Origin of the sequence: Pseudoalteromonas sp. Ld19, assembly GCF_045064135.1 — a bacterium.
GTDB classification, from domain to species: Bacteria; Pseudomonadota; Gammaproteobacteria; order Enterobacterales; family Alteromonadaceae; genus Pseudoalteromonas; species Pseudoalteromonas aliena.
This window is the reverse complement of record NZ_JBISHA010000018.1, coordinates 173,015-230,685: the sequence shown is the minus strand read 5'-3', so window position 1 is coordinate 230,685 and position 57,671 is coordinate 173,015. Positions and strand designations below refer to the sequence as shown.

The following is a 57,671-nucleotide window of genomic DNA, read 5'->3' as shown; positions in this document are numbered from 1 at the left end:
AACACCGGTGAATTTGTTTTCATTACTTTAAAGATACTTTTATCGCTTTGGACATCGCCAAGCACTTGTATATTCGTAATTGGATTAAATGCTTTACCTTCAATTGGTGTACGCGCTAAACGGTTAAAATGCTCTATCCCTTCTAGCACTCGGCCGAACACCGTAATATTTTTATCAAGATAACGCGGCCCTTGCCCTATCGTTACAAAAAACTCCGTGCTCGCACTATTTATATCGTTATCGCGCGCCATTGCAAACACACCACTGCAGTGTACTTGCCATGTTTGCGTATGTGCTGAATTTTGAGCTACTGCAAAGCCGTTTAAAAAACCGGTAACTGGCGCATATCCGTCGCCATTTAGCTCAGTAATTAAAAGTGGTTTATTTGTTGTTAAATAAAACTCAGCAGGAACTGTTTTATCTGCCGTTTTAATTAACTTTTTACTCGAGCTGTCGCCACCTTGTGCGACAAAACCTTCAACAAACCGATAAATGCTAGTATTTTTATAGAACCCTTCTCGCGCTAACTTTTTAATATTTTGAGTGTGCTTTGGGGCAAGCTGTTCATTAAGCTCAATATACGCATCGCCCGTTGGCAGCGTTATCTTTAAAATATTTTGACCGTCAACTACTCGCCAGTCGTTATCTGTTGCACTGGCAACTACCTCACTCGCGCTCATTAAAGGTAACGATTGTTTAGTAACGTCCTTGTTACGTATTTGAGCGCAACCACTTAGTAAAGCGGCTAACAAAACCGACAATATCATTTTTTTCATCACTCACATCCTTAGAATTATTATTTTAGTTATTCCCAGTCAAATTTATATAGCACATCAACATTTTGATACAACCCACTGGTTATCTCTATATATAACTGTGAAAGTAATTGATAGCGCACAGCCACTTCACTCAATGAGTCAAAAATACCAACGCTGTATTTTACTTGCAAACTAGGTGCAACATAACCAGATATTTCTACTTTGGTGTTATCGCCAGTACCTTTAGAGCTTAAGCTCACATCCGACAAACCAAACGTCTCACCCACCTTAGAAACCACCCCCTCACTTCGGCTCACACCTTGAGAAAGTAGCAGTTGTGTGAGCATAGCGTCGCTTGAGCTGTCACCTTCTCCTAGTGGTTGCCCATTAAGTAAATACGCAAGTGCTTGAGCTTGATCCATTGCAGACTCAGAAAATATTTTAAGTGTTGGCTGCTTTATAGTACCTGTAAGGGTAACGCCTGCAATAACATCATTTGCAGTATTTTCTGGATTACGAATAGCTTTAATATTTAAGTATGGCTGCTCTATAGAGCCACTAAAGCCAATTTGACCTGTCCTTATTATTAAATCTTGTCCAAATGCTAAGTAAGTCCCTTCAATTAAATTTAGCTCACCAGTTGCAATAGTGGGCGCTCCTTGGCTCATTTTAATCGCTAAATCTCCAGCGACTCTTGATGCCAAACCAAAGGATTCTACTTTCACATCATTTTTTAAAATAAGTTTTAAGTCAACATCGTAATCAAAAGGCATCTTTTTAGTTGCTGCTGATTTTTGATCCACAATAATTTCATCATCACTCACTTGTACCGCCCCCTCTGGCAGCTCTTCAATCTCTATACGGCCATAGGGTACAATCACTTCACCAACAAGCTTTAATGCGTTATTGGCTAAGCCTATTTTTAAATTTGGTGATACTTTAAACACAACACCTTGCTGCGCACGTACAAAAAATTGCTCACCTAATACAGATACGTTAACGATAGGTTGTTCGCCTTGCCAATCAATATCACCACTTAACTTAATTTTGCCACCTTGAGGGTCGTTTAAATTGCCTTTAACTGTTGCTGTTGTTTTGTTAAATAAGATATTTACATTCGACTTTTCAAGAGCAATAGGCAGCTGTTCACCTGCTAAATTAATGTCTTCAATATTCAGTTCGCCATCTAAAAGAGGATCCTTTAACGTACCGGTTAAGGCCACTTGCCCGCTGATAGCGCCCTTTATCTGTTCAAGTGTTTCTAAGAAAGGTTGTATGTCTGATAATAAAACCTTATCTATATTCACATTCCCCTTTAGACTTTGTTTATTTTGTATATCATCGATATTTATTTGCGTGGTAATTTTACCCAGTACACTGGATTCTAAATTAGCCTCAAACTTGCCTATTTGCGAATCTGAAAACGCACTGATGTGTAATGTCTCTATTGGCAATTTAAAGCGGTCTTCTTCTGAGGTGAGAATTGCGGTTAATTCACTGGCGTTTAAGTTAGCGCGTAATGTTTTAAGCGTACCTGACTGCCAGTTTGCAGCAAAGTCACCCTTTACGTCGCCTTGTGTGCGAATATTATTGGGCAATAAGTGCTTGAGTTCTTCAAGTGATAAGTTACTTAGCTTTGCACTAAGCTGCCCAAGTGTATTCGTTTGCAATAAAGTATCTATGCACAATTTACTTTTCGCCGATTGCCAACAATGCGCACTTACATCAAAGTCATTATTTTGTGTGTTTACCATTAAGGCAATTTTTTTTGTGTTACTAAAACTTAATTTATTATCACTCAACGTTATATTGCTTATTTCACCATTCCATACGCTGCTATTCATTTTTCCGTTAACTTCAAACTCTACAGCGCCTTTTTCTGCATCTACTAATGTGGTAACTTGGTGATCTGTTTTGTCGCCACTAATATCAATTTTTACGCTGTTAATTTGCTGTTCGACCACAAGTGCCGAGCCAACACTTACCGCAACATCGGTTTGCCAATCGGCTGCGGTATCTAAATGCCCTTTTAGTGACAGTTTATTTATATTAATTTCATTAAAAATAAAGCTCTCTAGCATTAACGCCAAGTCAACGGATGGAGTAAGCCTATCCCCTCTCACTTTTAAATCAGCATTGCCATTAGCAATAAATGGCAAATTAGCCTCATCATCACTTTTTAGCATTACTTTGCCATCAACCTGCCAAGTGTCGTCAACGTGTCCGGTTAATGCTAACTCATTGATGCCGCTAGTTAAATAAAAGCTATCAATATTAGCTTTTAACGTATTGTCTAGCTTAAAGTTTGAAGCGAACTCTAACGGTACGTCGTTAAGTAATCCGCTTAACGTTGTATTATTCATTTGTAGCTGCCATTTATCGTCAGCGGCATTAAACGAGCCTTTAAACTGACCTGAAATATCACTGGTGATGGCATCAGTTAAGTACTGCGCTTTTAAGTTAGCAAGCGTGCCATTAAAGTTAGCCTGTATGCCTTTTTGCCAATCAATATTAGCGTTTATAGTGGCACTGCTTTCGTTCGCTTTAATACTTAGCGCTTGTAAGGCTGCTTTGCTGAGACTGCCTTTTAATTTGGTATTTAAGTCAACCGCTGGGTACGCACCTAGTTGGCTACTCGCCTGCAATGTAAGCTGATAGTCGTCGGCATTACCTTGTGCATTAAGACTAACATTTTGCACTTTAAGCTCATTACTTTGTGCATCAATAAGCCACTGTTTAATTTTGCCATTTAACTCAAACGGATAGTTTTTTTGCTTTAAATTTGCTGTTGCCGTTACATTGAGCGGGTATTGTCCCTGCGTTTCTAAATTTAGGTTTAAGTTTGATAAATCACCACTCAACTGCAAGTTGGCTTGGTGCTCTTCACTTTGTAAAACAACATTCCCTTTTACGGGCAAGTTCCCTGCAAGCTCTGCGTTAAGATGCGTATTAAGCTGCCACTGTTCATACTTTGCTGATAATGACTCTAAATTAACAATTGCATCTTCCACACTTAATTGCAGCGCTATGCTCTCAATCACATACTGAATTTCGTCTTGCTCAATCGTGACTTTAGCAATTTCAAACTCTTCAATGACTAAGTCAAGTGGTGACGTAAATTCTATATTAGGCAATGCTGGTAGCTGCGTTAGGGGCGCTTGAGTATTTTGCGCAGTTTGTGCTTTAGGGTCTTGCTCTTTTAATGCAACCAATATACTGGGGATATTCAGACTTTTAACCGTTAGCTTTGAATCGTCTGCTCTTGCTGAAAGTTTAAAGTTATTAACACTTACTTTTGCACTTGGGTGCTCTAGAGTAAATTTATTTATCGTAATGTTTTTTACAGCGATATTAAAAGGTAAACTGATTTTTTCAAGTGTCTGTGCAGGGATTTGCTCTTGTGACTCTGTGGTGTTTAGTAACGTTAAATCTATAGATTTAGCGCTGAAGTTATCTATACAAATACCATCGCACTGCCACCAAAATAAATTGAGCTTTAATTGCTGAGCGTTAAAATCAAGTCCATCGTTCTTAAATTGTACGTTAAACGTATCGTTATATAAAAAACGCCCATTTTTTATATCTATGTTCAAACCATCCACTGCTTTATTAGCACTGTAAGCTATAAACTGATTACCCGGCGCGGTAAATAATAAACAAAATAATATAACCAAAAGGCTCACTAATATGGCACTGACGACTGCGGTTACTTTTTTAAATACTGACATTAAATTTCAGGCCCTATAGTAATACTCAAACGCGTACTTTTACTGTCTTTAGTTACGCCCCATGCATGGTCGATTCTGACAGGGCCCACAGGTGTTAAATAGCGAAAGCCAAACCCAGCACCCACTTCAAATTGGTCTGAAAAATCATTTGTTGCCGTACCACCATCTACAAACAAAGCAGCTCGCCAATTTTGAGCAAACTGGTAATTATATTCAACAGTGGCTGATAGTAAATACTTACCCCCAATCAATTCTCCTTCGTCGTTTTCTGGTGAAATAGACTGGTACGCAAAGCCTCGAACACTTTGATCACCACCGGCGTAAAAGCGCAGTGAAAATGGTACGTTGCTTATATCATCAACAAGCATGGCTCCCACATTGGCTTTTAAAAAAACTAAGTGGCGATCTAAATACGTCCTCAACCAAGCATGCTGCAATTGCACTCTTATTAAATTAGTACTCGAGAGCATGTCATCTAGAGCGAATTCAGCAGATACCAACCACTGCTCTCCCCAATAAGGCGTAGTTCCCCCTTTCGATTTTTTACGTGCATAACTAATGCCCGGCATTAGCATTTCAGTGGTTTTTTCTACTTCATCGCCTATTCGATAGGTTTCTTGGTCGCGGCGTAAAAATGCGGTTCTTACCCACTTGTTTTCAGTCAACCATTGGCGCTGGACTTGCCCTGTTAATATTTTGCTATAGGTATCGTTTGTCAGTTCATCTTCTAATTTGTAACCGACCGAGAAGCGCCATAAGTCATCATTAGGATCATCAATAGGTACCGTGTAGGCCATTGAAATGTCTTGCTGCTTTTGTGACACATTTAGATTGCTTTCGAGGTAATGCCCATCTTCTGTTATCCATGGTTTAGACCATTTAAAACGTACTTTGGGGCCTAAATCGGTGCTATACCCACCACCAATTTCATAACTATTTGCTGGTTTGTGTAAAACATCGACCTTAATTGGCACTTGGCTATTTTTACGTGCTGCAATATCAGCGTATACACGCACACTTGCAAAGTAAGGGGTACTTGATAAATCAAGATTGTAATCGGCAATAAGCGTTGATTTATAGGGCTGGCCCACAGAGAAAGGCGCTAAAGATCGAATATATTTTGCAGCCGGTGTTTTATTCGCTATATCAACATTACCAAACTGATAGCGCACACCGGTATCAATTAAAAACGTAATAGCTGCGCTATTTTTTTTAAGCGACACTTCTAGTTTTCTTGCTGGCCATTTTGCATCAAAATAACCTAATTCTAATAACATCGACTCTATTTTTTTATGGGCTGAATCGTAAATACCATGATTTAAAACATCACCTTGTTTAATATTGATGTTTTTTACTAATGCTTGAAGAGCTTCATCATTTTTACCATCCCCGTTTAAAGCAACGTTAATTGACTCAATTCGGGTTGCAGGGCCTCGTTCAACTTTAACAATCAAGTCGCTGTCGTTTTTGTCAAAATCAACCTCAACAACAGGGCTGTAATAACCTAGCGCTTTTATACTGTTTTCAACTTGTTTTTTAGCATAGCGGCGCAGTGTGCGTGTTGGTTTTTCACCAATGAGTTGTTTTAAATACAGAGCAACGTTATTTTCTAGCTCGCCACCAAGCCCTTTTATTTCATAATCTTCAATCACTTTCTCAGAAGAAAAAGCCTGCGTATTAAAAAAAATGAAGAAGACACACATACAACGTAAAAACTGATTGAACAAGTAAATATCCTTTGCTTTATATTTTTAAAATGTCGTTGATTTCAGCTCGCATATTATCATAGTAATAATGAGCCCAGCATTAATTCAAATATTAAAATTAGTACGCCTTATGCGTTTATTTTGGTTACAATAGCGATAACAAGCACAAAATAATTTAATGAGTTTTTTAATGCAATTTCCTGATGATGATAACGGCCAACTTTTAGCCGAAATAGCCGCTGAAGGCATCGATTTAAATAAAATGCACCAAGTTGATTTTTATATTTTATTTGAACAACAAGCTGATGCAGAAAAGTTTGCAAAGGAAATCGTCACTGATGCCTTAGTACAAAATGCTAAAATTGAAAAATGCACCGAAACGGGTGTTTGGGAAGTGATTGCTCAAGTTCAAATGGTGCCTGAGCACACATTACTTGGTCAAGCTGAGCAATACATTGAAAGCATTGCCAATAGCTCTAACGGCTATGGCGATGGCTGGGGATTAATGGACAGTGAAGAGGCTTAAACGCTGTTAGTCTAAAATATTCATCAGTTAAGCTTAACGGCTTAACTGATTCGCTTTCCTAAAACTCCCTTTATAGTCAAATAACTTATCTGCTACTTTCCAACCATATTTTTTACTTTTACGAGCAATAACAAAATCAGGTGACACTAAATCAAATTGTGCATCAAAAACCTGCTGCGCCGATTTAAAATCTATTGGCATTTGCCCATGCCCTACCCGCTTACCAAACTGTTTATTAAAAATATATTGCGCACCTTTATTACCCATATTATAAATCTCGTCGCAACTTGTACCATCTTCATCAAAATACGTAACTTTAATCATTTCATCTTTTAGCAAGGAAATGCTAAGCCCGCTGCACCTTAATACCAATGCATCTTTTAAATTAAGCGCATTTCTTAGTTTGTCATCAGGATCAGCCATTACTGCACCGCAATCGTGGCACTTTCGTGCTGCAATGTCATTTTCAGCGCCGCACTGCTCGCACTCTTTAAATCTAAAGCGATAATCACACTGTTCTTTGTGCCCCGCATCGTCTTCTAATAAACCTTTACAGCGCCTACCAAAGTGTTCGATTACTTTTCCTGCTGAATCAGTTTTACCCCAAAATATATTCGCAAAACCACATCCAGGGCAAACTACCTGAACGGGATCATTATCGCTATCACCTTTTTTATCACCTACTTCAGGATAAAATAAATCAAAACCGTTACCAGCGTAGTCAATAACTAAACAATCTTTCTTTGAATCCGACAATCTTAACCCTCGTCCGACTATTTGCTGATATAAACTTACAGATTCCGTTGGTCTTAAAATAGCAATAAAATCGACGTGAGGCGCATCAAAGCCGGTTGTTAGTACCGATATATTAACTAAATACTTTAATTGCTTAGCTTTAAATTGCTTAATGATTTTATCGCGCTCAGTGTTTGGCGTATCACCTGTTATAAGTGCACTTTGATAAGCTGGTAGGTAGCTTAATATTTCCTGAGCATGTATTACCGTGGCGGCAAAAACCATAACACCTTCACGCTCTTCACTGTATTGAATTACTTGCTGTAAAATAGTTTTCGTTGCACGGGTACTCTTTTTTAAAAGCGCATTCATGTCATCGGTCGTATATTGCCCAGATGCATTTGCATTCAAAGCAGAAAAATCATAATGGCTAATAGCAGCATCCACTTCATTCGGAGGGGTAAGGTAATTATTTTTGATCATGTACCTTAAAGGCAATTCAAAAATACAGTTTTTAAAAGGACTCTCGCTATTGCCACGCACAAAGCCATGATAATGATGATGGTAAATCCAGCCCATACCTAATCGAAAAGGCGTTGCGGTTAAACCCAGTACTTTCAGTTCAGGGTTATGTATTTTTAACGCATTAATCACTTTACCGTATTGGCTTTTTTTATCGCCGTTTACTCTGTGGCACTCATCAATAATAAGTAAAGAATAATGCTCATTCAATTTATCTAAATTGCGAGATAACGATTGCACACTAGCAAAGGTAACTTGATGAGTAAGCGATTTTTCTTTCAAACCTGCTGAAAATATACTCGCCTCTAAATTAAAGCTTTTGTACTTTTGTGCGTTTTGCTCAACTAATTCTTTTACGTGAGCGAGTACTAATATTTTTTGTTTAGCAATGCGGGCAAGTTCAGCAATAACTAAACTCTTACCGGCACCAGTAGGCAATACAATAACAGCAGGCTCATTGGTTTTTCTAAAATGCAAAACGGTTCGCTCTACCGCTTCTTGCTGGTAAGGTCTTAGTTTATAGCTCATGGGAAGACAATTAGGTTTGAGTGAGGAGATTTTAGCAAAGAATGGTCAGAACGTTTAAGCTTTAATTTTACTAATTAGGGTAAACAATTAAATTACAGGAATTCAATGAAAAGTAGAAAAAGTTTATCTGCATATTATAGATATAATGCAATCATGAGCCGGTGCAACCTTGATAGATTACCTTTCTTATTTACTAGTAGCCATGTTAAGTAATGAAATTAACCTACTATAAAAAAGAGACTAAAAAATATAATTTCTTAGCCTCTTTTAATATTAGTTTATTTCTAAATTATCTATTTAAAATTAAAATCTTAAATCAAATTGAGCGTAAACTGAACGTCCATTAGCATTATACAAACTTCTTGGGTAATGCGGCCATGAAGCATCTGATGGGTCCAAATTAGGACCTTTGTTGAATATGTTTGACGAACCAACTAAAATATCAAAGTTCTCATTATAGTTATACTTAACTGATGCATTCCATACAATATGAGATGCAACAGTAATGTCCCCACCATTTACTGTATTACTCGTTGAATCTTTTAAGCTATTATAATCATCACCACCAACACCGTCGGTATAACGACCAAATATACTTACTTTCACGTCTTCCATATTCCATACAATAGAAGTATTTAATTTCAGCTCAGGTAATAGTCCGAAATCATTTAATTCATCTCTTACAGGCGAAGTCGCATCAAGTTTTGATTCAGATTTAAGTAAATAAGTACCACGTAAACCTACGCGTATCATACCTAAATCATTCATATCAAAACGATAACCTGTATCAAAATCGACTCCAGATACTGTTGAGAATGAAAGATTTTGAGCCGTAGCATTTATCAATGTGATAGAACCATTTGCATCACGGGTAATGTTATCACCATAAGTTTGGTACTCTTTAGCAATACGAGTAGAGCTAACAGAATCAACCATGTCGTCTAGTTCCCATTTCCATACATCAACAGTTGCATCGAAAGCTTCTGTACCGTAAACAATACCTAAGTTAACACTGTAACCTGTTTCAGCTTTAAGGTCCTTATTACCACCAGTAACAGAATCTATGTGGTGTTCATGACATTCTGTAAATCCAGCAAGCTCAGTACCAGGTACTCCACCTAACTCTTGACAACGTTTAAAGTCAATAACTGTAGCAAAACCGTTAGATGGGTCACCGTAAACTCGTTGCATATCTGGTGCACGGAATACATCTGCATATGTAGCACGAACTAATAGCTCATCATTAGGTCTATATTCAAGGCTAACTTGAGGTGTAAGGTTGCTTCCAAAATCACTATAATCATCAAAACGCAAAGCTGCATTAAGAACTAATGTTTCTGTAACATCAGCACGCATCTCAGTATATAAAGAAGTGAAATCACGCGCACCTGCGCCAGAAGAACCACCGGTTGTCAAAATCGCACCCTTTTTACTTTCTGTATCAGAATTAGTAGCGAAGGTTTGTTTCGTGTATTCAATACCTGCAGAGTAGTCTAATGTACCTGCTGGAAGATCCATTGCTGAACCTGATAGATTAAATGAAAAGTTATTTTGAGACGATTTGTTCTTTTCAAACGGAACATAAGCAACAGACTCTACGTCTGCATCAGAAAATGGTTTTAATAAGTTAAAGCCATTAGCACCCGCAGATAAAAATTCAAACATTCCTTTTCTAGTTGCATAAGTTTCAGATAATACATCAACCGTGGCATTATTGAATGCCCATTCAAGTTGGTAAGAAATATCGCCAGTTAATTCACCTTGTAAACCAAGATTAAAGCCATGCTCTATTGATGTTGTTTCGTTTCCACGAGGACCGAATTCATGCAATCTACGTATAACTGTGTAATCACCATCTACAAAATCAGAAGACGCAAACTGGCCGCCCCAAAAGGTTGATTTGTTAAATGTTTTTTCATCTGAATCAAGTTTCAGAGTTGCTTTATCGCCGGCAACCGTTACTTTTACATCATTGATTCCCATCGCTTCAATACTACGTTCTGAAGTACCACGGCTATACTGAACACGACCATATAACTCATGTTCGTCGCTTAATTGGTAGTTAAATGTAGTAAGAGCTATAGCTTTCGTCGTTTCTGGTTTGATATCACGCATTGATGAACGATCAAAACCACAGCGTGCATTTGCATCATCAAAGAAGAATCCATTCGTATTACATTCATCTTTTGGTAAAGTGTAATTGAAAGGACCAGCGATTCTTGCACCGTAAGAGCTATAATTTGAACGCTCTGTTGATGCAACCTTATCTGTGTGAACACCAAACTCCTCACGATCGGTTGCTTTTATAACTTTGCTATCTTCGTATTCTAAAAATAACGATACATTCATTTTATCAGAGCTGGCGCCTGCAGAAAAAGAAAATTGATTAGTTGAACCACCGCCCTCGGTATAACCAGTTGATTTAACTTTAGCTGCAACACCTTCGAAGTTATTTTTTAGTATGATGTTAATTACACCACCAACCGCGTCTGCACCGTAGATAGCAGAAGCACCCGCAGTTAGAATATCAATGCGTGCAATTGCTTCAGTTGGTAAATTACCAGTATTTTGGAAAGTAGAAGTACCGCCCGATGCTTTTGGGTATTGTACTAAACGTTTACCATTAACAAGGGTTAAAGTTCTATTTGAACCGGCATTACGTAAACTTACAGAAGAAGCCGCAGGAGTAAAACCATGTATGCTTTGTGTAGTAAGCGCGCCTGTAACTGATGTAATATTTTCAAGAACATCCTGTACGTTATGAAAGCCTAAATTTGTCATCTGCTCGTTTGTAATTGTTATTACAGGCGAAGCTCCTTCAAGGTCTGTTCGAGTGATTCGTGAACCAGTAACCTGAATGCGTTCTACTTTTTTTGCGCCTTCATCTGCAGCCATTGAGTTTGCAGAAAAAACAGCTGTTGACGCTGTACCAAAAGCAATCGCTAAGCGAACTGCCTTTGAAATTTTATTGTTTAACATTAGATTCTCCCTAGAATACTTATTTATTATATATGCTTAATTTTTAATATTAATGCGCAACAAAACCCAGTTTAATAATACTAAGAAAGCCTTTGTAAAGTTATAATAGGACTTTGTTGAGTGACGAATGATAGTACTAGTGAAACAATGAGGTCAACACATTATTAACTTTCATACAGTAAAAATAACAAAAGACTTTTTTATTGCCTGTTCATATTAATTTATAAGTAATTGATTTAATATAAAAACCACAATCATCAATTTAATAACTGCAATCATCAAAAAAATAAAAACCATTTAAAAACAAAGGTTTGTTTTTTTTGTGAAAGTTTGTAATAAAAGTTCAATTTAAAATATAAGAACATGGGTATTTAGATAGGCTTAAAAAGGCATCTTTAAAGTAATTAAATTAAACAGTTATTATTTCTATCTATATTAAAGTACAAAAATTAGCTTTACTATCAATCGAATAATGTTTTTTGCACATGTGAATCATCAATTGAACTCGTGATCATTTCTGCAATTGGCTCTAGTTGTTTGCGAACATAGATCTCATAGTTGAACTTGTTAAATGTATTATAGATTTCTGCACCTGTTAGTGTGTAAACGTATTCAATTATTTGCCCTCGTCTTACTTCGAAATCAGGGTTGTTAACTTTATGTTTTTTTATTGCTTGAACATGTGGAGGAATATTTTTGATGTAATCACTTAAGTTTTGTCCTAAGCGTTTTCGGTATATCAATTTATTATCAAACGCCCCTGTATGTAGTTTTTTTGTATAACTATCTATAATTACATGCAGTTGCTCTATGTTAAAGCTGTCGCTAAAAAGAGTTTTAAATAGCTCGGTTTGAAACTCTTGAGCAAGTTCGGTCCAATCACTGCGTACCGTTTCCATACCTTTGAAGATAAGTTCAGGCATACTGTTTTTAATGATTTGGCCTACATAGCGTTTTTTTGAACCTGTTTTTTTACCTCTAATTGTGGGCATAAAAAATGGGCTGTAATGGGTTTCAAACTCAATTTCCAAATAGCTAGTAAGCCCAAAACGTTCTTTAATATCATGACTCCACGTATTATTAATGTAGAGTGTTAAATCTTTACCTATTTGATTGCAACTCAAAGCCGTTAGCTGATCATCAACCTTTACAAAAATAGAATCGGTATCGCCATAAATCACTTCATAACCTAACTTTTCTATCCACTTACGGGTTGTTTGCATAATTTCATGCCCGCGTAATGTTATCGAACTTGAAAGTCGGGGATCGTAAAATCGGCAGCCTTTAGAGCCAAGTACGCCATATAAGCTGTTCATTATAATTTTTATCGCTTGTGAAAGCATTGGCTGTTCAGTGTCTTTTGCCCTCTGGCGGGTATGTGTTAAGTGCTTAATTAACTTTGGCAAGTGGTGTTCATTTCGTGAGAAAACGGCTTCATTAAACCCTTCAATTGCATTTTCAGGTGAATCTAATCCTTTAATGAGCCCAAGAGGGTCAATACAAAAAGTTCGCATGATTGAGGGATATAGGCTTTTAAAATCTAAAACAAGTATATTTTTATAAAGCCCAGGCACTGACTCCATTACATACCCACCGGGGCTTTCAAACGACAAACCGTGATCGCCTAAATTTGGCGCAACATACCCGCTGCGATGTAGTAATGGCAAATATAAGTTAGTAAATGCTGCAACAGAGCCCCCCATTCGTTCAAGCTCAAGCCCTGTTAGTTGAGTCCTCACTATTGCAAATTCAAAAAGTTGTAACTGAGTAAAAATCCTATTAACGAGAATGCAGTCTTGTCGGTTATAGGCGGCTAAACTCAATTTATCTTCGTTAAATTGGCGAATAATTTCGCTTAAACGATTATTCGCCTGAATTAACTTAGACTCGCCAAGTACCTTGTGAGAAATGTTCGCAAGTGAGTAATTGTCAAAGTGATAAGTGGCATTTTTTAAGGTATCAATGCCATCTATAACACTTCGCCCCGGTAACGACAGACGCGTATAGTGCCCTGTTGTTATATTTAAAGATTGCTGCTCTCTGCCAAAATTAAGCGTTATTCCCAGCGCCTCCGCTCTCGTGTTAAGAACGCTAAAATCAAATTCAATGACATTCCAACCAACAATAATGTCAGGATCATTATTATTGATATACTGCTGTAGCTTTTGTAGTAGATTAATCTCGTCAAAGCACCAATCTATATTAAATGGCTGATTATGCTGTTGAGACTCACCAATCATTAAAACGGTATCAAGGCCATTTCCTACTAGTCCAACTGAAAACAGTACGCCTTCACCATTGCACTCAATATCTAATGAGAGCGATGTCAGCGTGGGTGTATATTCAGGGCTCGCCTTTAATTTGGCATTATTAATTAAAATAAAACCATCTTTTTGAGACACATCCCCTGTAACCCATACTCCACCTTTAATAAAACGCTCCATTAAAAAACGATCGCTGTGACGTATATCGGCTTCGTATATACTTAAGTGCGGCTCAAGGAGTGTACGTGCTTTATAAAGGGTACTTACATCATTAAAATAACATCCTATACATGCAGCTCCACTAAAATGTTGCATGTCTACTACTTTAAAATTGGCGCTTAGGTTTGCCTTATTTAATGCAGCTTTGGCAAAGTCATGTTTTTCTTGAGGGATAAAAAACACAGCTTGTTGATCCTCAACGAGCACTTTAATAGGACCTTGCTCTGATACGAGCCAATAACACAAGGTGATCCCTCGTCTACTTTTTGACGAGTATTGTTGCCTTGATAAAATAAAGCCCTGATAGATTGCTTGTGTCAATGTACGATCCCACTTAATATATACACTGTAATTATATACATACTTTAGGTAAATCATCCCATGCTTTCTGACTCACTAAAAAAAACAATTAGGCAAGTACACCAGCATGTGGCTAATAACCTAACTGATTACCGCCCGCGAAGTAGCCAAAACTACCTTGTTGCCGAAATAGCAAAAACCCTTGCAGGCGACTATCACAAAAAACAACGTATATGTGTTATTGAAGCAGGCACCGGTACAGGTAAGTCTCTTGCCTACTGTTTAGGGGCATTGCCACTGGCCTTGGCACAAAAAAAGAAACTGGTTATTTCGACTGCAACCGTTGCACTTCAAGAGCAATTAATAGCAAAAGAGCTCCCGTTCTTTAAAAAGCATTCAGGGCTCGACTTCAAATTTGATTTAGTAAAAGGTCGTCATCGTTATATTTGCGCCCACAAACTACACAATGCTGTAAATGGTGATAGCCAAACACAGATGGACTTTATGCCAACGCTTACTTCACCCTTAAGCGCAATGGAAACCAAATGCTTAAATGAGCTATACAACGCGTATGTAAATAAAAAATGGCAAGGCGATAGAGACAGCTGGGCTGATACAGTTCCCGACAGAGTGTGGAATTTAATAGCCTGCGATAAACATTCGTGCCAGCGTCAAATGAAGGCCCATCAAACATGTCCGTTTCAGCTTGCTCGTAATCAATTGATGCAAATGGACGTACTGGTAATTAATCACTCATTACTACTTGCTGATTTAGATTTGGGTGGCGGTAAAATTTTACCAGAGCCCGACAACACCATTTACGTTATTGATGAAGCGCACCATTTAGCACATATAACTCGCGATTTTTCATCTGCTGCTGCCACAATAAAAGGCACCATAGAGTGGCTTGATAAGCTCACTAAGTTTAGTGGAAAAATGGCTAAAATTTTAGTAGGCCAAAAAGCAATAGGGCAAAATTTTAAACTTTGCGACAGTATTAATGACGCTAATAAAGATTTAAAAGTAGTGCGTGATATTCTTGATAATGCCGACTTTGAATACTCAAAAGATGATACTTATCGCTTTGAGCACGGTGAAATTCCAGAGTCGCTGCATAGTAAAGCGAAAGACATAAGTGAAGCCACACAAGATGCCCTGCGCTACTTGAACAAAATGCACGACACCCTTACGCAAGATGTAAGCGACGGCGATATAAAACCGTACGTTGCCGATCCAATATTAGGTGAAAGCGGGCAATATATTAACCGGTTAGAGCAACTAAACAAACTTTGGTTTAGTTACGCTAAAAAAGGTGAAGGTACGCCTCATGCGAGGTGGATAAAACGCCTTGAATACAAAAATCACCACGACCATCTATTAAGCGACTGCCCTATTGAAGTCGGTTATTATTTAAAAGATAAGTTATGGCGAGAATGCGCGGGCGCTGTTTTGTGCTCTGCTACATTAAGTGCACTCGGCTCGTTCGATCACTTTGCTTACGAAACCGGACTTGCTAAGGAAGAAGGCGTTAAATTTATTAAAGCACCTTCTCCTTTTGATTACCCAAAACAAGCCACTTTACGTATCCCAGTATCGAAAGTAGAACCAACTGATAAAGACTTTAGCGACCATTTAGCTCAAACATTACCAGAATATCTAAACGATAAAAAAGCAAACCTCGTATTGTTTGCTTCCTACTGGCAAATGGACCACGTAACAAAGTTTCTTAGAACAAAAGGTTTTAACTTATTAGTTCAAGGTGAGATGTCGCGAGAAGCTTTACTAAAAGCACACACTAAAAATATAGACGAAGGCAAAGGCAGTATTTTATTCGGGACACAGAGCCTTTCAGAAGGGCTTGATTTACCTGGGAAATATTTAGAGAACCTAATAATTACCAAAATACCGTTTGCAGTACCGACTTCTCCAATAGAAGAAGCACAAGCAGAATTTGTACAAAGTAAAGGCGGAAATCCATTTTTAACGATTACCGTGCCCGACGCCGCAAAGAAATTGGTACAAAGCTGTGGTAGACTGCTGCGAAAAGAGAGTGATGAAGGCTGTATTACTATTCTCGATAGGCGCTTAGTTACCAAGCGATACGGCAAAGCCATGCTCGACACCCTACCACCTTTTAAAAGACAAATAGATTATTAATGTTTGAACTTGCACTCGATCCAACAACCTGGGCTGTTTTATGTGCTGTTGCACTTGCCGCAGGTTTTATAGACGCTATCGCCGGCGGCGGTGGCATGTTAACTGTGCCCGCTTTATTAACCGCTGGCCTACCTCCACATTTAACACTCGGGACCAATAAACTCGCTGCCAGCTTTGGTTCTTTAACGGCAAGCTATACCTATTACAAAAAAAATTTATTTAGTCCAAAGTTTTGGGCTGCCTCCATTATTGCTACCGCAATAGGCGCACTCCTAGGGACTGTTATTGTTGATCATTTAAGTATTGATTTTTTAAATAAACTACTCCCGATTATTATTATTTTGGTTGCCGCCTATAGCTTATTTGGTAATTTAAGTACCACCGAAGGGGACGAACTCCCTAAACTAAACAAAGCAATGAAAATAAAACAATGGCTACAGGGTTTAGCATTAGGCTTTTTTGATGGATTAGCAGGGCCTGGAACGGGTACTTTTTGGACTGCCTCGAATGGCATGCTTTACAAAATGAACTTGCTACTCAATTGTGGTTTAGCGCGTTCAATGAACTTCGTTTCTAACTTTATATCGTTGATAACCTTTGTTGCTTTGGGCCATGTAAACTTTTTACTTGGCATAACAATGGGCTTTTTTATCATGCTAGGTGCATGGTTTGGCGCGCATTCAGCAATACGTTTTGGCAGTAAATTTATTCGTCCTGTTTTTAATACTATGGTTATACTTTTAGCGTTAAAACTAATTTACGAGGCTTATTTTTAATATGCATTCAATGGCTTCAGATAAACTACGTCAACAAATTGCAACGCTAAAACAACAAGCCGAGCAATTTGATAAAGCTAAACTTTTTTCTAAAAATCGCTACATGCAAGCGCAACCTAGCTTGTTTGACCGCGCCGTTTTTAGTACAAAAAGCATGAACTTAGCAGACTATGTAATTGAAATAGAAGACGAAGTGTCAAGGTTACCGCCAAGCGAGCATCGCCACGCTTATACCTATGCACTTGAGCGTATAGCAACTCAAGTGCAAGCAGTTTTTAACGTCATTAAATCAACGCCTATTTGGGTTAAAGAAAACAAAAGCCACTATAAACCACGCCCAAAACAAGCGGTTTACAAACAAGCTGTACAAAAAATAATGCAGTCGTCGCACGAACTTTACGACGAATTAAAACAAAACCATGAGTTTGAACGTCGTTTAGTGCTTATGATTGAAGAGCGAAAAATGCAAATGGATAAAGCGTCGCCTGCTAAAGTACAAAAGCTTAACCTTGAAATATTAAGTACACATGCTCGCTTAGGACGATGCAGAAAAGCAATTTCTGCAACCGAAGATAAAATACAACAAGTAGAAAAACAACAGCTTCGTTAAAACACTTTTGTTATGGTGTTTAACTGCCAATTTTGCTCTGATCAAAGCATAGCTATATCAGCTATTCACTTTAAAAATCAGATAAAATTAACAACCTTCCGTATACCGAATAACAATTCAAAGCTGCTATCGATTTATGACGAACCTTGGTATAAACTCAATATCAACAGCATGGAATAAAAAAGAGTGATAGGAATATGCGATTACATGACGACATACACAATTACTACGAAAAAATTGTTCTTGAAGAAATAATAAAACTTAAACTTAGCGAGCAATATAACGAAGATGTAATGGCAGATTTTTGCTGTACTATATTAAATCAACTTCCTCCTCGATACATTCGTTATGATGTAGATATGGCATTTTACTTACCACAAACTGAGCGTTTACATATGGAAAAACGTGTTCAAACGGCAATTAATGTCGCTATTAACCAAATTTCAAAAAAGAAAGACTTAAATGAGCAATTCACTAAATCAAGCGCCTGAACATATTAAACTTGCAGTCGATTTAATCATGATACTGGAGCAACACGATATTGCTCCAGAAGACATTCTTAAAGCACTCGAAATAGTTAAAGATGATTTTGAAAAAAAACTGGCTGCGAATTAATTCTTATTCAATACACAAACTAAGAGTAGTGCAACGCCATCTAAGGCGAGTTGACCTTTTATGGTGGATTTTTAGGCAAGGCAGAGCCTATGTGGTTATTCCCATAAATAGGCGATAACGCAGCATAATAAATACCAAACATGCGCTGCCCTTTTGTTTTTACTGATTATTACAGGGATGCGAGCCATTAGAGTAACGCAGGAGCCGTTACCGAGCCCACTCGATTACAAACCTCGCGCCGCGATTAAATCCCCCCTAAATTGAACGAATTTCAATCCACAAAGGTCAATACGCGCTAGCCGCACTTTTTGTAATTGTAGGACTATGCTTGTTACTGCCTTTTACCACAAAAAAAGCACTTAGTTAAACCAGCTAAGTGCTTAAAAGTTCATACTACTTTTTACGTCAAGGCTTGCTGTTTATTCGTTGGTTTGAGATTGCTGAATAAGTAACAATAACTCAGCTGTGGCGGTTGCATCGGCAAGGGCGCGGTGATGGCTGGTTAAATTTAAATTAAAGTGTGATGAGAGATTACCCAGTGAATACGACTTCAGTCCTTTAAACGCTTTGCGCGATTCAACCACAGTACACATTTTTGGCATTTTAAAAAAGTGCCCTGCCATCTCGCATTCTTTTTTAATAAAACCATAGTCAAAATTAACGTTATGGGCCACAAAAATAGTGCCTGTGAGCTTATCTAACAGCGGCTGTACTATTTCGGCAAATACAGGAGCGTTATAAACCATACTGTCACTAATACCAGTTAAAGATGTTATGAAGCTTGGTATATGTCGCTGTGGATTAATTAAGGTAGTCCAGCTATCAATTACTTTTCCGTGCTGCACTTTTACAAGGCCAATTTCGGTAATGCGGTTGCCGCCTTTCAAACCGCCAGTGGTTTCTATATCGACCACACTGTAAACACGGTTAGGGTCTACAAACCATTTAACCGCAGCAATATGTACTTCAAAGCCCACATTTTTTAAGTTATCGATGGTGGTTAGTTGGTTGCGCCTTAGTTTATCGCCTGGGGCTTTTACCTCTTCAAAATGTACTTGGCCATTATTAATTACCATTAAGTCGGGGTAGCCGTCTTTTAGCTGTAAGTAATGTTTGCTCATCTTCGTTAAATGAGTAATTAACGCCTTAATAGGGCTATTTAAAATAAGTGCTTCTAGCGGTTGTAGTAACTCATTATGCCAGCTAAATAAGCCATTAGGTTGCTCAAAATATTGCGCTGCATTTTTACATACTAAATTAAGTAATGCTTGAGGTGTTTGGCACTGTGCTAAACGATTATTTATTTGTGTTTGCTGCGCTTCATAAAAGTTACCAAGCCTTAATACCTGCGGATAAATGTCAAATTCGTTACAAGGCGGATAAGGCGACTCTATAAATAGCTCGTGCCAAAATACTAATCCAAATAAACTTTGCCAAAGCGTGTTTTCGGTATTAAATACATGCATACCTTGGCGAGTATAATAATCGTTTACGCCCTGCTCTACTTCACCTCGGTACAGTTCATCTATTTCGAGTACGCACTGAGTATCGGCAAGCATGGCACTTAAACGCGAACGTGTTTTTTTATTAAACTTACGCATTAAAAAATCGTCAGCAAAATACAGTAAATCATCAGTAAGTGGATTTTCGATAATGGCGTCTAATCGCGCTTTTACCCACTCTTTATTGCTAAGTCGGTATTGCTCTCTTATTTGAATTTCTTGTGCTTCACTATCATCCATGCAGGCTTCAAGTAAGCTAAAGGCAAGTTCGCTATCAACCCCTTTTAATTGTCGATAAAGCCTAACTAATAATTTATTTTTTAACGCAACCGCAATTGCACCATGCGCGACTTGCAATAAAACCTGCGACGCTAAAGCAACATAGTCGTTTTCATCTGTTATATTTTTAAATGTTAATCGGCAGCGATTTAATAAATAGTTTGATTGCGCTTCATTAAGTGTTTCAAAGCGCGATAAACTCTCACTGTGCCCTTCACGTGTCGCGGTTAAGCCTAAATCTCGCATTACAAACCGGTTTTGATGATTCACATCACCACGACTGAGCTTACCTGCAAATAAAAACTCAAAATACTCGTAAAAATCACTGCGGCTGTTAATAACATACTGGCTATAAAGCGGGGCAAGCTCTTGTGGGCAATCTTTAAAAAATGCACATGCAATATCCACTAGCCCGCCTTTAGCAGCGCTCTTTTTAAAGCTTATTTGTTCTGGGTAACTACTTAGTAACTCAACCAAGGAAGGTTTCGTTAAATGTGTTAAAAGCTGTGTATAGTGTAGCTCGTTTGGCTCAAATAAAATACCGGCCGTTTTTAGCGTATAGATAGCCTGATGCGGTGACGCTATTTCTTCATAATTGAGCGACTGCGCCTGTACTAGATAAGGCTTTCGTGAATATACACGCGCCAACATACACTGGCTTTGCTCATCAAGCTGGTTAATTTTAGCAATAAACACTTCATGTTTGGGTTCAAGCAAGTGTATACACTTGCTGGATACAAACTCAATAAGCTCTCTAAAATGCGCTAAATAGTATTTTGCTGGTAATTCTTTTTTCATAACATCGCCATAACTGTATATAAAAACAGTATCTAGTATTTACACGTATTATTCAATCTTAAAATTACAACGAATGCTGATTTACTATATCCGTTCGCCCTTTCGATATTGGCACCAATTAACGACCTAAAATTATTGTACTTTAGGAGCAACATAAACTTTCAACTGATGCAGCAAGAAAAAGCTTAAAATAAATTTGGTGCTAGCTTATATAGCGACTCCGATTGCTCGCGATCGATGATAAACACCGCCGTGCGGCTACGTCAAAACTAACTCACTATTTTTCTATGAGCTCAGCTCTGTTGATTACTGTATTATAAATAGCCATGCCTTTCTTACCTGTTTAACAAATCTGAAAGAATTTTTTCACAAGCCTACAAATTGGCGTACTGCACCTGTATTATTGAAAGCCTATGCAAATTTAACCACAAGCTAAGGTGCACAAATGCGTTTATTACATACCATGTTACGAGTTGCTGATTTGGACAAATCAATTGCGTTTTATACTCAAATATTGGGCATGAAAGAATTACGTCGCGCAGATAATGAAGAGTATCGTTACACCCTCGCGTTTTTAGGCTATGGGGATGAAAAAGATAACACAGTGCTGGAGCTAACCTACAACTGGGATATGCATAGCTACGACTTAGGCAATGCTTATGGTCATATCGCGATTGAGTTTGACGATATTTATAAAGCCTGTGCAGATATAAAAGCCGCAGGTGGTAATGTTAGCCGGGAGCCTAGCCCTGTAAAAGGTGGCACCACTGAAATAGCCTTTGTTAAAGACCCTGATGGCTATGCTATTGAGCTTATTCAGAAAAAAGAAAACATGAATCGTTTCTAGATTAATATAAAAAGGTGCTCAAGGCACCTTTTAACGTAATTGGCTGTCTTTACTACCACGTCGGTTAACCGTGCTAGCACCTGCTCTTTTGCGCTCAATAGTAGCTTGGCATTGAACACAATAGCGTACGCCAGGTAGTGCTAACCTTCGAGCTTGCGGAATTGCCTCATCACACTTTTCACATAACTCAGCACTCGCGCCTGATATCAAATTACTTCTTGCATATTGTACGGCGTCATTCACTCTTGCATCTATTTGATCTTGAATTGCACCGTCTCGTGCCCACCCACTTGCCATAATGCCCTCTAATAATCACTAAATTTAAGATCATATTAGCAATTAAAAACTTTATTTTTGCTGAATAAACGGATTTTTGGATTTTTGGATTTTTGGATTTTTGGATTTTTGGATTTTTGGATTTTTGGATTTTTGGATTTTTGGATTTTTGGATTTTTGGATTTTTGGATTTTTGGATTTTTGGATTTTTGGATTTTCTTAATAACACTGCACTAACTATTAAAATAGTAATTGTCGTCCCCAAGAGATTGGTACTCCTGATAACGTCGTGCATAGAGAGTTCGGTGTCACACTGCTTTATACATACTTTAAATAGTAAGTGGCGTCCCCAAGAGATTAGTACTCTTGATAACGTCGTGCATAGAGAGTGCGGTGTCACACTGCTTTATACAATACTTAAAATAGTAAGTGGCGTCCCCAAGAGATTAGTACTCTTGATAACGTCGTGCATAGAGAGTGCGGTGTCACACTGCTTTATACAATACTTTAAATAGTAAGTGGCGTCCCCAAGGGGATTCGAACCCCTGTTACCGCCGTGAAAGGGCGGTGTCCTAGGCCTCTAGACGATGGGGACACATAAATGTGTCACTAGGACAACTGAATTTTTAGACTCGTTTCAGGCGAGCTTTTAATAACACTACCCTACTAATAAATAGTAAGTGGCGTCCCCAAGGGGATTCGAACCCCTGTTACCGCCGTGAAAGGGCGGTGTCCTAGGCCTCTAGACGATGGGGACACATAAATGTGTCACTAGGACAACTGAATTTTTAGACTCGTTTCAGGCGAGCTTTCTTAATAACACTACACCTACTATAAAAATAGTAAGTGGCGTCCCCAAGGGGATTCGAACCCCTGTTACCGCCGTGAAAGGGCGGTGTCCTAGGCCTCTAGACGATGGGGACACATAAATGTGTCACTAGGACAGTTGATAAGTTTAACTCACATCATGAGCTTTAAGGTAATTGCGTTTAATACAAGTAAAGACTCGAGCTTTAATTGTGACGCTATTTTCTCGGTAAAACCGCCTTTAACTAATAAAAGTTAAATGGCGTCCCCAAGGGGATTCGAACCCCTGTTACCGCCGTGAAAGGGCGGTGTCCTAGGCCTCTAGACGATGGGGACACAGAAAACTGCTACCCTAGGACAAAACACTAATTTTTGGTGGAGCCATGCGGGATCGAACCGCAGACCTCTTCACTGCCAGCGAAGCGCTCTCCCAGCTGAGCTATGGCCCCAACTTAATCAATACTCGCCATGATAAACACGTCGGGTATCGCTTAGTGCGGGGCGCATTCTATGCACCACCCAAAATAAAGTCAACAGTTTTTTACCTAGCTTTATTTAAATGGTTTAATTTTCAACAAACTGGCTATCAAGCATGCTAAAAAACACAATTTTAATAGGAATCCCCTTTCATTGCTTGTAACTTAACCGCAACTTTAAAACTTTTAGCTAGAACTACTCCACTTTTCTGTTTCACACCCAATCTCTAATGAAGATAAAAGGTATACATTTATATGCAAATTAAATTTATGATGAATTCTAGCCATGTTTATCTTTCAAAAATGAATTTACCGTTGTGCATTTAGTTTTACGCTAAGTAAAGATAGTATGCTTATTTCTATAAGGCTCATTTGGTTATACCCCCCTCGTCGCGATTACATACCCTAGATTGAACAAATTTAATAAACTTGGTCTTTAAAAGACAGCGCTAATTCTGCTAAGTGGTGAAAAATGACCACTTAAATTAATTGTGAGGCAATAAATATTGCACCTGAGAAAACCAACATGCTCCATTTAGAATGGTTTTTAGCTATAACTCATTTTGCTCTAAAGATAAAAACTCGAATCCTGAAAGGTCATCAAGCCCTAACATAAAGCTAATGTGAACAGCGTCTACACTACATTTATTACAAACAGCTTAACTTATTTGAATCCAATGATTAAAACAAACGTAATTTAAGTACAGTGATAATACAATATTGCACTGTTCTCGAACGTTATTTAAACTACAACTTTGGATTTGATGATAAAATAGACTCCAACCCTGCCCCATTGTTTATAAAATCTTCATTCAGCACATTTTTATCATTCAAGTGTTGACACATTTCCAACTCTATCTATAATAGCGCCCCACAACGACGCAGGAATGTGGTGTTGTTTAGATGTGGGTGATTAGCTCAGTTGGGAGAGCATCGCCCTTACAAGGCGAGGGTCACTGGTTCAAGTCCAGTATCACCCACCACTTTTTATTAAGTGTTCATATCTAATATTCTATTTGGGTCGTTAGCTCAGTAGAAAAAAGAGAGCATCACCGCTATTTACAAGTAACGGCGAAGTTCACTGGTTAAAGTCCAGTACTATTTATTTTAATAGTAGCGTTTTAATTTATATATGGGTGATTAGCTCAGTTGGGAGAGCATCGCCCTTACAAGGCGAGGGTCACTGGTTCAAGTCCAGTATCACCCACCATATATAAAAGCTATTATCATATTATATAGTCGCGTTTTAAAATTGTAATATGGGTCGTTAGCTCAGTTGGGAGAGCATCGCCCTTACAAGGCGAGGGTCACTGGTTCAAGTCCAGTACGACCCACCATTCTCAGAATGGTGCATATTACAAAAATCTAAATGGGTGATTAGCTCAGTTAGAAAAAAGAGAGCATCACCGCTATTTACAAGTAACGGCGAGGTTCACTGGTTAAAGTCCAGTACTATTTATTTTAATAGTAGCGTTTTAATTTATATGTGGGTGATTAGCTCAGTTGGGAGAGCATCGCCCTTACAAGGCGAGGGTCACTGGTTCAAGTCCAGTATCACCCACCACATATAAACCTATTATTATATCAATAGTCGCGTTTTAAAATTTAATATGGGTCGTTAGCTCAGTTGGGAGAGCATCGCCCTTACAAGGCGAGGGTCACTGGTTCAAGTCCAGTACGACCCACCACTATTTACAGTGGTGCATATTAAAATGTAATTTGGGTGATTAGCTCAGTTGGGAGAGCATCGCCCTTACAAGGCGAGGGTCACTGGTTCAAGTCCAGTACGACCCACCACTATTTACAGTGGTGCATATTAAAATGTAATTTGGGTGATTAGCTCAGTTGGGAGAGCATCGCCCTTACAAGGCGAGGGTCACTGGTTCAAGTCCAGTACGACCCACCACTATTTACAGTGGTGCATATTAAAATGTAATTTGGGTGATTAGCTCAGTTGGGAGAGCATCGCCCTTACAAGGCGAGGGTCACTGGTTCAAGTCCAGTATCACCCACCAAATTACATATTAAGTGTTTAATTCAAATAAAAGCATTTAATAACAGGCGTACTTATTATATGTGGGTGATTAGCTCAGTTGGGAGAGCATCGCCCTTACAAGGCGAGGGTCACTGGTTCAAGTCCAGTATCACCCACCACATATAAACATTTATAAAAATTCTCCTTGTTAAAATCAATAAATACTCTTTTATAATCACTCTTAATTTTTACATTATAAAATTCTATGTGGGTAATTATCTAAGCTGTAAAAAAAGAGCATCGCCACCATTCACAAATAATGGCGATGGTCACTAGTATCAAGCCAAGTAATCACCCACCACATATAAGCATTTCTAAAAATTCTCCTTGTTAAAATCAATAAATATTCTTTTATAAACAAACACTATGAATTTTTACAGTATAAAATTCTATGTGGGTAATTATCTAAGCTGTAAAAAAAGAGCATCGCCACCATTCACAAATAATGGAGATGGTCACTCGTGAAAGCTCTGTATCACTCACCACATAGATCATTAAAAATATTTTTATTAAACTCCGACAGATCCAACTTTAAATTTATAAATCTTTTTTAACTATACTAATTCGCTTAATTAAGTGCGCTATTTTGAGATAAGAAAGCATTGTCGATAACAATCCAAAATTTCACTACTTAATTATTCTCAGCAATTGTTTCTGCATGGACCTACTTTCTAATCCACCCAATCGCATAGCAGAAGTTTTTAGCTCTGTTATCGTCAGGTTTAATACCAATCTGCTTATATATGGGGTCTATTTAACGTTAAGAAAATTACGCTAGAACTAGGCAAAAATTTTTGTATCTAGTTATTCTAAATAAAAAATTTTTAACGACGTTATAGTGCAATTTAATTCGTTAAATTGATCAAAGATTTATGCAGTTTGGTATAAGCCCTCAAATTGATAAAACATTGATGCGGACCGGTATTAAGCTACTGCTTGCTTGATTAATTAGATCAAACCAATGCTATAAAAGTTAAATAACTGCCAAAGATAGACTCCCTACCCAAGATTCACATTAGCCATACAAATTAAGTTACAATTGTCAGCTTTATCAAAAGCACTTAAAGGTTATACTTAAATCATTAACGAATAATAAGGAATGAGGTTATGTCTGGAACTACGATGGTTGTACTGATTGTACTGATTTCAGTTGGCTCAGGAGTACTTTATGATATGTATAAAAAGCATCTTGAGTTTAAGCATAAAATGCAAAACAACAACAGCGATGCCCATAAACAACTCGCTGAAACAAACGCACAAGTGCTTGCATTAAAAGAGCGTGTACAAACACTTGAGGCCATTGTTACTGATTCAAGCTTTAGCGTTAAAGATGAAATTAATAAGCTTTAAGTTGTTATAAATAATCAGGATATAAGTGCGCGTTTTCTGGCTGCTCTATGCCGTGAGCAGCTAAAAATCCGCCAATAGCTTGCCCGCAGCCTTGTGGTGCTCGCCCACTGTCTATTTCAAAATTTAATTGATTAGCGTGTTGCTTACCCATAGAGCAAAGCCCGACCGTACTTGGTGAGCGCATTGCAATACTTAGCTTACCAATTTGTGCTACTGCCACATTTTTACTAAAACGTGTAAATCCTTGGTATTTGAATTGCTCGCTGACATAATCATTACTCGTATTTACTAAAGCAGAAATAAAACCATGTAAAAAGCTGTTAGCTGATGCATCGCTTGTTAAAAAAGCCAACGTTTTGTTATTAAACTCACTTAATTGGCAATTACTGCATTGCAACTCAACAGTAAACAAGTGCTGTTCGGCTGTAATTGCTTGATGACTTTTAAGCTCAATGGCTGCATCCGCAAATACAACACGCTTAATAATATTATTAATGCTGACTTCATTGCTGTTTGCAATAACTAACTCAGGGTTTTGCGCCATTACCGGTAAGTCGTGATGATTATTAAAAGGCGTGCTTATTGAACCATCTTGAATAAGCTGAAATAGCTCTCGTACTTCGTGTTCACGTGCTATTTTTAGTGCTAAAAATGCAGTTTGAATAAGCTCAGAAGTCGGTAAGTTTTCTTCTACAATCCAGCGTCTACCAAATAAAAGTTTTTTGGCTTTACTTTCGCTATGAGAATCATTTTTTTGATAATTGTCAGGGCTGAGAACAGCTACTTGCAGATAAATTTCTTCACCTTTTTGTGCAGCAAGCACTCTAAAATGAGCTGAAAACTCAATACTCTCGAGCACTTTATTCACGCTATTTAACGTATGTTTGTAGCGTAAAAAATGCTGGGGAACTACCCAGCTATTATTAGCTAATTGCACAAGCGGTGCGTAAGAGATTGGCTGCTCATAGCTGTGTTGCCATTTTTGGTCGTTACTAAATAACGTATTAAGGTGACTATTTTTATCTGACATAAATAAACCAAATAAACCTGCACTAGGCAAGATATTAACTGTAACCATATTACGTCTTCAATGTCGTAATTAGATCACACGTGCGCCTCAATTTTAGGCTTTTTTAACTATCGATGAGTCCTTGATAGTCTGTTATAACTTTTTGATAGTAAAGAGCATCTTTATTAAGCATTTTAGTATAATGATTTAGCAACTGCTGCTTGTAGGCTTTATGCACTGCGTTATCATATTGCCACATCATATCACCCGTTTTGCTAAGTGTAGTGTTGCTATTAAAACTAACTTCAATTACTTCGTAAAAACGCTTGTTATCTACAATTATTTGCTCGCTAAGCAAGCCTAACCCTAATAAATCAAGACCCGTTCTTAATGTATAAGTATGCTGTACCGGGCATAAAATAAAACGTACGTTTTGTATTATGTGCATACTATTATTAGCCACTACTTGCTGCATAAGCTTTAGCAGTAACTCACCACCGACACCTGCAATAACAACAACTTGCTTAGTATCACTGGTTAATTTGATAGTACCTACATCTTTGCACAACACTTGCCATTGATCGTTGTTTGAATGCATGCTTTGAGCACTACTTACTCTTAAAAGTAGTAACTCTAAATTTGCCATTAAATCAGGCACTATATCAACAAAAACGACTTTATTAGCTGCGTTTCGTTTTAGTAGCGCTAAGCCCAAATAACCATGATCGCAACAGCAATCCCAAATTATATCTTCAGGCTCGGTAATTAACGCATCTATAGCCGCTAAACGTTTGCTCAGTTTCATTTAAGCAGGTGTTTGTGACGTTTTATAGACAAGCGCCTTTAAACTTCTGTCGCTGTCCACTTCAATAAAGCGTGCTGTTGGGGCAAGGCGCTCAACAAATTCAATTGCGCCTTGGGTGTGCTCGTTTATTAACGCTTTAAACGCGTCTTCGCTCAGCTCTGGACTATTTGCACACAACAGCAGTTTTGTTGTATCGCAAAGTAGCTCTGGCAACCTGCGCAGTACTTTTTGATAGTCTTTCGTTAAAATAAAGCTGCCTTTTTGAAAGCTTGGCGGATCAACAATAATTAAGTCAAACGGGGCCGCTTTTTTTAATTTTCCAAACGACTTTAAAATATCATGTGGTAAAAAACTGACGCCTTTGTCAAAACCATTTAATTGATGGTTTTGCTTACCAACCTTAAGTACGCCTTTACTCATGTCCATATTCATTACATGGTCTGCACCACCTTGCATGGCCGCAAGCGAAAACCCACACGTATACGAAAACAAATTAAGCACTTTGCCATGCTTACTGTTCGCCATTACAAATTCACGGCCACTGCGCATATCGGGAAATATTCCGGTATTTTGACGGCTTTGTAAATCCACTAAAAAACGAATGCCGTTTTCGGTTACAACATGTTGGCTCAGCAATTGCCCGTAAACCACGGTGTTTTGGCTTTGCACGCCAGCACGTTGCTGATAAACAAGTGACGTAATAAGCTCTGGCTGGTTTTTTTGCGCCCATTGCCACACAGCATCAGTGAGCTCACTTAGTGTTTGCTCATCAATTTCGTCGTACGAGACCAAAAATAAACTGGGCGGATAAAAGTCTAAATTAATGTGGCTTAGCGCTTCGACGCTGTGGCCTCGGCCATGAAAAACACGACATAGTTCATTTTTTAAAATTGGCGCGTCTTCAAGCGCAGTAATAATAGGTGTAAAGTTTGCTGTCATTGTTAATTAATCAACTGTTGTTGTAGTTCATGTATTTCGTCGCGAACGGAGCCCGCTTTTTCAAATTCTAAATCGCTTGCGTATGCATGCATTTTGGTTTCAAGCTGCTTAATTTGTACTGAAATTTCTTTCGCACTAAGTACCTTTTTAGAGTCTTTACGAACAAGTTTAAGGTTATCTTTAGGCCCAGCGTCTTCGCCTATATCCATCGCATCAAGAATCTTTTTGGCTAACGAATGCGGTTCAATACCGTGTTCAATATTATAAGCATGCTGAATTTCGCGTCTGCGCGCTGTTTCGTCCATGGCCTTAGCCATCGATTTTGTAATTTTATCACCGTATAAAATTGCGCGACCATCTAAGTGACGAGCAGCACGACCAATGGTTTGAATAATTGAACGTGCAGAGCGTAAAAAGCCTTCTTTGTCTGCATCAAGTATCGCTACTAGCGCCACTTCTGGCATATCCAGGCCCTCTCGAAGTAAGTTAATACCCACCAACACATCAAATACTCCCGCACGTAAATCGCGAATAATTTCGACTCGTTCAACCGTATCAATGTCAGAATGCAAGTAACGTACTTTTACACCATGCTCACTTAAATAGTCGGTTAAATCCTCCGACATACGCTTGGTTAATGTGGTGACCAGTACCCGCTCGCGCTTCTCCACACTTTTATAAATTTCTGATAGGAGGTCATCAACCTGATCCCCCACTGGGCGTACTTCTATGAGTGGATCAAGCAAACCTGTAGGTCGAATTACTTGCTCTGCTATTTCACCTACGCAGCGCTCTAATTCAAAGTCGCCTGGCGTTGCAGATACATAAATAGTTTGTGGTGCTATGGCTTCAAACTCTTCAAAACGTAGCGGTCTGTTATCCATTGCTGAGGGCATTCTAAAACCATATTCAACAAGGTTTTCTTTACGGCTTCTGTCGCCTTTATACATAGCGCCAATTTGCGATACGGTTACGTGCGATTCATCAATAATCATTAATGCGTCGTCTGGTAAGTAATCAAGTAATGTTGGCGGCGGATCGCCAGGCGTACGACCTGATAAATAACGGCTGTAGTTTTCTATACCAGAGCAGTAACCTAGCTCCCGCATCATTTCTATATCGTATTGCGTACGCTGTGTTACGCGTTGCTCTTCTACTAATTTATTGGCACTGAGTAACTGAGCTCGTCGCTCTTTGAGTTCTTCTTGTATTTTATCGATAGCACCGAGTATTTTTTCACGCGGGGTAACATAGTGTGTTTTTGGATAAATAGTGGTGCGTATTATATGCTTTTCGACAGCGCCAGTGAGCGGATCAAAAATGCTCAAGCGCTCTATTTCATCATCAAACATTTCTACTCGAACAGCAAATGTGTCTGATTCTGCAGGGAATATGTCGACCACTTCGCCACGTACACGGTATGTACCTCGGCTAAAATCTATGTCGTTGCGGGTATATTGTATTTCGGCAAGACGGCGCAGCATGTCGCGTTGATCTACTTTTTCACCTACTTTTAAAAGCAGCATCATTTTCATGTATGACTTAGGGTCACCCAGACCATAAATAGCCGATACCGATGCCACAATAATAGTATCACGGCGCTCAAGCAGCGCTTTGGTGGCACTTAAACGCATTTGCTCTATGTGCTCGTTAATAGACGCGTCTTTTTCAATGAATGTATCGCTTGACACAACGTACGCTTCTGGTTGGTAGTAATCGTAATACGATACAAAATATTCAACGGCGTTTTTAGGAAAAAATTCTTTCATCTCACCGTATAACTGTGCGGCTAGTGTTTTATTATGCGCCATTATTATTGTCGGACGATTTAGGTCGTTAATAATATTAGCCATAGTAAAGGTTTTACCTGTACCTGTAGCACCGAGTAAAGTTTGGTGCGCAAGTCCAGCTTCTAATCCCTCGCACAGCTGTTTAATAGCCGTGGGCTGATCGCCCGCTGGCTTAAAGTGTGATTTTAGTTGAAAATGATCGCTCAATTAGTGCACTCCTTTAACGATTGACGGCTCAAAGCTTCAAGCTCTTTTACAAACCACTTATAAGATACTAATGCGGTAAATAAATTACCCAACGCGGCACCAATAAATAGGCCAGTTAAACCAGCAAGTTCATTGCCTATATAAGCAAATGGTAAGTAGAAAACGAATAAACGAATAGCACTTAAAAATAATGCATTCATTGGTTTGTGTAATGCATTAAACGAAGAATTAGATAATATGATCACTCCTTGCAAGCCATAGCTTAATGGAATGGTATAGATAAAGAGTTTTATAACATCTATAACCGCTTGCTCTTTACCAAACATTTGGCTAATAAAGCCAGAAAGGGCAATTAAGATAATATAAATGACGAATTGCCAAATCATTACAAACTTTAAAGTACCAATGTAGGCCTCTTTTACTCTGCATAAGTTACCTGCCCCAAAGTTCTGGCTCACAAACGGCGGGAGTGTCATCGACAAAGCAAGTACAAGGATACTGGCTATAGACTCAATTCTGCTGCCAACACCAAATGCAGCAACGGCTTCTGGACCATGATGAGCAACCATAGCAGTCATTACAGCCATTGCAACTGGGGTCAACATGTTTGCCCCTGCGGCAGGTAAACCTATTTTTAACATTTTACGAATAGCGCCGATCACTGTTTGAGAACCTGCTTTTAAACTCAACAATCGTTTTTTTACTATCAGTACATATAAAATAATAACGACAGCAACTCCCCATGCAATTACACTCGCAATGGCCGCGCCTTGGATACCCATTGCTGGAATAGGCCCAAATCCAAAAATAAGAAGGGGATCGAGTACTGCGTTTATAAGCCCTGCTCCGCCCATCACAATACTTGGCGTTTTAGTATCGCCACTGGCACGTAATACCGAATTACCAATCATTGGCGTAATTAAAAATACACTACCAATAAACCACACATTCATGTATTCATGTATTAAAGGAAGTACTTGCTGGCCTGCGCCTAATAACGTAAAAATGGGATCGATTAGCAAATACCCAATAAACGATAAAATAAGCACTAAAACAAACGCCACAAGTATAGAAATACTTGCATCAAAGCGCGCTTCATCTATTTTATTACTGCCAAGCGCTTTACCGATTACCGCAGAGGTGCCTATCCCTAATCCAATTGCCAAACTAATAACCGTAAACGTAACAGGAAACGTAAAGCTCACGGCAGCAAGTGGGTCTGTACCTAATAAACTAATAAAGAATGTATCAACAATATTAAACATCATCAAAGTGATCATGCCAAAAATCATCGGAATGGTCATTTTCTTTAGTGTTGCAGGAATTGGATCGTTTAGTAAATCAGGGCGAGTCTGAGTTTTTGAAATTGCGCGCATGGTATAAATTAGCCTCTTTTACTGAGCTGATCATTTTAAAGCATCAAGGCAATTCAAGCCACGGATTTATCAATAGATTTGTAGTAGCCGCTTAAGTAAGGATTTTAAAAAAGAGTTAATGTGGATTTTTACGTATTTTTGTTAAAATAGAGCCTTAACAGCCTAAAAAACAATTAAAACACATTTTCGTTACTTTTATTACAAACAACCACTTATTACTGATGCTTTTTCGCACAAAGCAATGCTTTGATTTATCGTGACGAATAATTTCTTTCATCAGGTTCCCTGATACAAACCAAAAAGATTAACCTATTGTTTTTTATAGATATAAAAATAATGATTTAAAAGCTTGAAATCGGTGTAGCACCCTACAGCTCTAGTGCCGCTAATGTTCTTCAGGTTTCATAAACAGAGTTATCCACAGAAACCGTGGATAACTCATTCAAAGCCGCATTTATAAAGGCTTTCACAGAACCAAACTCTTTAGTTAGTCTTTACCAACATCAGATGTTCTATTAATGCCATTTTTACAATTTCAACAAAAAAACACATTCACTAGTAAAACCGTCTCTATTATCACTTGTGTTAGGCTAAATAAATTTTGTATAAGTATACCGCAAGTTATTGATTGTATTATTTTTGAACTATTTATTCGCTATCTTTAACGTGCGTATAAAATGAGAACTGTTTTACGTAAAAATTAATTTATTTTAAATTGTACTTAAAACCAGATTTACAAAAACCTGCTCATTTAAAAAGAACAAAGACTATTTTTATAAAAAGAATGAAACCTTCTTTTTATGTTTTTTAGCTGACTTTCGTTAACTAAGTACTTAAAAACTGTATTTTATTTACTCAATGAACACTATAAATTAAATAAAAAAACAATTTACATCGTGTTCTAGCACCTAAAATTTCTGGAAAAAAACCTAAATAAAGCCAGAAAACACGCAGATTGAGTATAAAAACAACGAATAAACCTCTTTTTTCAATTTATGATCTTTTATATGTTGACAGTTTGCGGTGAGGTCATTAATATTTCGCCCCGTTGAAAGGCAAGACGCTTCCCCCTTAGCTCAGTTGGTTAGAGCGACGGACTGTTAATCCGCAGGTCCCCCGTTCGAGTCGGGGAGGGGGAGCCAAGTTTTTCAACCATAAACGATTCCCCCTTAGCTCAGTTGGTTAGAGCGACGGACTGTTAATCCGCAGGTCCCCCGTTCGAGTCGGGGAGGGGGAGCCAAGTTTATGATTATGATATGTAGTTCCCCCTTAGCTCAGTTGGTTAGAGCGACGGACTGTTAATCCGCAGGTCCCCCGTTCGAGTCGGGGAGGGGGAGCCAAATCATAATAACAGCACTACTTTAGTTCCCCCTTAGCTCAGTTGGTTAGAGCGACGGACTGTTAATCCGCAGGTCCCCCGTTCGAGTCGGGGAGGGGGAGCCAATTCTAATAATTCATAGACATTCCTCTTAAATTACACTACCATAAACGCCATAACTAAAGCATGATTGAATGCATTAAACTTAGTTTATTAATCTAATATTTGATCCCTTCCCTTTCGAATTAAAAGACTTAAAAATGGCCGGCTTTAAAAAACTTATTCTTATACAACTTATCTCTTGGCTATTATGCGTAGTTGCAGGAACTTACTTTATATCCGCTCAGTTTGATAGCGCAGTAAGCGACGCACAAATAAATGCGCAAAATACAATAACGAAATATATTGATAATTCTTCTTTTAATGACGAAGCCGCCCAAAATTTAAAAAACGCGCTTGCCGATGGTAAAACATTCTCACGCTTTACGTTAAGAGACTTCCAAGGGGCTGAAGTATTTACTATAAACTCCCCTGCTCGCCTCCCTGTGTTTGCTCAGTTTATAGAGTCTGTTTTTAATTCTGTACGACCACAGTTTGCAGTTAATACCGCAGCCGATATTAAAGTTGAATTTACAATTAATATTCAGCATCTTGGCGAACAACTGCAAACATCGTTTTTTATTGTGTTTTTTATGTCTGCTATTTTAGTCATTATTCCTGTTATTTTAATGAAATCTATTTTTTATCGTTTGAATAGAAATATCAGTATGACTATTGCCGATGTCATCGATATTTATATCAACCAAAACCAAGCAAGTAACGATTTAAAAATTGCATTAGACGGCTCTAAATTGCAAAAGCTAGGTAAAGATCTCGTGCCGAGCTTTAACCGTTTGTCCTACTTTTTAAAGTCAAAAAATGACGACATTCAAAATGCTGCATTAAGTATTAAACAAGAAGCGTATAAAGATGTAATTACGGCACTTGGCAACCGCAATATGTTTGTTGAGTATTACGAAAAAAATATTGAAAACGTAGAACAAAGTACATTCGGATCACTCGCAATGATCCGCTGTAGCGAACTGCAAATTATAAATCAAACACGTGGCTACCAAAAAGGCGACGAATACGTCAAAGCTGTTGCAGATATAGTTAAACACATAAGTGGCACTTATACAGGCAGCCAAGTGTTTCGATTAAATAGTTCTGATTTTGCTGTCGTACTGCCTCATGTGCCTTTGAAAGAAGCTGAGCGCTTTGGCGAAAACTTACAGTCTCGTTTTACGCAGTATCAACAAAACCAAGAACTAAGCTCAGTAGCTAACACGGGAATTGTGGGTTACGAAAAAGGCAAACCGTTAGGCGAGCTGCTTTCGATTGTTGATAACGCCATGAGTATGGCGCAATCAAAACAAGTAAATGCATGGCACGTTCAACGCGAAACCGACTTAATTAACAATGCAAGTGCAGGTTTTGGTAATCAAAACTGGCGTAAAGTAATTAACGAAGTTATTGAATCCAAGCGCGTTCATTTAGTTATGCAAAACATTATGCCTTTAGGTAAAAACAGTAAAGCCTATGCCGAAATTCAAGTTCGCTTTAAAACCGAAGAAAACCAAACGCTTCCTACCGCTTCGTTTTTAGCAATGGCCGAAAAGCTTGATATGGCCATAGATATAGATAAGTTAATTATTGATTCTTCACTTGAGAAAATAAAAACTCGCAACCTTTCTGAAAAAAACTTTGGGCTGAATGTAACCGCCTCAAGTGCGCATAATGATCAATTTGTCATTTGGTTAGAGCGACGCTTGCTAAAAGATACGCACATTGCGTCAAAACTTATTTTTGAAGTGAGTGAATTTGGTTTACAACAAAATATTAAAGCCAGTAAACGCTTTATTGATATGGTACATCGAGTTGGTGCTCGTATTACTGTTGAACGCTTTGGTGTTGGTTTAACCTCATTTAAATTTTTCCGTGATTTAAAGCCTGACTTTATTAAAATGGATGCAAGCTACACTCGTGGTTTAGAAGATGACAAAAACAATCAATACTTTATGCGACTTATGGTCGACTTAGCACACAGAATAGGTGTTAGCGTGTTTGCAGAAGGTGTTGAAAGTCAAGAAGAAAAGCATATTGTTGAGACTCTTCTTTTAGATGGTGTACAAGGCTATTACATAGAAAAACCTAAAGATATGTAACGGCCACCTCCCAAACACTTATCCCCCTACTTTTTTAGTTTTAAAGTATATATTAGTGTGATCGTTTTTTATAAATTTGTACTATTAAAGTCATAATTTTAAAGTAAAGATCACATACAAATCACAGTATTTTTACACCTTTGTTGTTACCCCTTAAATTAATATCGTTTATTTAAATGATAATCACTGCATATGTTGTTAATCACATCAGAAAAAAGGATAATACCTCTGATTTTAATAGCGCGAGGCTCGTATGACTGAATATGTCTTGTTATTGATTGGTACTGTTCTGGTTAATAACTTTGTATTAGTACAATTTTTAGGCTTATGTCCTTTTATGGGCGTATCAGGGAAACTTGATACGGCTATTGGTATGTCTTTGGCGACTACTTTTGTGCTTACGCTCGCCTCTGTTACCAGCTATTTAGTAAATCAGTATATTTTAATCCCACTCGACATCGAGTTTTTGCGCACAATGAGCTTTATTTTAGTGATTGCCGTTGTGGTGCAATTTACCGAAATGGTGGTACGTAAAACGAGCCCAACTCTGTATCGCTTATTAGGAATATTTTTACCGCTAATAACCACTAACTGTGCTGTATTAGGTGTCGCCTTATTAAATATCAAAGAAGATCACTCATTTTTACAATCGGCAGTGTATGGTTTTGGCGCTGCGGTTGGCTTTTCGTTGGTGCTGGTATTATTTGCAGCATTACGTGAGCGTTTAGCAGCAGCTGACGTACCCACCCCTTTTAAAGGCGCCTCTATTGCCATGATAACCGCAGGCTTAATGTCGATGGCGTTTATGGGCTTTACCGGATTAGTGAAATTTTAATATGACCTTGTTTTATGCCTTAATTGCGCTTGGCTCACTAGCGCTGGTTTTTGGGTTGATTTTAGGATTTGCTGCGATACGATTTCGCGTAGAGAGCAATCCCATTGTTGAGCAAATAGACACCATTTTACCGCAAACCCAGTGCGGACAATGTGGCTACCCTGGTTGTCGTCCCTATGCAGAAGCAATTGCAAATGGTGATGAAATAAATAAATGCCCACCTGGCGGCGAAGCAACCATGAAAAAGCTTGCAGGCTTAATGGGTGTTGATGAAAAACCACTTGCCGGCGGCGAACAAGCAGAGCCAATAAAAACAGTAGCCTACATTCGCGAAGACGAATGTATTGGCTGTACTAAGTGTATTCAGGCTTGCCCTGTTGACGCTATTTTAGGCGCTACTCGCCAAATGCACACGGTATTAATTGATGAATGTACCGGCTGCGATTTATGTGTTGAGCCCTGCCCTGTAGATTGCATTGATATGCTGCCTGTAGCCGAAACTAAACAAAACTGGAAATGGCAGCTAGATGCTATTCCAGTTACACAAATAGATTAGAGGTTTGAGTGGATAAGTTACTTGAACAAATAAAAAAAGGGGTTGTTTGGCCATTTCCTGGCGGCATACACCCACCACAACAAAAATCACTCTCTAATAGTGCGAGCATTACGCGCCTACCATTGCCCGATAAGCTCGTAGTGGCGCTAAAGCAACACATAGGCGCAAACGGTAAGCTACTTGTCGAAAAAGGCCAACATGTACTTAAAGGCCAAGCTTTAACGGCTCCTGTTGCTAACTGGTCAGTACCTGTGCATGCACCAAGTTCGGGGATTATTACTGATATAGCTCCACAGCCTTCGGCGCACCCTTCTGCATTACCAGAGCTAAGTGTTGTTATTGAACCAGATGGTAAAGATGAATGGGTGGCACTTAACCCAATTAATAATCCAACAACGCTGAGTCACGACGAATTAGTAAATATAATTCATCAAGCAGGCATTAGCGGTATGGGCGGCGCAGGTTTTCCTACCTATATAAAAGCTGACACAAAGCAACCTATTGAGTTTTTGATAGTTAATGCGGTTGAGTGTGAACCCTATATTACAGCCGACGACACCTTAATGCGTGAGCATGCAATTGAGGTCATTCAAGGCCTGGAACTCATGCAACAGTTGCTAAACCCAACGCTATGTATTGTAGGCATTGAAGATAACAAACCCGAAGCTATCATAGCGATGAGTAAGGCGGCTGAGCATAACGAAAAAATAATTGTGCAAACGGTCCCGACTATTTACCCATCGGGCGGTGAAAAACAACTCATTAAGCTACTCACTAATCGTGAAGTGCCAAGCGCCGGCATACCGGCAGATATTGGCGTGCTTGTGTACAACACAGGTACGTTGTTTGCCGTGCAGCAAGCTGTGTACGAAGGTAAACCACTCATTGAACGGGTAGTGACGGTTACGGGTAATACTATCCATAAACCTGGTAATGTGTGGGCTTTATTAGGCACTGAAATAAAACACTTACTTGATTGCCAAGGTTTTTCACCTGTACCACAGCAACGCGTTGTTATGGGCGGCCCGATGATGGGCTTTACTCTGCCCACAGTCCGTATTGGCGTTGTAAAAACAACTAACTGCATACTAGCGCCTGATCATAAAGAACTTGCAGAGCCAGGCCCTGAAAAAGCCTGTATTCGCTGTAGTGCGTGTGCTGATGCTTGCCCTGCCTCTTTATTACCGCAACAATTACAATGGTTTGCTAAATCAAAAGAATACGACAAACTCCAGGAACACAATTTATTTGATTGTATTGAATGTGGTGCATGTGCCTATGTTTGCCCAAGTGAAATCCCACTTGTGCAATACTACCGTGTCGCCAAAGTGGAAATAAAAGAACAACAGGCTGATAAAATTAAAGCCGATCGCGCAAAAGAGCGCTTTGATGCACGTAAAGAGCGCTTAGATCGCGAGCAAGAAGAAAGGCAAAACCGTCATAAACGCAAGCCTGCGACTAAATCAGCTGACGAGAAACAAAAAGTGGCTGATGCGCTAGCCCGCGTTAAAAGTAAATCAGATAATGGCGATGAAAAATCGGCTGTTGCTGCCGCTATCGCCCGTGCTAAAGCTAAAAAACTCGGCGATCAATCAGCTGAGTTAGAGCCTGATAATAGTGAAGTCGCAAAAGAACGCGCACTTCGTAAAGAACAAGCGCGAAAATATAAAGATCAAAAATCTCAAACAGATGAATCAGCCGTGAGTGAAACGCCACAAAGCGATGCACCAGTTGATGACAAAAAAGCCGCCGTTGCCGCTGCTATTGCCCGCGCTAAAGCTAAAAAAGCAGCGCAAGCAAATGAAGCTACTGAGCCTGCTGAGAGTGAAGTGCCGCAAAGCGAAGCGCCAGTTGATGATAAAAAAGCCGCCGTTGCCGCTGCTATTGCACGCGCCAAAGCCAAAAAGGCGGCCAAAGCATTAGAAGACGCAGAGCCAACCGTGAGTGAAGCACCACAAACTGATGCGCCAGTTGATGACAAAAAAGCAGCCGTTGCCGCTGCGATTGCACGCGCCAAAGCCAAAAAGGCGGCCAAAGCATTAGAAGACGCCGAACCAGTCGTTAGTGAAACGCCACAAAGCGAAGCGCCAGTTGATGACAAAAAAGCACCCGTTGCCGCTGCTATTGCACGCGCCAAAGCGAAAAAAGCAGCTAAAGCATTAGAAAATGCAGAGCCTGCCATTAGTGAAGCGCCGCAAACTGATGCGCCAGTTGATGACAAAAAAGCAGCCGTTGCCGCTGCGATTGCCCGTGCCAAAGCCAAAAAAGCGGCTAAAGCACTTCAAGACGCAGAAACACCAAACGCACCCGATAATACTGACAATTCATCTAGCTCTATTGACGCTAACGTACCTAAATCAAGCGACGATAAGAAAAAAGCAGCTGTTGCTGCCGCTATTGCCCGAGCAAAAGCCAAAAAGTTACAAAAAGAAGGAAATGATCAGTCATGAAATTAACCATGGCCAGTTCGCCGCATAATCACAGTCATAAATCGTTAACGCGATTAATGCTCACCGTTATAGCTGCGTGTATTCCTGGACTCATTGCTCAAGTTGTATTTTTTGGCACTGGCGTGCTCATTCAGTTAGTACTGGCATTAACTGCAGTAACGGTTTTTGAAGCGGCCATAATGTTTTTGCGTAAGCGTCCTATTTGGCCTGCATTAAGTGATGGCAGTGCATGGCTAACCGCTGTGTTATTAGCGTTAAGCATTCCGCCTTTAGCCCCGTGGTGGATAATTATTATTGGTTGTTTATTTTCTATTGTTATCGTTAAACAATTGTATGGCGGCTTAGGGTTTAACTTATTTAACCCTGCAATGGCAGCCTATGTATTGTTATTAGTCTCATTTCCGGTGCAAATGACCTCATGGTTACCAGTGACTGATTTATTAAATAACCCGATTGGATTTACTGAACAACTGCGCATAATATTTACCGACTTCACCTCTCTTGGTTACAGCTTAGACCAAGTCCGTGCAGGTATTGATGGCATCACGATGGCAACACCTCTTGATACTATTAAAACCGATATTGGCCACGGCTTAACGGTGACCGAAAGCATGCAAAAATCATTATTTAATGAATGGGCAGGCCTTGGCTGGGTGTGGGTTAATTTAGGCTTTTTAGCCGGTGGTTTATACCTACTTAAAGAAAAAGTCATTAACTGGCATATCCCAGTGAGCTTTATTGCAAGCTTAGCTATGTGCAGCGCCATTGGTTATATTGCAGCGCCAGGAACTGAGCCTGGTACAATATTTCACTTATTAAGTGGTGCCACTATGATGGGGGCATTCTTTATTGCGACTGATCCGGTATCAGCTGCCACAACTAATAAAGGTCGTTTAATTTACGGTGCTTTAATTGGTCTACTTGTGTATTTAATTCGTACTTTTGGTGGTTTTCCGGATGCCGTTGCGTTTGCAGTGCTGTTATTAAACATTGCAGTGCCATTGATTGACTACTACACGCAACCACGTACTTATGGGCATGGAGCAGTAAAATGATTATTTCATCTATGGCTAAAAATGGCGCTATTTTAACCGCATTTGCCCTTGTAACCACGGGGCTCGTTGCGTCAATTAATGCATTAACAGCCGATAAAATTGCCGAACAAGAGCAATTACATCTGACGTCTCAATTGCAAGAAGTACTTGACCCGAGTACTTACGATAACGCGCTTTCAACCGATTGCGTTATTATTTCAGATGAACGGTTAGGCCCTTATGCTAATCAAATAATTTATCGCGCCCGCAAAAATAACAAACCCGTTGCTCTTGTTGTAAGGCATGTTACACCAAGTGGTTACAGTGGCGATATTAACTTGCTAACGGCCGTTTTAAGTGATGGTACTATTGCAGGCGTGCGCACCACTAAACACGAAGAAACCCCAGGTTTAGGTGATAAGGTAGAAGTTAAAAAATCCTCTTGGATCACCACCTTTAAAAGTTTAACAGTGCAAAGCGAAAACGATGCTCGCTGGGCCGTTAAAAAAGACGGGGGACAATTTGATCAGTTCACAGGAGCCACCATTACGCCTCGTGCAGTGGTTGGCTCAGTAAAAAACGCAGTGCTGTTCGCACAGAGTGAATTTGATGCTATTTTTGCCGCGCCTAACGCCACATGTGCAGAGGTAACTAAATGAGCGAATTAAAAACATTATATAAAGAAGGTGTATGGGTAAATAACCCTGCCCTAGTGCAGCTTTTAGGTCTTTGCCCGCTGCTAGCTGTTACCTCTACAATTACAAATGCACTGGGTCTAGGGCTTGCAACACTGCTTGTTTTAGTCGGCTCTAACGTAAGCGTATCAATCGTAAGAAACTGGGTACCAAAAGATATTCGTATTCCGGTGTTTGTCATGATCATCGCAGGCTTTGTAACCATAGTGCAGTTACTCATGAACGCCTATACATTTGGGCTTTACCAATCATTAGGAATTTTTATTCCGTTGATTGTTACTAACTGCGCCATTATTGGCCGTGCTGAAGCGTACGCATCTAAAAACCCAATTCACTTATCAGCCTTTGATGGCTTAATGATGGGCTTGGGCTTTATGATTGTACTGGTCGTTTTAGGTGCTATGCGTGAACTAATTGGCCAAGGTACGTTATTCGACAGCGCCGATTTATTATTAGGCCCGTGGGCACAAAGCTTACGCATTGAAGTATTTAGCTTTGATAACCAATTTTTACTCGCCATTTTGCCACCCGGCGCATTTTTAGGCCTAGGGCTGCTTATTGCGGCTAAAAACGTAATAGACGCACAAATAAAATCAAAACAAATCGCACCGCCAGAGGCTGAAAAAGGCCCTCGAGCACGTGTTACTAGCTTAACTTAAGGGGAAAGCGCATTAACTTAGCAAAAGCTAATGCGTTTTAAGTTGCATGAATAAAGAAAAACGTCACCAAATACTGTCTCGCTTACGCGATAACAACCCACACCCAGAAACCGAGCTTGAATATTCAAGCCCGTTTGAATTACTGGTAGCCGTAACACTCTCAGCACAAGCTACAGATGTCGGTGTTAACAAAGCCACCCGAAAACTGTTCCCTGTTGCTAATACACCACAAGCCATTTTAGATATAGGCCACGATACACTGCGTGATTATATAAAAACAATCGGTTTATTTAATTCAAAAGCGGCCAACGTGTATAAAATGTGCCAAATATTGGTTGATGAACATAACAGCATCGTGCCAGAAAATCGTGAAGCCCTAGAAGCCCTTCCAGGCGTTGGCCGTAAAACAGCTAATGTTGTACTCAATACCGCCTTTGGCTGGCCTACCATCGCGGTAGACACGCACATTGACCGCGTATCTAACCGTACCAAATTTGCGATGGGCAAAAACGTAGTCGAGGTTGAGAAAAAACTTTTAAAGGTTGTACCAGCTGAATTTAAAGTCGATGTACATCACTGGCTGATTCTACACGGGCGTTATACTTGTACAGCCCGCAAACCAAAATGCGGCAGTTGTATTATTGAAGACTTGTGTGAGTTTAAAGACAAGACTGAGTAGGTTTGAGTCAAGATCAAAGTTATACATGTTATACTCTGATCTGTTTTAGCATTGAAATATCGGTCCATTGAGCAAATAAATCTTTTAAGCGCAATATTGTTAACTGTAAAACTAAGGTTAGTTAGAGTTTTCCCCTTTTATCATCATATTTAAACGCTTTGTATTCCGATCCGCTCTTTAATCCACAAGAATGAGTATGTGTATTCTTAAAAGTAATTGGAATAGTTTGACCACAAGGAAGAACATTATAATTGGGTGGTAAATTTGGTCCACACTTTTGAACATCAAAGTGCAAGTGAGGGCCCCCACTTTGTCCGGTATTACCACTTAACCCTATAATATCTCCCGCTTTTACTTTATCTCCTTTTGATACAAATGAGCCATTTTCTGTAAGGTGGAAATATCTTGCTACTGAGCCATCATCATGTTGAATAAAGATATAATTTTCTTCCAAATCTTTATTATTTCCATCTTCAAAAACCTCTCGAACACTTACGACTTCACCCTCTCTAGATGCAACTATTTTAGTACCAATAGGCATTACAAAATCTATTGCAAAAGTACCTACCCCATTGTTCGAGGCGCGATAATGCTCTGTAGCAGCATAAACACTTCTTGTGGTGCCCACTTCGTAAGGTAACAAATAGACTGAATTTTCTAGATCTGGAAATACAGTGCAATCGACCACCGGCTTTGAGCAAGCAGCTAAAGAAATAGGGATTAATAACGAGCTTACAACAAATTTTTTCATCAATACTTTCCTCTATAAACTGTATTAGTCGCTTAAAGTACCACAAAGGTTTAAAGGTGTTGAAAATTAAACTACCAATCTGAGAAAAAGCAGATACCAAATAAAATAAGCTTTCAATCTACTTTAATTATATTTTGGCTAGCCTACCATCGCGGTAGATACGCATATTGACCGCGTATCTACCCGTACCAAATTTGCGATGGGCAAAAACGTAGTCGAGGTTGAGAAAAAACTTTTAAAGGTTGTACCAGCTGTATTATGAAGACTTGTGTGAATTTAAAGACAAGGCTGATTAGTCTAGTTTTATAATTAGCGAAAACGCCAATGAACTATTTTTCCAGCCGATTTAAAGTTGTACTTTCTATAAAATCCAGCCTATCGCTAGCCTAATCTAAAGCATAGTCAATCGCCCGAATAAGCTCTGCGTGCTATATCCTTTGATTGACTATTAATTTCCATTAACCTTTTTTTTCCTTAATTTTTTCGCCTTCATAACTTTGTAAAAATTCTATAATTGACTCTTTTAAGTCCTCTTCATCATCGCTAATATATTTTAGCGCCAGCTCAGCCTGTTGCTTAGCATACTCATTTTGTTCCCTATTTTTATACGCTTTGGCAAGATTAAATTGCACCCAAGCAGAATCTGGATAAAGTTCGGCATTATATTTAAATAAATCCATCCCCTGACCTGGCTTAAACAAGCCATGAGTCATATAGTCGCCCCCAAAATTGACGGCACCCTTGCGAGGCTTTATCTCATAGTAGAGGTCGTCTGATAAGTTCTGAAAATGCTTAATTATACCTTCTCGCCCCTGCTCCATTACCGCAAAAGGAAGGGACCAGTTTCGATACAGCTCATTCAATGCATGCGTTAACCCTGTAATATTGGTTGCTACATGGGGTAAAGTCTGTAACAGCTCACTCTTAACTCTAAAACCACTAGGCTTAGTTTCCTGTAGGAATCCCTGAAGCTCTAAAAATGCTTTTCGCATTAACTTAGACCGGTCGGTGCCTGAGTTGAACCCTTCGTTACCTAAATTCATATAAACAAACTGATTCAATTTCTTTTTGGAAGATACATAACTCTTCAGTTTTTTAACCGTTTCTTTATTGCCCCAATGAAGCGAAGGGCTCAATGCAAAGTGTGCCGTAAATAATTCAGGTCGAGAATGCAAGGCATGAAGTGACAATAGTCCACCTAGGGAATGACCATTTAATATTCTAAAGTCTGAGGTTTGATATGTTGTATCTATAAAGGGAATCAATTCTTTTTCAATATAATCTAGAAAAATATCGGCCCCACCTGTTCCCTTATGGGTTTCATGAGGGCTTGGCGTATAGTCTCGAATGCGATCTTCGTTTTCAATGGCAACAACCAAAATATCTGGAATAAGCGCATTAGAGTAGTACGAGGTAACGACACCTTGCACCATCCTTTTATAGTATTTTCCGTCTAATAAATATAAAACTGGATATTGGTGGCTTGGCTTTTCATCATAATCATTTGGAAGATAAACAGTAATTTTTTGTTTTTCACCCAATGCTTTGGATTCAATGGTGTGTTCATTAAGAATAACATCTTCAGCAAATGAAAAAGAACTGAGGCATGTTAACAGGATAAAAATCCCTAATTTTTTTAAGTAGTTCATAAACTTCCTTGATTTATTGTACTTTTTCTAGACTACCAAATAACACTTTTCATGAAAAGTTGTTTGTTTTAAAGCGCAATACCAATGGAACTCCCTAGGGCGTGTTGACCTTTCGTGATTGATTTTGCAGCAGTATGTTTGGTATTTAGGCAAGGCAGAGCCTGTGATGTGTGGTTGTTCCCCATAAATAGGCGATAACGCAGCATAGATACCAAACATGCGCTGCCCTTTGGGTTCTTTCTAGGGACGATTAACTCTTTGTTGCTCGGTTTTTACTTAGCCCACTAGGTTACAAACCTCGCGCCGCGATTTAATCGCCCCTAGATTGAACAAATTTCAATCCACAAAGGTCAACACGCCCTAGGAAGAGGAAGCTATGTGTTTTCACTAAAAGCGACCAGAAGATAGTCTTACTCAAAATTATGAAGATGGTAATTACACATTTTGTGTCTTATATAAGTAAGGAAAAACGGCTTAAGAAGGTAGTGATTTCAGCAGACTTTGTAGTTGCATATTCAGCGGTTAAAAAACATGCGAATAAAGTGATTTATTTTATAATCAGGCTGCCGGAGGTCTCTGCTCTCTAGCCTCAGCACCGCAGTAGTGGTAATGAAACAGCCCAATTATTAGAACATTATCAAAGTATTAATTTCACAAGTCTCACTCCTTTGGTTATGCTACTGAGTATTATAAATTATATTGCGAAACCCCCCATGCTACCGATACTTCGTATCTTGTTAATTGAGCAAGATCCAATCACCCTAAAAGAGCTTTCAACGAATCTGTCAAAAACAATTCCTAATTTCGAGCGAGACGATATTCATATCGATATTGTTGAGCGTCTTGAGCTAAAACACGCGTTGGAAAGTGTAGAAGAAGATGGTGATATTCAAGCGGTTGTACTCAGCTGGGATTTGCAAAATAAGGTTGGCGAACGAACTTATAGTCGCTTTATCGAGCAATTAAAAGCAATTCGTCTTGAGTTGCCGGTTTATGTTATTGGCGACGACACTAAAGGGCTGGAAATTGTTAACGAGTCAGAAGAAATTGAGTCGTTCTTCTTTAAAGACGAAGTAATTTCTGATCCAGAAGCAATTTTAGGTTATATGATCAACGACTTTGACGACCGTTCAGAAACGCCATTTTGGACAGCGTATCGCCGCTATGTTGGCGAGTCGAACGATTCATGGCACACACCTGGTCACAGCGGCGGCTCTAGCTTTAGAAACTCCCCTTATATCAAAGATTTTTATCAGTTTTATGGCCGCAATGTATTTGTTGGCGACCTGTCGGTGTCGGTTGATTCGTTAGGTTCATTGTCAGACAGCACCAATACTATTGGTCGGGCTCAAGAATCAGCAGCGGCAACATTTGAGGTTAAACATACCTATTTTGTCACAAATGGGTCGTCTACCTCAAATAAAATCATCTTGCAGACACTGCTTCGCAAAGGCGATAAAGTGATCATCGACCGCAATTGTCATAAATCGGTGCACTATGGCATCTTGCAATCAGCGAGTTTACCTATTTATTTGTCGAGTATTTTAAATCCTAAATATGGGATCTTCGCGCCACCGTCGTTGGCCGACATAAAACAGACGATTGAGAAGAATACCGATGCAAAATTACTGGTTCTTACCGGTTGTACCTACGATGGCCTACTGAGCGATCTGAAACAAGTGGTCGACTTTGCCCATCAACATGGTATTAAAGTGTTTATTGACGAAGCGTGGTTTGCTTACTCTTTGTTTCACCCGAGCTTACGCTATTACTCTGCTATTCATGCAGGGGCAGACTATATCACCCACTCAGCGCATAAAGTGGTATCGGCGTTTTCTCAAGCGTCTTATATTCATGTTAACGATCCTGACTTTGATGCCGATTTCTTTCGAGAGATTTACAGTATCTATGCCAGCACATCGCCAAAATATCAGCTTATTGCGTCCCTTGACGTATGCCAAAAGCAATTGGAAATGGAAGGCTACAAGTTGCTTAATGCCTTGTTGAATCATGTGGAAGAATTTAAACAACAAATGGCCTCGCTCAAGCAAATTAAAGTGCTAGGTAAGCAAGATTTTATGGAAATATTTCCACACTTTAGCGGTGATAACATGGGCCACGATCCGCTAAAAATTCTTATCGACATTAGCGAATTGCCTTATTCATTAAAGGATATTCATAAATATTTACTGGACGAAATTGGTCTAGAAATAGAAAAATACACTCACAGCACTATTTTAGTTTTGCTGACCCTTGGCGGCACGCGTTCAAAAATAATTCGTTTGTACAATGCGCTGAAAAAACTCGACAGCGGTAAGGTAAAGTTATCAACATCAACGCGCAGAGCCCGCTTACCAGAAAACTTACCAGCGATAGACTTGGCGTGTATTCCAAGCGATGCTTTTTATGGTGAGCGCGAATCTGTGCCCATCGCTAAAAGTAACAACCGTATTTGCGCCGGTTTAGTTACCCCTTACCCGCCAGGCATTCCTCTTTTGGTACCAGGCCAGCATATCACTGAGGATCATATTGAATACCTCAAAGAGTTAGCGGGACAAGGCCTGACTATCCAAGGCAGTTTCGATGGCGAAATTTACGTTCTTAAAGGCAAGGTTAAGAAGTAAAGGTATCCTGTAATACAGTCACGGTTTTCTTACTGAGCTGTGTCGTAAGACACTGCTCAGTATTTTTCTAAGCTGCCTGTGCGGCAGTGAACCCCCACTGAAACGCAATAACGCGAACTTAATTTTTCTAAGCTGCCTGTGCGGCAGTGAACTTGCAAATGTATTTGCAGTTGTTCGCCCTGAGTTTCTAAGCTGCCTGTGCGGCAGTGAACCCAGCACAAGCACGGAAACCTCAACGCTTGGCTTTCTAAGCTGCCTGTGCGGCAGTGAACCAGTGTCGAATATATCAGCGCTTTCTTCGTGATTTCTAAGCTGCCTGTGCGGCAGTGAACCACATTATCAAAGTATTCAATACCTTTAGTTTTTTCTAAGCTGCCTGTGCGGCAGTGAACATCTACAGCCGCTTTTTTAACTGCGTCAGTAATTTCTAAGCTGCCTGTGCGGCAGTGAACGTGAAATACAAGGGATACCCGTTTCGCATGATTTTCTAAGCTGCCTGTGCGGCAGTGAACGTCGCGAGTTAGTAACGAGTACCGCCCTATTTTTTCTAAGCTGCCTGTGCGGCAGTGAACGGTATCCACTTCACCAATAGCTGCTTCGATAGTTTCTAAGCTGCCTGTGCGGCAGTGAACACTGATAATGTTAATTTTGCAAAGTCTCAGTTTTTCTAAGCTGCCTGTGCGGCAGTGAACTGTAAGCGATAAAAAACATAGCGCTGATGTTTTTTCTAAGCTGCCTGTGCGGCAGTGAACATTATGCTCCACACAGATAGCCCGAACTCATTTTTCTAAGCTGCCTGTGCGGCAGTGAACACTGCAAAAAATAGCGGGGTTATTTGGCTAATTTTCTAAGCTGCCTGTGCGGCAGTGAACAAATTGCAGAGGCTTACTACAAGCACAGAAGCTTTCTAAGCTGCCTGTGCGGCAGTGAACTTGGTTTTAATGTTACATCATCGACGGTTATCTTTCTAAGCTGCCTGTGCGGCAGTGAACACTCGTTTGCCGACTCGGTTAACAATGCTAACTTTCTAAGCTGCCTGTGCGGCAGTGAACGTTCTCGCCGATTTGTGCGTTAGCGTTGTCAATTTCTAAGCTGCCTGTGCGGCAGTGAACTATTTGGTGCTGCTGGTAACTCTGCTATTGCATTTCTAAGCTGCCTGTGCGGCAGTGAACAGCTTGATTGTAGTTATGGGGTGATTCCCATTTTTCTAAGCTGCCTGTGCGGCAGTGAACCACTCCACTCAACCTCCCCGACTGACGTATCATTTCTAAGCTGCCTGTGCGGCAGTGAACGTTAATTATGGCCCTATAGATGCGGCTATTGGTTTCTAAGCTGCCTGTGCGGCAGTGAACATCATAAAAACCTACCACACCCTTTCTACAGCTTTCTAAGCTGCCTGTGCGGCAGTGAACGTTTTGGTGATGATGGATTTATATACTCAATATTTCTAAGCTGCCTGTGCGGCAGTGAACAAGTGCAATTTTTACATTGCCAGCTCTGTTTTTTTCTAAGCTGCCTGTGCGGCAGTGAACACCATTAAAACCACTACCCCCGCTTCTGTGCTTTTCTAAGCTGCCTGTGCGGCAGTGAACCCTCGTTTAACTTACTCCACTTTGATGATGGTTTTCTAAGCTGCCTGTGCGGCAGTGAACGGGTGGCACTTGCAGGCTTTACCTTTGTTACTTTTCTAAGCTGCCTGTGCGGCAGTGAACGCCACCGAGTTCAGCGCTGATAGACAGATATTTTTCTAAGCTGCCTGTGCGGCAGTGAACAACGGACATAACTCTAATGTTTCTTTTGATGATTTCTAAGCTGCCTGTGCGGCAGTGAACATTAGAATATCACGCAAAAAACAAGTTACAACAATTGATTAAAGCAAAATATGAACTTTTACCTTATTTTTATCGCTTGTTGTAACTTGTTGTTTTAGTTTCTAATTTTTAAAGAGCAAAAATAAAGGTTAAAACTGGGGAATACTAACTAGCTTTTCTTTCATGTTATGGTTTGTGCTTAAACCATAACAATTAAATGTACCAACTTGTTGTTCCGTAACTTCTATCTTTTTGATAAACAGTGGGAATTTTCTGCTTGCATTCAAGTCTCGCTGTCTCGTTTCTTGGCTTTCTAGCCAAATAAAAGGTAATTTGTTATTAGCTTTAGGTTTGCTTTTTTCAAGCTCAAGTAAACAAACATCAAGCGGTTGCCCTGACTTTTCAGCCCAACGCTGTGCTTTACTAAGCATATCTTTTTCTATTCGCGCCTCACCTTTTACTTGCATCCGAATAAAAGCTGCATAAGTCACGTTTTCTGGCACTGACTTTATCGACTTAATATGCACGTAGTCTTCAAAACGGTTTAACCACTTGGCAATATTAAGCTTAGTAAGTTGCCCTTCTTCATTGGCGAGTAACCTTAATTGATTGCCAAGCGGAAATGCGTGTTCACCATAGCTGGGGAAACTAACGGCAATAGCTGATTCGTTGTTCCCTACTTTGTTATCAACTAAGGCAATATGCACTTGTTGATATACCTTTTGCCAAATAAAACCAAGGGTAATGTCGGTTTCTGGCAATAAGGTTATATCGAGATAATATTTCATTTGATCTCCTCCTTTATCGAATAAAGGTTACTTATCACTTTCGCCAAATACACCACCACGCACTAATATAGCCATCACGTAATGTTCATCTTCAATACGATCTAGCTCTGTTCCGCGCGCCCATTTATCAAAAAAAGTATAAAAATCCTGTTTATCTTTTGGTGTTCTGTACGCTTTACCTAGATTAGTTACTGCGCCATAAGGTTCTATTGCAATTGGGCCTGCTGTTTTTTCTTCATCGTCAAACTCTGGGTACCAAGTGTCTATACTGCGAAGTGCGTTACCTAATTTTTGCGAATGCATAGCGGCAATATCTTTGACTGAATAGAGTATTTTACTTTTTTTACCTTTGCCTTTATCCAATACTAATTCTTCACTTGGATACACTTCTTGGGCTTTACCTACTTGCACAAAGCAGTTTATCTCCAACATTAAAAAATCATCGCTACTTGATAAAGCCGATGCTATGCGCTCGCCTAATTCTATGACTTTTTTATCATCATTATTAAAGTGACGTGTACTAAATTGTGTCGCGTCAAACACCCATGACTGCTTACTGTTTTTATTTAATGCGTTTACTTGTACTTCAATATTTTCAGCACCAACACGGTTACGCCATAAAAATCGGGCATTCGCTAAGTTAAGTGCATAGCGTTTGCCTAATTCTTTAAAGCCTTCTTTTTCAACATACGTTGATACCGCTTTACTGTAGCTTTGTTTAAATAATGCGTTGTTACAAGCAGAAGGAGTTTGTACGCCACCTAATACTTTTAAAGTAAAGTGTAGTTTTAATGTGTCTTGTTCTGGGTCAAGTGCGCAACTATCAACCGTTTGTAAATTAGCTTTTTCTACTTCTGCATTGAGTTTTACAGGATCGCTTTTAATTGCCGCTTTCAAACGATTTGAAATAGTACCGCGTACTGATTTTTCAATAAGTTGTAATGGTGTTTGAATACTTTTGTTATTACGGTCTTCCCATTGCGTGCCATACATGTAACCGTCTGACGGTACTAATTTCTTTTCAAATGCTAATACTGATGCTGTGTCTTGATTTTTAGCCATGATAATTTCCTTTTTAATAAATTAAGTTATTCGTAATAAGAGTTTTCAATTTCTTCTTCTGTTTGAATAGTTTTTTGTGTTTGACTACAAAGATATAAGTTATTGGTTTGGTCTGTTTGATAACGCCATAACATTTCATCGATTGATTTAACACGGTGTGGCATTTTAAATTCACCTAATGTCACAACACTTTCTGCAAAACGATGAGGGGTATTTGGGTCTCGTTGATTTTTTGCTTCACCTAAGTCAGTTAAACCATGAAAACCTGTCGCTATAGGGACTATCCAACCTTTACTTTTCCGTTTGCTTGACCAAGTTATTTTTTCTGCATCTTCAACAACTGCTTTTGCACATTGATGATGAATCGCAAGGTGATCTATAAGTGCGTCCATAGCATCTTGCCCTGCTTCCATAGCTTCCACCATTAAATCTCGACGTTCAATGATGGCGTAACCCGGCATGAGTTTTCGTGTTAATGCAGTAAGATCTGCTGTATTACCATTTTCTACTTTAAAAAATTGAGGCGCTTTAAACATTAAAATATCGCCACCAGCTATTTTCATTTTGCTGTTAAGTAGGTGAGTAATATTGTCTTGTAGGTTTTGTTCGTCGTCCTTTTCAATGCCTGTATATTCAATCACTAATGACACATCTAAATGGCAACGTGCTTCTTCTATAAATGCACTTCTTGACCCTGTTTTATCTAGAGGGTTGCCAGTACCAATAATTGAATGAACAAAGTCATCAATACCTTTATGGGTTTGTAAATCACATTGATGGCTAATTACTGCAACGCTATCAAACTTAATACTGTTATAACCTTTAGTATTTAATTTTCGTTGTAGTGCGTGTACCGCGCCAAGCCATGCAGTCATCGCCGGAAAACCAATAGTAAAAGGACTTGAAAGGGCATTAGCGTTATGTACTTGTATATGGGGTAATAAAAGTAATCGTTTTATATTGCTCATCTGAAAAACCCCCTATTACGGTCAATAATGTCAGCAAATAACAAACGCTCAGCTTCACCTAATTTAATCGCTTGTTTATCTAGTACTTTTTCGTAACTACGGCTTAACCATGCTGATATTTCAGTCACTAGTAAATCTAACCATTGTTCTGAGTTTTCTCTTTCCTTAATATTATTGGCAAGCAACCAAGTACGTTGGGTACGCGATAGTGAAGAGGTGTCCTCGTGGAATTGAGTTTGCGAAACAGCGCGAACCGCCCACATTTTCTCAATAAGTAAGTCGATTATGTTTTGTAGGTAACTGTCCCGCGCATCACGAATATTAATATTGTTATAATCTGCCTGAAACAGTTTATGTAATGCTTTAAAGTGAGCGGCATATTCGTATTTTTTAAATGATTCGACAAAAAAATTACTTTTCGGGAAGTGAATATTTCGTTTTTCGATATTTGGTGGCAATGACGATAAAAGATGTGCTTTACCGCCATTTTGATTATTTAGCACGCTGATATTTTGTGGTTTTGTACCACCATAACCTATGGTTGTTAAACCGTAAATTTCGCTATAGCCTTGTTCACTAAATTCATTTTTTCGCTTTTTATCGCGTAGTTCCTTTACTTCATCTGAAAATCGTAATTTATCGAGCCGTGAACGTAATTGATAAATCATCCCTGAATTGGTTAACAGCGATAGTTGGTGATAATCATCATCAACAGGAAAGTAAACTTGCTTTATTTTAGAGTTCGTTTGAGGTTCAACATTCTTAATCATTGATAATAAACCTGCTTTTAAATCATCGTATGGCTCGGCGCAATAATTTAATATATTCCTCGCTTGTTCACTATTCTCATGCAAGTGCTCAAAAAATCGCTTACCATCCGCTAAAGTTAAAGACAGAAAAGCTCCTATTTCACCAATACTCCCCACCTCTGCACCATTACCTATCGAATCTAAATTAATGCCTATAACATTTCCTGTTTTTAGAAATCCATCATTCTCAAAATTTCCTAGATGAATAACAGGTGATACATAAGTTTTCTTTTTTATATTGGTATCGGAAGCCCCAACATCTGGATGGGTAAATTTACTAGGATGGCTTGAAAGAGCTCTTTTAATAGCTCCATTTGATGCATAAGATAACCAATGACTAAGAGAATAGTGTGAATCACACTCTTTTATTAAACTCTCTTTTATCTCAATAGGCATTGCAGGTTTAATTTTTTTTCTTTTCCAATTTTCTTTTAATTTTTCAAAGAAATTATCGACTTCTTTAGCTAACATTACTGATCTCCTTTCTTATTCATTTTAACCAGTCCAAACTGGTCGTTATATTCGTATTGTGCGTTTTCACGCTCTACCATATTAATTTCACCATAGCGAAGCGAAACACGTTTAAGGCTTGTTAACCACGGTTCGCTTAAATACAGTGTTAACAGCTGTTGATAATTTCGGTTTAACCATACGTTTTGTTGTTGTTTTTCTGTTATCGCCAAATGTTTAATATTGAGTATACTTTCTCGATTAATGGCTTGGTTATTCATATCGACTAACGCTTTACCTGCTTCATCTTTTTGGGTGAAATAACAACTGTCTTCAGTTTCGTTATAAAACAAGAATAAATTAATGCTCGGCTCACTTTTTCTAAAAGGGGTTAACACTTGAGGTAAAGCCGTTAAGTACCATGTTTCAGTTAAGTAGCCTTGCATAGTATTGGCACCAAATTCAGAAAAATTTGTCAATTGTGCTGCCGTTACTTTGTGTTCAATAAATGCTAATAACTATTTATCTGTTTGGATAGGTACTTTTATCCTAGATATGGCATTTAAACTCTTGCTAATCCATGATTCATTCACTAATTTATTAATATCATGATTATGTAATGTCTTATCCCAACCACCTTCGTAACCAGGTCTAATAAAATACTTTTCACCTTGTTTGTCATCACCTTTAAAAGCTTTGAGGTTATATTGCATGATGCCAATATTAGCGCACTCAGTAGCCTCTGCTCTATGCCTGCGTACACGTCCTGCCAATTGCACAATTGATCGATAAGAAGACGGCTCAATAATTGCCCAGTCAAAATCATGATCACGCCCTACTTCCTCTACCGGTGTGGCAACTAAAATAAAGATGACATTTTTTACTGCACTGCTCTTTTTGCTGCATGAGCCTAAATGTTGCCGAATAATTGAATTCGAAAAGGCTTGTTGTGGCTCTCCTGCTTTTTCTTTTCTTTTTAATACTGCATCAAGATGTTTTTCTTGTTCGTGACGTAAGAGTAATACTTGTTGACTGTGATAAGCCATCACCTTTACTTGGGTATCAGCTGGGTAATCTGCTTGTAATAAATATTTAGTCAATTCAACACAAGGAGAAATATTTGCGACACGTACCACGCCAAATGACACATTTATACCTGTGTTAGCGTCAATACTATGATGTTGTTGATGCTTAGCTAAAGTGGCTAGCTTTACTGTTGAAAAATAATGAAATTGTTTACTTTGTTCGATGTCGTATTCTTTGGTTAAGGCTCCCCCTAATATTAGTGGGCAAGGCACTATGTTAGCTTTACGCTTCGCGATTTGTTTATTCAAGTTATTAACACGTTTATCAATAAAATTACCGTGATTAGCTTGATATTGTTCAAGCGCACTATCGCTTTGTCCTACATTCACGCTATGAGTATGTGTGGTAAATTCATCTATCCATGCACACCCTATTTCAGCTTTGGCTTCATCTCGGCTATTAGTAAAAATTTGCCAGCCTTTTTTGTAAGCATTGAAATAACCTAACGCTAAATCAGGTGGAATAGTTGCTGATGAAATCATCACTTTTCTACCTAACATGCCTGCTAAATGAATAAGACGACCAATAGCAATAAGATCATCACCGGTAAAATCATCTATTTCATCAATAACTAAGTCTGATGACATTAAACGCAAACTTGGCAATATATAACGCCCACCTCGTTTGGTTTCAGTTGCTGCCATCATGTGATCGATAGTACACGCGAGTACAGGAGCATATAGAAATTGTTTATCTTTAGTGCAGGTTAATACTGTGCTTAATCCTTCTTCGGGGATTTCACAGTCATAATCGACAAACTCATCTAGTAAGGCTTCTCTAGATTCAGAACCTAACACTTCATCTGATATTTCATCTTGTTTAATTTCGCGCTGGTTATGTAATTCAGCAACAGCTCTTGAGCCAATTAGTACCGCTAAATCAAATTTAGTTAACCCTATTCTATCGCGGTATTCATCACCTGTTTGTAAGGTTAGTGTACGTAAACCAAGGGCTAGAATATAACGCAAACCCTTACCGTCAACCGACAAAGCACGCATTACTTTGGCGTTAGCAAAGGTTTTACCACAGCCTGTGCTTGCCATGTTTACCGCAAAAAATCCTGATACTTTTTTATTTTTCTGTGTTTTCCATTCATTAATTTTTGTAACGGCTTTATCTTGCCATTTATATTGAGGATCGGTACTTACTTTTCTTAATACTTGAATGTCAGTTGCTACTGGCGGCTCTTGTTCAAATGCTGGTAATAAATGAGCGGTGTTTAATGCATTTTTTGCCACACCTACTAAATGTTCGTCGAGCTTTTGTTTTAGCTCACTTGTATCTCTATCGGTATTAGCAAATAGCCCTGTGTTATCTTGCCAATTTTTAGCGGCACCTTGTGATGAATAAAAATGATCGCCTAGCATTAAACATAAACGCGCATGATGCAGCACCAATCGATAACTACCATCTTGGATTGCAGATTCAAGTAATGGTAGATTGTTTTTTAGGCTTGTTGCCCAACGTTTTATTTGCCTACACCACTCTTTAGATTTTGATAACAGACCATTGGGGAACGCAAAACATTGTTTAACGCGTTCATTATATTCGGCTTCGTCTTGTTTGTTTTCATAACCCCACTCTTTGGTTATCCGCTTAAGCATTGAAGATAAGCCTGGTGCTTTTTCATCTCGCCAGTCTCCTTTTGTATAAGGTAACCGATGATGTGAAACGATTAACCATGCGAGTAATTTAGCCGCGTTAGGTAATTCATCAAGTGGCTTTAAGTTTTCTTTTTTAACTGCTTTTTTTAATTGGCTCTCATTAGCGCCAGCTGTAATAAGTTCATTTAGCCAAGCTTCATCAGCTTTATTACTCACTAAAGCATTGAGTAATAAAACAGAGATCCATTCGTGCCGTAATGGATCTCCCTTAAATTTATTTTTACTGTTAGGTTTCAATTTTTCTTGGAATAGTTGTGATGCTTTGCCCCAATCGTGTAGCAATGCAGAAAGGCCTGCAAGTGATTTAATTAAGGGCAGATACTTCCAGTCATTTTCTATTTCACTGTTTAATAAGTTCTTCTTAGTACTATTAACCGCCACTATCCCTTCGCTATTAAATTTACTTTTATTTCCCACGACCCATATAAATTGACTACGGCTACGCGAACGTATCCAATGGCAACTTACTGCGGTACTTTTACTTGCTGTTTTACGGAGCATTTTTTTAACGGTAAGTAGGCCATCCTCAGTAATGAGGGTTTGCCACGTGTTATCGCCGATGCGGTTGGCAAAGGCGTCAAGTACGCGGCGTGTTTTCTTTAAGGCGTTTTTTTCGCATTGGCTAACAAAGGTGACCATCATAATGAGCATCGCTCTTTC

38 protein-coding genes, 18 tRNA genes, 1 pseudogene and 1 CRISPR repeat array (1 of these 58 cut by a window edge) are annotated in these 57,671 nt (G+C 39.0%); of the genes and pseudogenes, 31 read left to right on the top strand and 26 right to left on the bottom strand.

The window, feature by feature from the left end:
* The 3 genes in view from ACJJVZ_RS08820 to ACJJVZ_RS08810 are tightly spaced (at most 29 nt apart) and all read right to left on the bottom strand, a layout consistent with a single transcriptional unit that may run on beyond the window.
* A protein-coding gene (locus tag ACJJVZ_RS08820) for a peptidylprolyl isomerase (protein ID WP_405599818.1) crosses the window boundary here: on the bottom strand, positions 1 to 776 show its 5' portion. The gene continues 130 nt to the left of window position 1, outside the view; the window shows 776 of its 906 coding nt (coding positions 1–776); it begins with the start codon at positions 774 to 776; its stop codon lies off the left edge, out of view.
* A gap of 29 nt (positions 777 to 805) precedes the next feature.
* Complete coding sequence (locus tag ACJJVZ_RS08815; protein ID WP_405599817.1) at positions 806 to 4,486, bottom strand: translocation/assembly module TamB domain-containing protein; 3,681 nt, start codon at positions 4,484 to 4,486, stop codon at positions 806 to 808.
* Positions 4,486 to 6,213 (bottom strand): autotransporter assembly complex family protein, encoded by a 1,728-nt coding sequence (locus ACJJVZ_RS08810; protein ID WP_405599815.1) that lies wholly within the window; start codon positions 6,211 to 6,213, stop codon positions 4,486 to 4,488. Before ACJJVZ_RS08810 ends, ACJJVZ_RS08815 begins: the two co-directional genes overlap by 1 nt.
* Positions 6,214 to 6,382: 169 nt before the next feature.
* On the opposite strand from ACJJVZ_RS08810, the gene ACJJVZ_RS08805 reads away from it, so the two are divergent.
* Positions 6,383 to 6,718 (top strand): ribonuclease E inhibitor RraB, encoded by a 336-nt coding sequence (locus ACJJVZ_RS08805; RefSeq protein ID WP_138586462.1) that lies wholly within the window; start codon positions 6,383 to 6,385, stop codon positions 6,716 to 6,718.
* Between the two features lie 33 nt (positions 6,719 to 6,751).
* On the opposite strand, the gene ACJJVZ_RS08800 is transcribed toward ACJJVZ_RS08805, so the two are convergent.
* From ACJJVZ_RS08800 to ACJJVZ_RS08790, 3 genes are all read right to left on the bottom strand, one after another.
* On the bottom strand, positions 6,752 to 8,503 hold the full coding sequence (locus ACJJVZ_RS08800; protein WP_405599813.1) for a DEAD/DEAH box helicase: 1,752 nt from the start codon (positions 8,501 to 8,503) through the stop codon (positions 6,752 to 6,754).
* Positions 8,504 to 8,806: 303 nt separating this feature from the next.
* Positions 8,807 to 11,482 (bottom strand): TonB-dependent receptor plug domain-containing protein, encoded by a 2,676-nt coding sequence (locus ACJJVZ_RS08795; protein WP_405599811.1) that lies wholly within the window; start codon positions 11,480 to 11,482, stop codon positions 8,807 to 8,809.
* 461 nt (positions 11,483 to 11,943) lie between these two features.
* Entirely contained in the window at positions 11,944 to 14,286 is a 2,343-nt protein-coding gene (locus ACJJVZ_RS08790; RefSeq protein WP_405599810.1) for a DNA polymerase II, read from the bottom strand.
* A 60-nt stretch (positions 14,287 to 14,346) separates the two neighbouring features.
* On the opposite strand from ACJJVZ_RS08790, the gene dinG reads away from it, so the two are divergent.
* The 5 genes from dinG (at position 14,347) to ACJJVZ_RS08765 (ending at position 18,423) form a co-directional block, all read left to right on the top strand.
* Positions 14,347 to 16,422, top strand: a complete 2,076-nt coding sequence (dinG, locus tag ACJJVZ_RS08785; protein WP_405599808.1) for an ATP-dependent DNA helicase DinG — start codon at positions 14,347 to 14,349, stop codon at positions 16,420 to 16,422.
* The gene (locus ACJJVZ_RS08780) at positions 16,422 to 17,198 is read left to right on the top strand and encodes a TSUP family transporter (RefSeq protein WP_182701736.1); all 777 of its coding nucleotides are present in this window, start codon (positions 16,422 to 16,424) and stop codon (positions 17,196 to 17,198) included. The genes dinG and ACJJVZ_RS08780 overlap by 1 nt, the downstream gene beginning before the upstream one ends.
* A gap of 1 nt (position 17,199) precedes the next feature.
* Positions 17,200 to 17,808 (top strand): primosomal replication protein, encoded by a 609-nt coding sequence (locus ACJJVZ_RS08775; RefSeq protein WP_405599806.1) that lies wholly within the window; start codon positions 17,200 to 17,202, stop codon positions 17,806 to 17,808.
* A 197-nt stretch (positions 17,809 to 18,005) separates the two neighbouring features.
* A complete protein-coding gene (locus tag ACJJVZ_RS08770) occupies positions 18,006 to 18,299 on the top strand; it encodes a late competence development ComFB family protein (protein ID WP_405599804.1) in 294 nt (97 codons plus the stop codon).
* Positions 18,271 to 18,423 carry a DUF2496 domain-containing protein gene (locus ACJJVZ_RS08765; RefSeq protein ID WP_077537511.1) on the top strand — a complete coding sequence of 51 codons (153 nt, stop codon included), beginning with the start codon at positions 18,271 to 18,273 and terminating at the stop codon, positions 18,421 to 18,423. The genes ACJJVZ_RS08770 and ACJJVZ_RS08765 overlap by 29 nt, the downstream gene beginning before the upstream one ends.
* A 419-nt stretch (positions 18,424 to 18,842) precedes the next feature.
* On the opposite strand, the gene ACJJVZ_RS08760 is transcribed toward ACJJVZ_RS08765, so the two are convergent.
* On the bottom strand, positions 18,843 to 21,002 hold the full coding sequence (locus ACJJVZ_RS08760; protein WP_405599802.1) for an exonuclease domain-containing protein: 2,160 nt from the start codon (positions 21,000 to 21,002) through the stop codon (positions 18,843 to 18,845).
* 445 nt (positions 21,003 to 21,447) lie between these two features.
* Here ACJJVZ_RS08760 and gloA point away from each other — a divergent pair, with 445 nt between their 5' ends.
* Entirely contained in the window at positions 21,448 to 21,849 is a 402-nt protein-coding gene (gene gloA / locus ACJJVZ_RS08755) for a lactoylglutathione lyase (protein ID WP_405599800.1), read from the top strand.
* A 30-nt stretch (positions 21,850 to 21,879) separates the two neighbouring features.
* Here the strand turns inward: gloA and ACJJVZ_RS08750 are convergent, their stop codons facing one another.
* The 6 genes from ACJJVZ_RS08750 to ACJJVZ_RS08725 all read right to left on the bottom strand — a co-directional run bounded on the left by ACJJVZ_RS08750 (position 21,880) and on the right by ACJJVZ_RS08725 (position 23,381).
* A complete protein-coding gene (locus ACJJVZ_RS08750) occupies positions 21,880 to 22,146 on the bottom strand; it encodes a DksA/TraR family C4-type zinc finger protein (protein ID WP_405599798.1) in 267 nt (88 codons plus the stop codon).
* A gap of 498 nt (positions 22,147 to 22,644) precedes the next feature.
* A tRNA-Glu gene (locus ACJJVZ_RS08745) sits at positions 22,645 to 22,720 on the bottom strand.
* Between the two features lie 86 nt (positions 22,721 to 22,806).
* Positions 22,807 to 22,882: transfer RNA gene (locus ACJJVZ_RS08740), tRNA-Glu, on the bottom strand.
* Positions 22,883 to 22,972: 90 nt separating this feature from the next.
* A tRNA-Glu gene (locus ACJJVZ_RS08735) sits at positions 22,973 to 23,048 on the bottom strand.
* Positions 23,049 to 23,192: 144 nt separating this feature from the next.
* Positions 23,193 to 23,268: transfer RNA gene (locus ACJJVZ_RS08730), tRNA-Glu, on the bottom strand.
* Between the two features lie 37 nt (positions 23,269 to 23,305).
* A tRNA-Ala gene (locus tag ACJJVZ_RS08725) sits at positions 23,306 to 23,381 on the bottom strand.
* A gap of 934 nt (positions 23,382 to 24,315) precedes the next feature.
* Here ACJJVZ_RS08725 and ACJJVZ_RS08720 point away from each other — a divergent pair.
* The 10 genes from ACJJVZ_RS08720 (at position 24,316) to ACJJVZ_RS08675 (ending at position 26,793) form a co-directional block, all read left to right on the top strand.
* A tRNA-Val gene (locus ACJJVZ_RS08720) sits at positions 24,316 to 24,391 on the top strand.
* 151 nt (positions 24,392 to 24,542) lie between these two features.
* Positions 24,543 to 24,618, top strand: a tRNA-Val gene (locus tag ACJJVZ_RS08715).
* Between the two features lie 51 nt (positions 24,619 to 24,669).
* Positions 24,670 to 24,745: transfer RNA gene (locus ACJJVZ_RS08710), tRNA-Val, on the top strand.
* 151 nt (positions 24,746 to 24,896) lie between these two features.
* Positions 24,897 to 24,972: transfer RNA gene (locus ACJJVZ_RS08705), tRNA-Val, on the top strand.
* A 48-nt stretch (positions 24,973 to 25,020) separates the two neighbouring features.
* Positions 25,021 to 25,096 (top strand) — tRNA-Val (locus ACJJVZ_RS08700).
* A 33-nt stretch (positions 25,097 to 25,129) separates the two neighbouring features.
* Positions 25,130 to 25,205 (top strand) — tRNA-Val (locus tag ACJJVZ_RS08695).
* A gap of 33 nt (positions 25,206 to 25,238) precedes the next feature.
* Positions 25,239 to 25,314 (top strand) — tRNA-Val (locus ACJJVZ_RS08690).
* A gap of 33 nt (positions 25,315 to 25,347) precedes the next feature.
* A tRNA-Val gene (locus tag ACJJVZ_RS08685) sits at positions 25,348 to 25,423 on the top strand.
* Positions 25,424 to 25,486: 63 nt separating this feature from the next.
* Positions 25,487 to 25,562, top strand: a tRNA-Val gene (locus tag ACJJVZ_RS08680).
* Between the two features lie 988 nt (positions 25,563 to 26,550).
* The gene (locus ACJJVZ_RS08675; RefSeq protein WP_193154435.1) at positions 26,551 to 26,793 is read left to right on the top strand and encodes a hypothetical protein; all 243 of its coding nucleotides are present in this window, start codon (positions 26,551 to 26,553) and stop codon (positions 26,791 to 26,793) included.
* 4 nt (positions 26,794 to 26,797) lie between these two features.
* On the opposite strand, the gene ACJJVZ_RS08670 is transcribed toward ACJJVZ_RS08675, so the two are convergent.
* The 5 genes from ACJJVZ_RS08670 to ACJJVZ_RS08650 all read right to left on the bottom strand — a co-directional run bounded on the left by ACJJVZ_RS08670 (position 26,798) and on the right by ACJJVZ_RS08650 (position 32,919).
* Entirely contained in the window at positions 26,798 to 27,823 is a 1,026-nt protein-coding gene (locus ACJJVZ_RS08670) for a hypothetical protein (protein WP_405599897.1), read from the bottom strand.
* Positions 27,824 to 27,926: 103 nt separating this feature from the next.
* Positions 27,927 to 28,607 carry a tRNA (adenine(22)-N(1))-methyltransferase gene (locus tag ACJJVZ_RS08665; protein WP_405599795.1) on the bottom strand — a complete coding sequence of 227 codons (681 nt, stop codon included), beginning with the start codon at positions 28,605 to 28,607 and terminating at the stop codon, positions 27,927 to 27,929.
* The gene (locus ACJJVZ_RS08660) at positions 28,608 to 29,546 is read right to left on the bottom strand and encodes a class I SAM-dependent methyltransferase (protein WP_405599793.1); all 939 of its coding nucleotides are present in this window, start codon (positions 29,544 to 29,546) and stop codon (positions 28,608 to 28,610) included.
* A 2-nt stretch (positions 29,547 to 29,548) separates the two neighbouring features.
* Complete coding sequence (gene uvrB, locus ACJJVZ_RS08655; protein WP_405599791.1) at positions 29,549 to 31,543, bottom strand: excinuclease ABC subunit UvrB; 1,995 nt, start codon at positions 31,541 to 31,543, stop codon at positions 29,549 to 29,551.
* Positions 31,540 to 32,919: an MATE family efflux transporter gene (locus ACJJVZ_RS08650; protein WP_405599789.1), complete on the bottom strand. Its 1,380-nt coding sequence runs from the start codon at positions 32,917 to 32,919 to the stop codon at positions 31,540 to 31,542. Before ACJJVZ_RS08650 ends, uvrB begins: the two co-directional genes overlap by 4 nt.
* Positions 32,920 to 33,984: 1,065 nt before the next feature.
* On the opposite strand from ACJJVZ_RS08650, the gene ACJJVZ_RS08645 reads away from it, so the two are divergent.
* The 12 genes from ACJJVZ_RS08645 to nth all read left to right on the top strand — a co-directional run bounded on the left by ACJJVZ_RS08645 (position 33,985) and on the right by nth (position 43,349).
* A tRNA-Asn gene (locus tag ACJJVZ_RS08645) sits at positions 33,985 to 34,061 on the top strand.
* A gap of 21 nt (positions 34,062 to 34,082) precedes the next feature.
* Positions 34,083 to 34,159 (top strand) — tRNA-Asn (locus tag ACJJVZ_RS08640).
* A 23-nt stretch (positions 34,160 to 34,182) separates the two neighbouring features.
* Positions 34,183 to 34,259: transfer RNA gene (locus tag ACJJVZ_RS08635), tRNA-Asn, on the top strand.
* 26 nt (positions 34,260 to 34,285) lie between these two features.
* Positions 34,286 to 34,362 (top strand) — tRNA-Asn (locus ACJJVZ_RS08630).
* Between the two features lie 135 nt (positions 34,363 to 34,497).
* Complete coding sequence (locus ACJJVZ_RS08625; protein WP_405599787.1) at positions 34,498 to 36,441, top strand: EAL domain-containing protein; 1,944 nt, start codon at positions 34,498 to 34,500, stop codon at positions 36,439 to 36,441.
* 253 nt (positions 36,442 to 36,694) lie between these two features.
* Positions 36,695 to 37,276 (top strand): electron transport complex subunit RsxA, encoded by a 582-nt coding sequence (gene rsxA / locus ACJJVZ_RS08620; protein WP_008134172.1) that lies wholly within the window; start codon positions 36,695 to 36,697, stop codon positions 37,274 to 37,276.
* Position 37,277: 1 nt separating this feature from the next.
* Positions 37,278 to 37,832 (top strand): electron transport complex subunit RsxB, encoded by a 555-nt coding sequence (gene rsxB, locus ACJJVZ_RS08615; RefSeq protein ID WP_007379057.1) that lies wholly within the window; start codon positions 37,278 to 37,280, stop codon positions 37,830 to 37,832.
* 8 nt (positions 37,833 to 37,840) lie between these two features.
* On the top strand, positions 37,841 to 40,282 hold the full coding sequence (gene rsxC, locus ACJJVZ_RS08610; protein WP_405599785.1) for an electron transport complex subunit RsxC: 2,442 nt from the start codon (positions 37,841 to 37,843) through the stop codon (positions 40,280 to 40,282).
* On the top strand, positions 40,279 to 41,337 hold the full coding sequence (rsxD, locus tag ACJJVZ_RS08605) for an electron transport complex subunit RsxD (RefSeq protein ID WP_193154446.1): 1,059 nt from the start codon (positions 40,279 to 40,281) through the stop codon (positions 41,335 to 41,337). Before rsxC ends, rsxD begins: the two co-directional genes overlap by 4 nt.
* The gene (rsxG, locus tag ACJJVZ_RS08600; protein ID WP_193154447.1) at positions 41,334 to 41,975 is read left to right on the top strand and encodes an electron transport complex subunit RsxG; all 642 of its coding nucleotides are present in this window, start codon (positions 41,334 to 41,336) and stop codon (positions 41,973 to 41,975) included. The genes rsxD and rsxG overlap by 4 nt, the downstream gene beginning before the upstream one ends.
* Positions 41,972 to 42,670 (top strand): electron transport complex subunit E, encoded by a 699-nt coding sequence (locus ACJJVZ_RS08595; protein ID WP_193154448.1) that lies wholly within the window; start codon positions 41,972 to 41,974, stop codon positions 42,668 to 42,670. Before rsxG ends, ACJJVZ_RS08595 begins: the two co-directional genes overlap by 4 nt.
* 46 nt (positions 42,671 to 42,716) lie before the next feature.
* A complete protein-coding gene (nth, locus tag ACJJVZ_RS08590) occupies positions 42,717 to 43,349 on the top strand; it encodes an endonuclease III (RefSeq protein ID WP_282131249.1) in 633 nt (210 codons plus the stop codon).
* Positions 43,350 to 43,470: 121 nt separating this feature from the next.
* Here nth and ACJJVZ_RS08585 read toward each other — a convergent pair whose 3' ends face one another.
* Positions 43,471 to 44,100 carry a M23 family metallopeptidase gene (locus ACJJVZ_RS08585; RefSeq protein ID WP_193154450.1) on the bottom strand — a complete coding sequence of 210 codons (630 nt, stop codon included), beginning with the start codon at positions 44,098 to 44,100 and terminating at the stop codon, positions 43,471 to 43,473.
* A 142-nt stretch (positions 44,101 to 44,242) separates the two neighbouring features.
* Here ACJJVZ_RS08585 and ACJJVZ_RS08580 point away from each other — a divergent pair.
* Positions 44,243 to 44,353: pseudogene (locus tag ACJJVZ_RS08580) on the top strand (endonuclease III); the annotation flags it as partial.
* 205 nt (positions 44,354 to 44,558) lie between these two features.
* On the opposite strand, the gene ACJJVZ_RS08575 reads toward ACJJVZ_RS08580, so the two are convergent.
* Complete coding sequence (locus tag ACJJVZ_RS08575) at positions 44,559 to 45,749, bottom strand: alpha/beta hydrolase (RefSeq protein WP_405599781.1); 1,191 nt, start codon at positions 45,747 to 45,749, stop codon at positions 44,559 to 44,561.
* A 713-nt stretch (positions 45,750 to 46,462) separates the two neighbouring features.
* Between ACJJVZ_RS08575 and ACJJVZ_RS08570 the strand changes: the two genes are divergently transcribed.
* A complete protein-coding gene (locus tag ACJJVZ_RS08570; protein WP_405599779.1) occupies positions 46,463 to 48,373 on the top strand; it encodes an aminotransferase class V-fold PLP-dependent enzyme in 1,911 nt (636 codons plus the stop codon).
* Between the two features lie 64 nt (positions 48,374 to 48,437).
* A CRISPR array of direct repeats spans positions 48,438 to 50,205; the repeat unit is 28 nt; unit sequence TTTCTAAGCTGCCTGTGCGGCAGTGAAC.
* A gap of 128 nt (positions 50,206 to 50,333) precedes the next feature.
* On the opposite strand, the gene cas6f is transcribed toward ACJJVZ_RS08570, so the two are convergent.
* From cas6f to cas3f, 6 genes are read right to left on the bottom strand one after another with little or no spacing between them, the layout of a single operon-like run.
* Positions 50,334 to 50,972 carry a type I-F CRISPR-associated endoribonuclease Cas6/Csy4 gene (gene cas6f / locus ACJJVZ_RS08565; RefSeq protein ID WP_405599777.1) on the bottom strand — a complete coding sequence of 213 codons (639 nt, stop codon included), beginning with the start codon at positions 50,970 to 50,972 and terminating at the stop codon, positions 50,334 to 50,336.
* Between the two features lie 27 nt (positions 50,973 to 50,999).
* Complete coding sequence (csy3, locus tag ACJJVZ_RS08560; RefSeq protein ID WP_405599775.1) at positions 51,000 to 52,034, bottom strand: type I-F CRISPR-associated protein Csy3; 1,035 nt, start codon at positions 52,032 to 52,034, stop codon at positions 51,000 to 51,002.
* A gap of 26 nt (positions 52,035 to 52,060) precedes the next feature.
* Complete coding sequence (gene csy2, locus ACJJVZ_RS08555) at positions 52,061 to 53,002, bottom strand: type I-F CRISPR-associated protein Csy2 (protein ID WP_405599773.1); 942 nt, start codon at positions 53,000 to 53,002, stop codon at positions 52,061 to 52,063.
* On the bottom strand, positions 52,999 to 54,282 hold the full coding sequence (locus ACJJVZ_RS08550) for a type I-F CRISPR-associated protein Csy1 (RefSeq protein WP_405599771.1): 1,284 nt from the start codon (positions 54,280 to 54,282) through the stop codon (positions 52,999 to 53,001). The genes csy2 and ACJJVZ_RS08550 overlap by 4 nt, the downstream gene beginning before the upstream one ends.
* The gene (locus ACJJVZ_RS08545; RefSeq protein WP_405599769.1) at positions 54,282 to 54,740 is read right to left on the bottom strand and encodes a hypothetical protein; all 459 of its coding nucleotides are present in this window, start codon (positions 54,738 to 54,740) and stop codon (positions 54,282 to 54,284) included. The genes ACJJVZ_RS08550 and ACJJVZ_RS08545 overlap by 1 nt, the downstream gene beginning before the upstream one ends.
* A gap of 39 nt (positions 54,741 to 54,779) precedes the next feature.
* Entirely contained in the window at positions 54,780 to 57,653 is a 2,874-nt protein-coding gene (gene cas3f / locus ACJJVZ_RS08540; protein WP_405599767.1) for a type I-F CRISPR-associated helicase Cas3f, read from the bottom strand.
* Positions 57,654 to 57,671 lie beyond the last annotated feature (18 nt).

What these genes read in the sequence shown, in the direction of transcription:
- ACJJVZ_RS08765 (WP_077537511.1), top strand. Translation starts at nt 18,271, where the DNA reads ATGAGCAATTCACTAAATCAAGCGCCTGAACATATTAAACTTGCAGTC.
- ACJJVZ_RS08780 (WP_182701736.1), top strand. Translation starts at nt 16,422, where the DNA reads ATGTTTGAACTTGCACTCGATCCAACAACCTGGGCTGTTTTATGTGCT.
- ACJJVZ_RS08675 (WP_193154435.1), top strand. Translation starts at nt 26,551, where the DNA reads ATGTCTGGAACTACGATGGTTGTACTGATTGTACTGATTTCAGTTGGC.
- ACJJVZ_RS08805 (WP_138586462.1), top strand. Translation starts at nt 6,383, where the DNA reads ATGCAATTTCCTGATGATGATAACGGCCAACTTTTAGCCGAAATAGCC.
- ACJJVZ_RS08665 (WP_405599795.1), bottom strand. Translation starts at nt 28,607, where the DNA reads ATGAAACTGAGCAAACGTTTAGCGGCTATAGATGCGTTAATTACCGAG.
- rsxD (WP_193154446.1), top strand. Translation starts at nt 40,279, where the DNA reads ATGAAATTAACCATGGCCAGTTCGCCGCATAATCACAGTCATAAATCG.
- ACJJVZ_RS08760 (WP_405599802.1), bottom strand. Translation starts at nt 21,002, where the DNA reads ATGAAAAAAGAATTACCAGCAAAATACTATTTAGCGCATTTTAGAGAG.
- cas6f (WP_405599777.1), bottom strand. Translation starts at nt 50,972, where the DNA reads ATGAAATATTATCTCGATATAACCTTATTGCCAGAAACCGACATTACC.
- dinG (WP_405599808.1), top strand. Translation starts at nt 14,347, where the DNA reads ATGCTTTCTGACTCACTAAAAAAAACAATTAGGCAAGTACACCAGCAT.
- ACJJVZ_RS08660 (WP_405599793.1), bottom strand. Translation starts at nt 29,546, where the DNA reads ATGACAGCAAACTTTACACCTATTATTACTGCGCTTGAAGACGCGCCA.
- csy2 (WP_405599773.1), bottom strand. Translation starts at nt 53,002, where the DNA reads ATGAGCAATATAAAACGATTACTTTTATTACCCCATATACAAGTACAT.
- rsxB (WP_007379057.1), top strand. Translation starts at nt 37,278, where the DNA reads ATGACCTTGTTTTATGCCTTAATTGCGCTTGGCTCACTAGCGCTGGTT.
- rsxA (WP_008134172.1), top strand. Translation starts at nt 36,695, where the DNA reads ATGACTGAATATGTCTTGTTATTGATTGGTACTGTTCTGGTTAATAAC.
- gloA (WP_405599800.1), top strand. Translation starts at nt 21,448, where the DNA reads ATGCGTTTATTACATACCATGTTACGAGTTGCTGATTTGGACAAATCA.
- rsxG (WP_193154447.1), top strand. Translation starts at nt 41,334, where the DNA reads ATGATTATTTCATCTATGGCTAAAAATGGCGCTATTTTAACCGCATTT.
- ACJJVZ_RS08575 (WP_405599781.1), bottom strand. Translation starts at nt 45,749, where the DNA reads ATGAACTACTTAAAAAAATTAGGGATTTTTATCCTGTTAACATGCCTC.
- ACJJVZ_RS08550 (WP_405599771.1), bottom strand. Translation starts at nt 54,282, where the DNA reads ATGTTAGCTAAAGAAGTCGATAATTTCTTTGAAAAATTAAAAGAAAAT.
- ACJJVZ_RS08775 (WP_405599806.1), top strand. Translation starts at nt 17,200, where the DNA reads ATGCATTCAATGGCTTCAGATAAACTACGTCAACAAATTGCAACGCTA.
- ACJJVZ_RS08750 (WP_405599798.1), bottom strand. Translation starts at nt 22,146, where the DNA reads ATGGCAAGTGGGTGGGCACGAGACGGTGCAATTCAAGATCAAATAGAT.
- ACJJVZ_RS08570 (WP_405599779.1), top strand. Translation starts at nt 46,463, where the DNA reads ATGCTACCGATACTTCGTATCTTGTTAATTGAGCAAGATCCAATCACC.
- ACJJVZ_RS08815 (WP_405599817.1), bottom strand. Translation starts at nt 4,486, where the DNA reads ATGTCAGTATTTAAAAAAGTAACCGCAGTCGTCAGTGCCATATTAGTG.
- ACJJVZ_RS08800 (WP_405599813.1), bottom strand. Translation starts at nt 8,503, where the DNA reads ATGAGCTATAAACTAAGACCTTACCAGCAAGAAGCGGTAGAGCGAACC.
- ACJJVZ_RS08770 (WP_405599804.1), top strand. Translation starts at nt 18,006, where the DNA reads ATGCGATTACATGACGACATACACAATTACTACGAAAAAATTGTTCTT.
- ACJJVZ_RS08595 (WP_193154448.1), top strand. Translation starts at nt 41,972, where the DNA reads ATGAGCGAATTAAAAACATTATATAAAGAAGGTGTATGGGTAAATAAC.
- cas3f (WP_405599767.1), bottom strand. Translation starts at nt 57,653, where the DNA reads ATGATGGTCACCTTTGTTAGCCAATGCGAAAAAAACGCCTTAAAGAAA.
- ACJJVZ_RS08650 (WP_405599789.1), bottom strand. Translation starts at nt 32,919, where the DNA reads ATGCGCGCAATTTCAAAAACTCAGACTCGCCCTGATTTACTAAACGAT.
- ACJJVZ_RS08625 (WP_405599787.1), top strand. Translation starts at nt 34,498, where the DNA reads ATGGCCGGCTTTAAAAAACTTATTCTTATACAACTTATCTCTTGGCTA.
- ACJJVZ_RS08795 (WP_405599811.1), bottom strand. Translation starts at nt 11,482, where the DNA reads ATGTTAAACAATAAAATTTCAAAGGCAGTTCGCTTAGCGATTGCTTTT.
- ACJJVZ_RS08585 (WP_193154450.1), bottom strand. Translation starts at nt 44,100, where the DNA reads ATGAAAAAATTTGTTGTAAGCTCGTTATTAATCCCTATTTCTTTAGCT.
- csy3 (WP_405599775.1), bottom strand. Translation starts at nt 52,034, where the DNA reads ATGGCTAAAAATCAAGACACAGCATCAGTATTAGCATTTGAAAAGAAA.
- nth (WP_282131249.1), top strand. Translation starts at nt 42,717, where the DNA reads ATGAATAAAGAAAAACGTCACCAAATACTGTCTCGCTTACGCGATAAC.
- ACJJVZ_RS08670 (WP_405599897.1), bottom strand. Translation starts at nt 27,823, where the DNA reads ATGTCAGATAAAAATAGTCACCTTAATACGTTATTTAGTAACGACCAA.